Source organism: Rhodanobacter umsongensis (assembly GCF_042654965.1).
GTDB classification, from domain to species: domain Bacteria; phylum Pseudomonadota; class Gammaproteobacteria; order Xanthomonadales; family Rhodanobacteraceae; genus Rhodanobacter; species Rhodanobacter umsongensis.
This window is the reverse complement of the sequence record NZ_JBHSMK010000009.1, coordinates 1-57,671: the sequence shown is the minus strand read 5'-3', so window position 1 is coordinate 57,671 and position 57,671 is coordinate 1. Positions and strand designations below refer to the sequence as shown.

49 protein-coding genes, 5 tRNA genes, 1 pseudogene and 1 riboswitch (1 of these 56 running past the window's edge) are annotated in these 57,671 nt (G+C 64.9%); of the genes and pseudogenes, 31 read left to right on the top strand and 24 right to left on the bottom strand.

The window, feature by feature from the left end:
* A protein-coding gene (gene gcvP, locus ACFPME_RS12955; protein WP_377305958.1) for an aminomethyl-transferring glycine dehydrogenase crosses the window boundary here: on the bottom strand, positions 1-2,550 show its 5' portion. Its footprint begins 321 nt before the window's first position; 2,550 of the gene's 2,871 nt are visible here — the first part of the coding sequence; the start codon lies at positions 2,548-2,550; the stop codon falls past the left edge of the window.
* Between the two features lie 39 nt (positions 2,551-2,589).
* Positions 2,590-2,698, bottom strand: a riboswitch (glycine riboswitch).
* 216 nt (positions 2,699-2,914) lie between these two features.
* Here gcvP and ACFPME_RS12950 point away from each other — a divergent pair.
* On the top strand, positions 2,915-3,322 hold the full coding sequence (locus tag ACFPME_RS12950; protein WP_377305956.1) for a VOC family protein: 408 nt from the start codon (positions 2,915-2,917) through the stop codon (positions 3,320-3,322).
* Positions 3,323-3,406: 84 nt separating this feature from the next.
* Here ACFPME_RS12950 and ACFPME_RS12945 read toward each other — a convergent pair.
* Positions 3,407-3,493, bottom strand: a tRNA-Leu gene (locus ACFPME_RS12945).
* Positions 3,494-3,750: 257 nt separating this feature from the next.
* On the opposite strand from ACFPME_RS12945, the gene rnr reads away from it, so the two are divergent.
* From rnr to ACFPME_RS12930, 3 genes are read left to right on the top strand one after another with little or no spacing between them, the layout of a single operon-like run.
* A complete protein-coding gene (gene rnr / locus ACFPME_RS12940; protein WP_377305954.1) occupies positions 3,751-6,348 on the top strand; it encodes a ribonuclease R in 2,598 nt (865 codons plus the stop codon).
* Entirely contained in the window at positions 6,345-7,091 is a 747-nt protein-coding gene (rlmB, locus tag ACFPME_RS12935; RefSeq protein ID WP_377305952.1) for a 23S rRNA (guanosine(2251)-2'-O)-methyltransferase RlmB, read from the top strand. Before rnr ends, rlmB begins: the two co-directional genes overlap by 4 nt.
* On the top strand, positions 7,088-7,375 hold the full coding sequence (locus ACFPME_RS12930; protein WP_377305950.1) for a CBU_0592 family membrane protein: 288 nt from the start codon (positions 7,088-7,090) through the stop codon (positions 7,373-7,375). The genes rlmB and ACFPME_RS12930 overlap by 4 nt, the downstream gene beginning before the upstream one ends.
* 67 nt (positions 7,376-7,442) lie before the next feature.
* On the opposite strand, the gene phoU is transcribed toward ACFPME_RS12930, so the two are convergent.
* The 6 genes from phoU to rnt form a co-directional block, all read right to left on the bottom strand.
* Positions 7,443-8,165, bottom strand: a complete 723-nt coding sequence (gene phoU / locus ACFPME_RS12925; protein ID WP_377305948.1) for a phosphate signaling complex protein PhoU — start codon at positions 8,163-8,165, stop codon at positions 7,443-7,445.
* 156 nt (positions 8,166-8,321) lie between these two features.
* On the bottom strand, positions 8,322-9,131 hold the full coding sequence (pstB, locus tag ACFPME_RS12920; protein ID WP_377305946.1) for a phosphate ABC transporter ATP-binding protein PstB: 810 nt from the start codon (positions 9,129-9,131) through the stop codon (positions 8,322-8,324).
* Positions 9,124-9,990 carry a phosphate ABC transporter permease PstA gene (gene pstA, locus ACFPME_RS12915; protein WP_377305944.1) on the bottom strand — a complete coding sequence of 289 codons (867 nt, stop codon included), beginning with the start codon at positions 9,988-9,990 and terminating at the stop codon, positions 9,124-9,126. Before pstA ends, pstB begins: the two co-directional genes overlap by 8 nt.
* Complete coding sequence (gene pstC / locus ACFPME_RS12910; RefSeq protein ID WP_377305942.1) at positions 9,990-10,997, bottom strand: phosphate ABC transporter permease subunit PstC; 1,008 nt, start codon at positions 10,995-10,997, stop codon at positions 9,990-9,992. Before pstC ends, pstA begins: the two co-directional genes overlap by 1 nt.
* Positions 10,998-11,151: 154 nt before the next feature.
* Complete coding sequence (gene pstS / locus ACFPME_RS12905; protein ID WP_377305940.1) at positions 11,152-12,186, bottom strand: phosphate ABC transporter substrate-binding protein PstS; 1,035 nt, start codon at positions 12,184-12,186, stop codon at positions 11,152-11,154.
* Positions 12,187-12,329: 143 nt separating this feature from the next.
* Complete coding sequence (gene rnt, locus ACFPME_RS12900) at positions 12,330-12,989, bottom strand: ribonuclease T (protein WP_377305938.1); 660 nt, start codon at positions 12,987-12,989, stop codon at positions 12,330-12,332.
* A 198-nt stretch (positions 12,990-13,187) separates the two neighbouring features.
* Between rnt and ACFPME_RS12895 the strand changes: the two genes are divergently transcribed.
* A complete protein-coding gene (locus ACFPME_RS12895; protein WP_377305936.1) occupies positions 13,188-14,453 on the top strand; it encodes a porin in 1,266 nt (421 codons plus the stop codon).
* A gap of 134 nt (positions 14,454-14,587) precedes the next feature.
* Here ACFPME_RS12895 and hflD read toward each other — a convergent pair whose 3' ends face one another.
* Genes hflD through ACFPME_RS12880 form a run of 3 tightly spaced genes read right to left on the bottom strand, consistent with a single transcriptional unit; the run spans position 14,588 to position 16,846 of the window.
* Complete coding sequence (gene hflD, locus ACFPME_RS12890; protein WP_377305934.1) at positions 14,588-15,211, bottom strand: high frequency lysogenization protein HflD; 624 nt, start codon at positions 15,209-15,211, stop codon at positions 14,588-14,590.
* A 10-nt stretch (positions 15,212-15,221) separates the two neighbouring features.
* Positions 15,222-16,364 (bottom strand): tRNA 2-thiouridine(34) synthase MnmA, encoded by a 1,143-nt coding sequence (gene mnmA / locus ACFPME_RS12885; protein ID WP_377305932.1) that lies wholly within the window; start codon positions 16,362-16,364, stop codon positions 15,222-15,224.
* Complete coding sequence (locus tag ACFPME_RS12880; protein ID WP_377305930.1) at positions 16,361-16,846, bottom strand: NUDIX hydrolase; 486 nt, start codon at positions 16,844-16,846, stop codon at positions 16,361-16,363. The genes mnmA and ACFPME_RS12880 overlap by 4 nt, the downstream gene beginning before the upstream one ends.
* Positions 16,847-16,962: 116 nt before the next feature.
* Here ACFPME_RS12880 and clpS point away from each other — a divergent pair, with 116 nt between their 5' ends.
* The gene (gene clpS / locus ACFPME_RS12875) at positions 16,963-17,289 is read left to right on the top strand and encodes an ATP-dependent Clp protease adapter ClpS (protein WP_113724541.1); all 327 of its coding nucleotides are present in this window, start codon (positions 16,963-16,965) and stop codon (positions 17,287-17,289) included.
* 66 nt (positions 17,290-17,355) lie between these two features.
* Positions 17,356-19,626, top strand: coding sequence for an ATP-dependent Clp protease ATP-binding subunit ClpA (clpA, locus tag ACFPME_RS12870; protein ID WP_377305927.1), 2,271 nt, complete (start codon positions 17,356-17,358; stop codon positions 19,624-19,626).
* A 122-nt stretch (positions 19,627-19,748) separates the two neighbouring features.
* Here clpA and infA read toward each other — a convergent pair whose 3' ends face one another.
* Both infA and ACFPME_RS12860 read right to left on the bottom strand, forming a co-directional pair.
* The gene (infA, locus tag ACFPME_RS12865) at positions 19,749-19,967 is read right to left on the bottom strand and encodes a translation initiation factor IF-1 (RefSeq protein WP_007508585.1); all 219 of its coding nucleotides are present in this window, start codon (positions 19,965-19,967) and stop codon (positions 19,749-19,751) included.
* Between the two features lie 92 nt (positions 19,968-20,059).
* Positions 20,060-20,335: a polyhydroxyalkanoic acid system family protein gene (locus ACFPME_RS12860; RefSeq protein ID WP_377305924.1), complete on the bottom strand. Its 276-nt coding sequence runs from the start codon at positions 20,333-20,335 to the stop codon at positions 20,060-20,062.
* Between the two features lie 80 nt (positions 20,336-20,415).
* Here ACFPME_RS12860 and ACFPME_RS12855 point away from each other — a divergent pair, with 80 nt between their 5' ends.
* The 11 genes from ACFPME_RS12855 (at position 20,416) to ACFPME_RS12805 (ending at position 29,666) form a co-directional block, all read left to right on the top strand.
* A complete protein-coding gene (locus ACFPME_RS12855; protein WP_377305922.1) occupies positions 20,416-21,183 on the top strand; it encodes an FHA domain-containing protein in 768 nt (255 codons plus the stop codon).
* 87 nt (positions 21,184-21,270) lie between these two features.
* Positions 21,271-22,356 carry a 3-phosphoserine/phosphohydroxythreonine transaminase gene (gene serC / locus ACFPME_RS12850; RefSeq protein ID WP_377305920.1) on the top strand — a complete coding sequence of 362 codons (1,086 nt, stop codon included), beginning with the start codon at positions 21,271-21,273 and terminating at the stop codon, positions 22,354-22,356.
* Positions 22,357-22,429: 73 nt separating this feature from the next.
* Positions 22,430-23,518 (top strand): prephenate dehydratase, encoded by a 1,089-nt coding sequence (gene pheA / locus ACFPME_RS12845; protein ID WP_377305918.1) that lies wholly within the window; start codon positions 22,430-22,432, stop codon positions 23,516-23,518.
* 19 nt (positions 23,519-23,537) lie between these two features.
* Positions 23,538-24,845, top strand: a complete 1,308-nt coding sequence (gene aroA, locus ACFPME_RS12840; protein WP_377305916.1) for a 3-phosphoshikimate 1-carboxyvinyltransferase — start codon at positions 23,538-23,540, stop codon at positions 24,843-24,845.
* 55 nt (positions 24,846-24,900) lie between these two features.
* The gene (gene kdsB / locus ACFPME_RS12835; protein ID WP_377305914.1) at positions 24,901-25,677 is read left to right on the top strand and encodes a 3-deoxy-manno-octulosonate cytidylyltransferase; all 777 of its coding nucleotides are present in this window, start codon (positions 24,901-24,903) and stop codon (positions 25,675-25,677) included.
* A gap of 44 nt (positions 25,678-25,721) precedes the next feature.
* A complete protein-coding gene (gene uvrC / locus ACFPME_RS12830; RefSeq protein WP_377305912.1) occupies positions 25,722-27,563 on the top strand; it encodes an excinuclease ABC subunit UvrC in 1,842 nt (613 codons plus the stop codon).
* 71 nt (positions 27,564-27,634) lie between these two features.
* The gene (gene pgsA / locus ACFPME_RS12825; protein WP_377305910.1) at positions 27,635-28,246 is read left to right on the top strand and encodes a CDP-diacylglycerol--glycerol-3-phosphate 3-phosphatidyltransferase; all 612 of its coding nucleotides are present in this window, start codon (positions 27,635-27,637) and stop codon (positions 28,244-28,246) included.
* Between the two features lie 93 nt (positions 28,247-28,339).
* Positions 28,340-28,415 (top strand) — tRNA-Gly (locus ACFPME_RS12820).
* Positions 28,416-28,563: 148 nt separating this feature from the next.
* Positions 28,564-28,639, top strand: a tRNA-Gly gene (locus ACFPME_RS12815).
* An 82-nt stretch (positions 28,640-28,721) separates the two neighbouring features.
* Positions 28,722-28,795 (top strand) — tRNA-Cys (locus ACFPME_RS12810).
* Between the two features lie 487 nt (positions 28,796-29,282).
* Positions 29,283-29,666 carry an HU family DNA-binding protein gene (locus ACFPME_RS12805; protein WP_377305908.1) on the top strand — a complete coding sequence of 128 codons (384 nt, stop codon included), beginning with the start codon at positions 29,283-29,285 and terminating at the stop codon, positions 29,664-29,666.
* A 100-nt stretch (positions 29,667-29,766) separates the two neighbouring features.
* Here the strand turns inward: ACFPME_RS12805 and ACFPME_RS12800 are convergent.
* The 5 genes from ACFPME_RS12800 to ACFPME_RS12780 all read right to left on the bottom strand — a co-directional run bounded on the left by ACFPME_RS12800 (position 29,767) and on the right by ACFPME_RS12780 (position 33,738).
* A tRNA-Leu gene (locus ACFPME_RS12800) sits at positions 29,767-29,853 on the bottom strand.
* Between the two features lie 97 nt (positions 29,854-29,950).
* On the bottom strand, positions 29,951-31,198 hold the full coding sequence (locus ACFPME_RS12795; RefSeq protein ID WP_377305906.1) for a TraB/GumN family protein: 1,248 nt from the start codon (positions 31,196-31,198) through the stop codon (positions 29,951-29,953).
* 89 nt (positions 31,199-31,287) lie between these two features.
* Complete coding sequence (locus ACFPME_RS12790) at positions 31,288-32,178, bottom strand: carbon-nitrogen hydrolase (RefSeq protein WP_377305904.1); 891 nt, start codon at positions 32,176-32,178, stop codon at positions 31,288-31,290.
* Between the two features lie 50 nt (positions 32,179-32,228).
* Complete coding sequence (locus tag ACFPME_RS12785; RefSeq protein ID WP_377305902.1) at positions 32,229-33,278, bottom strand: agmatine deiminase family protein; 1,050 nt, start codon at positions 33,276-33,278, stop codon at positions 32,229-32,231.
* Between the two features lie 103 nt (positions 33,279-33,381).
* Complete coding sequence (locus ACFPME_RS12780) at positions 33,382-33,738, bottom strand: hypothetical protein (protein WP_377305900.1); 357 nt, start codon at positions 33,736-33,738, stop codon at positions 33,382-33,384.
* 218 nt (positions 33,739-33,956) lie between these two features.
* Between ACFPME_RS12780 and ACFPME_RS12775 the strand changes: the two genes are divergently transcribed.
* From ACFPME_RS12775 to asnB, 5 genes are all read left to right on the top strand, one after another.
* Entirely contained in the window at positions 33,957-35,879 is a 1,923-nt protein-coding gene (locus ACFPME_RS12775; protein ID WP_377305898.1) for an ABC-F family ATP-binding cassette domain-containing protein, read from the top strand.
* Between the two features lie 8 nt (positions 35,880-35,887).
* Positions 35,888-36,811, top strand: a complete 924-nt coding sequence (locus ACFPME_RS12770) for a phosphoglycerate mutase (protein WP_377305896.1) — start codon at positions 35,888-35,890, stop codon at positions 36,809-36,811.
* Positions 36,772-38,520, top strand: a complete 1,749-nt coding sequence (recJ, locus tag ACFPME_RS12765; protein WP_377305894.1) for a single-stranded-DNA-specific exonuclease RecJ — start codon at positions 36,772-36,774, stop codon at positions 38,518-38,520. Before ACFPME_RS12770 ends, recJ begins: the two co-directional genes overlap by 40 nt.
* 78 nt (positions 38,521-38,598) lie before the next feature.
* The gene (locus ACFPME_RS12760; RefSeq protein WP_377305892.1) at positions 38,599-38,976 is read left to right on the top strand and encodes a SpoIIAA family protein; all 378 of its coding nucleotides are present in this window, start codon (positions 38,599-38,601) and stop codon (positions 38,974-38,976) included.
* A 336-nt stretch (positions 38,977-39,312) separates the two neighbouring features.
* Entirely contained in the window at positions 39,313-40,980 is a 1,668-nt protein-coding gene (gene asnB / locus ACFPME_RS12755) for an asparagine synthase B (RefSeq protein ID WP_377305889.1), read from the top strand.
* A gap of 4 nt (positions 40,981-40,984) precedes the next feature.
* Here the strand turns inward: asnB and chrA are convergent, their stop codons facing one another.
* Complete coding sequence (gene chrA / locus ACFPME_RS12750; protein WP_377305887.1) at positions 40,985-42,184, bottom strand: chromate efflux transporter; 1,200 nt, start codon at positions 42,182-42,184, stop codon at positions 40,985-40,987.
* Positions 42,181-43,677 (bottom strand): multicopper oxidase family protein, encoded by a 1,497-nt coding sequence (locus tag ACFPME_RS12745; protein WP_377305885.1) that lies wholly within the window; start codon positions 43,675-43,677, stop codon positions 42,181-42,183. The genes chrA and ACFPME_RS12745 overlap by 4 nt, the downstream gene beginning before the upstream one ends.
* Before the next feature lie 109 nt (positions 43,678-43,786).
* Here ACFPME_RS12745 and prfB point away from each other — a divergent pair.
* From prfB to ACFPME_RS12705, 8 genes are all read left to right on the top strand, one after another.
* Positions 43,787-44,912, top strand: a protein-coding gene (prfB, locus tag ACFPME_RS12740) for a peptide chain release factor 2 (RefSeq protein WP_377305883.1) whose coding sequence is annotated in 2 segments (ribosomal slippage) — positions 43,787-43,861 and positions 43,863-44,912 — 1,125 coding nt in all. Because the reading frame shifts where the segments join, the coding sequence is not laid out codon by codon here.
* A gap of 32 nt (positions 44,913-44,944) precedes the next feature.
* Entirely contained in the window at positions 44,945-45,271 is a 327-nt protein-coding gene (locus tag ACFPME_RS12735; RefSeq protein WP_377305881.1) for a hypothetical protein, read from the top strand.
* Positions 45,272-45,380: 109 nt separating this feature from the next.
* A complete protein-coding gene (gene lysS / locus ACFPME_RS12730; RefSeq protein ID WP_377305879.1) occupies positions 45,381-46,913 on the top strand; it encodes a lysine--tRNA ligase in 1,533 nt (510 codons plus the stop codon).
* 3 nt (positions 46,914-46,916) lie between these two features.
* Entirely contained in the window at positions 46,917-47,216 is a 300-nt protein-coding gene (locus ACFPME_RS12725; protein WP_377305877.1) for a YciI family protein, read from the top strand.
* A 13-nt stretch (positions 47,217-47,229) separates the two neighbouring features.
* Positions 47,230-47,490: a BolA family protein gene (locus tag ACFPME_RS12720; RefSeq protein ID WP_377305875.1), complete on the top strand. Its 261-nt coding sequence runs from the start codon at positions 47,230-47,232 to the stop codon at positions 47,488-47,490.
* Positions 47,491-47,622: 132 nt separating this feature from the next.
* Entirely contained in the window at positions 47,623-51,132 is a 3,510-nt protein-coding gene (smc, locus tag ACFPME_RS12715; RefSeq protein WP_377305873.1) for a chromosome segregation protein SMC, read from the top strand.
* Positions 51,133-51,142: 10 nt separating this feature from the next.
* Positions 51,143-52,150, top strand: a complete 1,008-nt coding sequence (zipA, locus tag ACFPME_RS12710; protein WP_377305870.1) for a cell division protein ZipA — start codon at positions 51,143-51,145, stop codon at positions 52,148-52,150.
* A gap of 278 nt (positions 52,151-52,428) precedes the next feature.
* A complete protein-coding gene (locus tag ACFPME_RS12705) occupies positions 52,429-52,734 on the top strand; it encodes a hypothetical protein (protein ID WP_377305868.1) in 306 nt (101 codons plus the stop codon).
* 281 nt (positions 52,735-53,015) lie between these two features.
* On the opposite strand, the gene ACFPME_RS12700 is transcribed toward ACFPME_RS12705, so the two are convergent.
* The 4 genes and pseudogenes from ACFPME_RS12700 to ACFPME_RS12685 all read right to left on the bottom strand — a co-directional run.
* The gene (locus ACFPME_RS12700) at positions 53,016-54,566 is read right to left on the bottom strand and encodes a dienelactone hydrolase family protein (RefSeq protein WP_377305866.1); all 1,551 of its coding nucleotides are present in this window, start codon (positions 54,564-54,566) and stop codon (positions 53,016-53,018) included.
* Between the two features lie 130 nt (positions 54,567-54,696).
* Positions 54,697-56,304 (bottom strand): M56 family metallopeptidase, encoded by a 1,608-nt coding sequence (locus ACFPME_RS12695; protein WP_377305864.1) that lies wholly within the window; start codon positions 56,302-56,304, stop codon positions 54,697-54,699.
* Entirely contained in the window at positions 56,304-56,690 is a 387-nt protein-coding gene (locus ACFPME_RS12690; RefSeq protein WP_377305862.1) for a BlaI/MecI/CopY family transcriptional regulator, read from the bottom strand. The genes ACFPME_RS12695 and ACFPME_RS12690 overlap by 1 nt, the downstream gene beginning before the upstream one ends.
* A gap of 289 nt (positions 56,691-56,979) precedes the next feature.
* Positions 56,980-57,471, bottom strand: a pseudogene (locus ACFPME_RS12685) (integrase core domain-containing protein); the annotation flags it as partial.
* Positions 57,472-57,671: the final 200 nt, after the last annotated feature.

Below are 57,671 nucleotides of genomic sequence, written 5' to 3'. Positions count from 1 at the left end.
CGGCTCGACCATCAGCGTGCCGGCAACCGGGAAGCTCAGCGTCGGCGCGTGGAAGCCGAAGTCGATCAGCCGCTTGGCCACGTCCTCGGCGCCGATGCCCGTGGCGTCCTTGAGCGGACGCAGGTCGAGGATGCACTCATGCGCGACCAGGCCATTGCGACCGGTGTAGAGGGTCGGATAGTGCGGCTCCAGGCGCTTGGCGACGTAGTTCGCGTTGAGCAAGGCCACCTGGGTGGCTTTGCGCAGGCCTTGCTGACCCATCATCGTGATGTACATCCAGCTGATCGGCAGGATGCTGGCGCTGCCGTAGTTGGCCGCACTGACCATGCCGACGGGGCTGTCCTCGCCCAGCTTGCCAGGCAGGAACGGCGCGAGGTGCGACTTCACCGCGCACGGCCCGACCCCCGGGCCGCCGCCGCCGTGCGGAATGCAGAAGGTCTTGTGCAGGTTCAGATGCGACACGTCCGAACCCCACTTGCCGGGCTTGGCCACGCCGACCAGCGCATTCATGTTGGCGCCATCGGTGTACACCTGGCCGCCGTGCTGGTGAACGATGTCGCAGATGGCGACGATGTCCTCCTCGAACACGCCATGGGTGGACGGGTAGGTGATCATCAGCGCGGCAAGGCGGTCGGAATATTTCTCGGCGGCGCGGCGGATGTCCTCGACGTCGACGTTGCCGTTGCCGTCGCATTTGGTCACCACCACGGTCATGCCGCACAGGTGCGCGGAAGCCGGGTTGGTGCCGTGGGCGGATTCGGGGATCAGGCAGATGTCGCGGTGACTCTCGTTGCGCGAGCGGTGATAGGCGCGGATCGCCAGCAGGCCGGCGTACTCGCCCTGCGCGCCGGAGTTCGGCTGCAGGCTGACCGCGTCGTAGCCGGTGCATTCCACCAGCATCGCCTCGAGACCGTCGATCAGTTCCTTGTAGCCGCGAGTCTGCGTGGCAGGCGCCAAGGGATGGATGTTGCCGAACTCGGGCCAGGTGATCGGGATCATCTCGGAGGTGGCGTTGAGCTTCATGGTGCAGCTGCCCAGCGGGATCATCGTGCGATCCATCGCCAGATCCTTGTCGGCCAGCGCGCGCATGTAGCGCAGCAGCTCGTGCTCGCTGTGATGCGTGTTGAACACCGGATGGGTGAGGAACTTGCTCTGGCGCAGGAGAGTGGCTGGCAGCGCATCGGCGGTGACCGCGTCCAGCTCGTCGATGTCGTCGATCTCGGCGCCGAACAGGGCAGCCAGTGCGACTACTTCGGCGCGGGTGGTGGTCTCGTCGAGGCTGATGCCGATGCAGGTGCCATGGATCTGGCGCAGGTTGATGCGCAGCGCCTCGGCGCGGGCATGCACGGCATCGGCGTCGACATCGCTGATGTGCAGCGTGTCGAAGAAGTCCGTGCCCACGGTGACGCCGGCCTGGCGCAACGCGCCGGCCAGGATCGCGCTGAAGCGATGCGTGCGCCGCGCGATGCGGGCGAGGCCTTCCGGCCCGTGGTAGACCGCATACATGCTCGCCATCACGGCCAGCAACACCTGTGCGGTACAGATGTTGGAAGTCGCCTTCTCGCGGCGGATATGCTGCTCGCGCGTCTGCAGCGTAAGGCGGTACGCGGGCTTGCCCTCGGCATCGATCGACACGCCGATCAGACGGCCGGGCATCGAGCGCTTGAACGCGTCGCGGCAGGCCATGAACGCCGCATGCGGTCCGCCGTTGCCGAACGGCACGCCGAAGCGCTGCGAGTTGCCGACCACGATGTCCGCGCCCCATTCGCCAGGCGCGGCGATCAGGGTCAGCGCGAGCAGGTCGGTGGCGACTGCGACCAGCGCGCCGCGCGCATGTGCGGCGTCGGCGAGGGCGCGGTAGTCCTTGATGGTGCCGTAGGTGTTCGGGTACTGCAGCAGCACGCCGAAGCTGTCGACCGTGCTGCCCTCGGCGTCATCGCCGACATGCAGTTCGAGGCCCAGCGCCTCGGCGCGGGTCCTGACCACTTCCAGCGTCTGCGGGTGCACGCCGTTCGACACGAAGAACACATTGGATTTCGACTTGCACGAACGCTTGGCCAGCGTCATCGCCTCGGCCGCGGCGGTGGCTTCGTCCAGCAGCGAGGCGTTGGCGATTTCCATGCCGGTGAGGTCGGCGCACAGCGTCTGGAAGTTGATCAGCGCCTCCATGCGGCCCTGCGAGATCTCCGCCTGATACGGCGTGTACGCCGTGTACCAGGCCGGGTTCTCCAGGATGTTGCGCGCGATGACGTTCGGCGTCAGGGTGCCGTAATAGCCTTGACCGATGAAGCTGCGAAACACCTCGTTCCTGTCCGCGATGGCGCGGATCTTGGCCAGCGCCTCGACTTCGGTGATCGCTTTCGGCAATGCGAGCGGAGAGGGCGACTTGATCTTGCCCGGAACGATCGCATCGGTCATTGCTTCCAGCGAATCGTGGCCGATGACGCGCAGCATCTGCGCGATCTCGGCATCGTTGGGGCCGATATGGCGCTCGATGAAGGCGTGGTGGTGCTCGAGCTCGCGCAGGGAGGGGGAGAAGTTCTGACTCATGACTTGGGCATCCGCAGACAACGTGCCGTGCCGCACGTGGGGCGCCCCTCTGTCCTTTTGCCTGAGAGTTTGGAAGCGAGACGATGACCTGCCGCTGCTTCGTGCCCCTTCGGCGCCGGATTCAACCGGTCTCTCCAGAGTGTTCGCATTTGGTGGTATGGGGGCCTGAGCGATTACGGGCGTTGCGTCTTCGGCAGCGGTTGCGCCCCGGGAAGGGTCGTCCGCTTCTCCCACCATGCGTTTACCAGGGCGATTATACAGGGCGGGCACAGCATGTTGTGTTGGCTGAAGGTGCAGGATGCCGCCGGGAACCGCCGATCGGCGCCTGCGTTATGCTTGAAGTTCCTGAACTGCTGGAACTCCCATGATCCGTATCGGTGAGATCGACCATGTGGTGCTGCGTGCGATCGACATGCGGACCATGCAGCGTTTCTATTGCGATGTGCTTGGCTGCCGCGAGGAGCGCCGGCAGGACGAGATCGGCCTGATGCAGCTGCGCGCCGGCGCGTCGCTGATCGACCTGGTCAGCATCGACGGCAAGCTTGGCCGCCACGGCGGCGCGGCGCCGGGCGGCGAAGGCCACAACATGGATCACCTGTGCCTGCGCGTGGAGGACTACGACGAAGCGGCGATCCTCGCGCATCTGCATGCGCACGACGTGCGCATCGGCGAGCTGGGCTCGCGCTACGGAGCGCGCGGCGAGGGTCCGTCGATCTATTTGTACGACCCGCAGGGCAACATGGTTGAACTGAAGGGCCCGGCAGTCAGATGAGGTGTGCAGGACGCGCGCCTTTCCGACTTTATAACAAACCCGGAAAAGACGAAGGCCGCCTTGAGGGCGGCCTTCGTTTACAATTGGTGCCCAGGAGAGGACTCGAACCTCCACGGAGTTGCCCCCGCTAGCACCTGAAGCTAGTGCGTCTACCAATTCCGCCACCTGGGCAGGTGTCACGTCGCTCGGTGAGCTGCGTGAGCCGCGTAATTTAGGCATCTGCCGGCGGCTTGTCAACACTTTTCACATCCATTCACTGCGACGTGGCATTCTCCGCGGCGCAAACATCACAAGGACATTGAGTGACCAGAAAAACGCCCCCCCATTCCGACCATTCCCAAGGCCCGCGCTCGCCGAAGAGCCCTGGCAAACGGGCGCCGCGCGCCGATGCCCCATCCGACAAGCGCACCAGGGCTGCCGCAGGCGCCGTGCGTGATCCGCATGCCGATCGCGAGGCGCAACGGTATGCGCGCCCGATCCCCAGCCGCGAGGCGATCCTGGCCCTGCTTGAAGAGCGCGCCGAACTGCTGACCGAGGCACGCATCGCCGAGGCGTTGGCGATTGACGACGAAGCCGATCTCGACGCGCTGCGCAAGCGCCTTGGCGCGATGGTCCGCGACGGCCAGCTGCTGCTGGGCCGGCGCGGCGGCTACGCGCCCACCCAGAAACTGGACCTGATCGCCGGCCGCGTGCTGGCCAACGCGGAGGGCTACGGCTTCCTGCGTCCGGACGAAGGTGGCGAGGACCTGTACCTCTCGCCGCAGCAGATGCGTGCCGTCATGCATGGCGATCGCGTGCTTGCCAGCGTGGTCGGCATCGACCGCCGCGGTCGCAAGCAGGGCGCGATCGCCGAAGTGCTGGAGCGCCGTTCGCCGCGGCTTGTCGGCCGGGTCGTGGTCGAGAATGGCGTCACCCTGGTGACGCCGGATGATCGGCGGCTGAGCCAGGACGTGGTGATCACGCCGGGCAAGGAGCAGGGCGCGCATTCGGGCCAGATCGTGGTGGTCGAGATCACCGCGCCGCCGACCATGCAGCGTGGGCCGATGGGTGAGATCCGGGCGGTGCTCGGTGAGCGGCTGCAGCCGTCGCTGGTGGTGGAGATGGCGATCGCCAGCCACGACTTGCCGCACGAGTGGCCACAGGAAGTGCTGCGTGATGCGGCGCAGGTGGAATCCGTGGTGACTGCGGCCGAGCGCGAAGGCCGCACCGATATCCGTCAACTGCCGCTGGTGACGATCGACGGTGCCGACGCGCGCGACTTCGATGACGCGGTGTATGCCGAACCGAAGCGCGGCGGTGGCTGGCGGCTGATCGTGGCGATTGCCGACGTCTCGCATTACGTGCAGGTCGGCAATGCGCTGGACCGCGAGGCCTACGAGCGCAGCACCTCGACCTACTTCCCCGGCTTCGTGGTGCCGATGTTGCCCGAGACGCTGTCCAATGGGATCTGCTCGCTGATGCCGAAGGTCGAGCGGATGTGCATGGTCTGCGACATGCTGATCGATGCCGAAGGCAACGTGACCAAGTCGAAATTCTATGACGCGGTGATGCTGTCCCATGCGCGGCTCACCTACGACAAGGTGTGGCAGGCAGTGGGCCTGAATGATGCCGATGTCCGACACGAAGTGGCCGACGTACTGCCGCAACTCGAGAACCTGCATGCGCTGTACAAGGCGATGGCGCAGCAGCGCAAGCGCCGCGGCGCGATAGACTTCGAGACGCCCGAAGTGAAGTTCCGCCTCGACCAGACCGGCGGCGTCGAGTCGATGGGCGCCACCGAGCGCAACGACGCGCACAAGCTGATCGAGGAATGCATGATCGCCGCCAACGTGCAGGCGGCCCTGTTCCTGGAGAAGAAGAAGATCCCGGGGCTGTTCCGTGCGCATGAGCCGCCGCCGTCGGAGAAGTACGAGGACCTGCAGCAGTTCCTGCGCGAATTCAAGCTGCGCATGCCGCCGCTGGAAGATGTCACGCCGGGCGACTTCTCCGAGGTTCTGCGCATGGTCAAGGACCGTCCCGAGCGCGAGCTGATCCAGAACGTGCTGCTGCGCTCGCAGAGCATGGCGGCGTACCAGCCGGACAACCGCGGCCACTTCGGTCTGTCGCTGCAGGCGTATGCGCACTTCACTTCGCCGATCCGCCGTTATCCCGACCTGCTGGTGCATCGTGCGATCCGCTTCGCGTTGACTGGCCGCAAACCGACGGATTACAGCTATAGCCTGGCAGAGATGGGGACGATGGCGATCCATTGTTCGCAGCGCGAGCGCCGCGCCGAGGAAGCCGAGCGCGATGTCGATGAGCGCTTCAAATGTGCGTGGATGGAGAAGCACATCGGCAGCGAGTTCGACGGCGTGGTCACCGGCGTCACCTCGTTCGGGTTGTTTGTGGAGCTGGACGAATCGAAGGTCTCCGGCCTGGTGCACATCAGCCAGCTTGCCAACGACTACTACCACTTCGATGCCACCCGCAAGCTGCTCAAGGGCGAACGTACCGGCGCGCAGTTCCGCCTCGGCGATCACGTGCGCATCCAGGTGCTGCGGGCGAGTCTGGAGGATCGCAAGATCGACTTCCGGCTGGTCTCGCCACGCACGCCGGCAACGCCACCCACGGGCGGTGCCAAACCGTACGACTATGCGGCCAGCGGAGAGCGTTACTCGCTGCCGAAGAAGGGAGTAGCCACCACCAAGGCACCTGGCATGTTTGGCCGCGCCGCCAAGGCCATCGGGCGTGCGTTTGGGCGCAAGGAAGCGGCAGCCGTCGTGCCGGACGAGGCTCCGCACAAGGCCTCGATGCCGGATAGGCCGCCACCGCGCGCGCAGGGTTCCACGCGCCGGCAATCCGGGGAGCAGCGTTCAGGACGCACGCAGAGCCCCGGCAAGGCAACCCGCCCGGCTGATTCCCGGCCGCGCAGGGATGATGCGGGCGGCAACAGGTCCGCCAGGCAGTCCGCGGCACCGCCCGCTGCGGCCGCCGCGAAGAAGAGCAGCCGGCGTCGATCCAAACCGAAACCGAAAGGCCAGTCATGAGCGAAAGTTGGATCGTCGGGATCAACCCGGTCGAAGGAGCGTTGAGCAACGATGCCGAGCGTGTGCGCGAGGTGCTGGTCGAGAATGGCCAGCGCAACGCACGCGTGCTCGACCTGGCCGAGCGGGCGAAGAAGCTGAAGATTCCGGTGCAGCATCGCCCGCGCGACGAGCTGGACAAGCTCGCCGGCGAAGCGCGTCACCAGGGCGTGGTGGCGCGTTTTGAAGCGGCTCCGGCCGCCCACGAAAGCGACCTGGCCGGCTTGCTCGAGCGCGATGGCGGCGACTCCCTGATTCTGGTGCTCGACGGCGTGACCGACCCGCACAACCTGGGCGCCTGCCTGCGCAGCGCGGCGGCTGCCAAGGCCACCGCGGTGATCGTGCCCAAGGATCATGCGGTCGGGCTGACTCCCGTGGTTCGCCGCGCCTCGGCTGGCGGCGCCGATCGGGTGCCGCTGATCGCGGTGACCAATCTGGCGCGCACGCTGCGCGAACTGAAGGACGCCGGCGTGTGGATCACCGGGCTGGCCGGCGATACCGATACCTCGGTCTACGGACTCGACTTCAAGGGGCCGGTGGCCATCGTGCTGGGCAGCGAAGGCGAGGGCATCCGCCGCCTTACCCGCGAGCTCTGCGATTTCGTGGCGAAGATCCCGATGCCGGGCACGATGGAAAGCCTCAATGTCTCGGTCGCCACCGGCGTGGTGCTGTTCGAGGCCCTGCGCCAGCGGAGTGCGAAAGGATGACCCCGTTGTTCTGGCACGACTGGGTCGGCTATGTCGGCGTAGTGCTGGTATTGCTGGCATTCCTGCTGCTGCAGGCACAAAAGCTGCACGGCAACGGCTTGACCTACCAGCTGATGAACATAGCGGGTGCGCTCGGCGTGATGCTGTCGCTGTTGTTCGGCAGCTTCAACCTGCCGGCGTTCGTGATGGAAGCAGCCTGGGCCGGCATCGGCATCTATGGCGTGCTGCACGGCATGCGCCTGCGCCGCGGGAAGCGCACCGTAGCCCCGCACACCGATCTGTAGAAGGCTGCCGGCGGGGAGGCATCGCGCGCCAGCGGGCTTCCACGACCTCGGCAGCTGCTGATAGGGCTCAGTCACCCAGCTTGGTCATCTCCGGGCTCGATGTGAGATCACCCTTGCTGCGCTGCTTGTTCAACGGTTCGCCCGTCACCTGGAACCACACGTTCTCGGCGATATTGGTGGCGTGATCGCCGATGCGCTCGATGTTCTTGGCCATGAACAGCAGATGCGTGCACGGCGTGATGTTGCGGGGATCTTCCATCATGTAGGTGAGCAACTGGCGGAAGTAGCCGGTGTACGCCTCGTCCAGCACCACGTCGTTCTTCCACACCTGGTAGGCGGCATCGGCATCGCGATCGCGATATGCGGCCAGCACGTCGCGAACCTCGCCGGCGGCCAGCTCGGCCAGGTGGCGCAGTCCGCCGACCGGGGCCACCGGCGCCACCATCGACAACGGAATCGAACGCTTGGCCACGTTGGCGGCGTAGTCGCCGATGCGCTCGATGTCGGAGGCGATGCGCAGCGCGGCATAGACATTGCGCAGATCGCCGGCCATCGGTGCACGCAGCGCCAGCAGCCGTACCACGTCGTGGCCGATCTCCTGCTCCAGCTGATCGATCGCGTCGTCGTTGCCGACCACGCGCTGGGCGGCGCGTTCATCGCGCCGTTCGAGCACATCGATCGATGCTTCCAGTTGCGCTACCGCCAGCTCGCCCATACGCACGATTTCGCCGGTGAGCCGGGTCAGCTCGCTGTCGTAGCTTTTGATGATGTGGTCTGTGCCGGTGTTCATGGGGTACCTCGTGGGGTGGAGCGGGAACGGGAAGCGGGGAACGTCAGGTTTATGGCAGGCGGCAGCGAGAACGGGAGGCTGAATCGGAAGCGGGGACGTCATGCCCCCGACAAACCACACGTTCCCCGTTCCTTATTCCCTGCTCCCCGCTCCGATTCACCCAAATCGCCCGGTGATGTAGTCCTCGGTCTGCTTCTTGCCCGGCTTGGTGAAGATTTTCTCGGTGACGTCGAACTCGATCAGCTCGCCTAGGTACATGAAGGCGGTGAGGTCGGAACAGCGCGCCGCCTGCTGCATGTTGTGGGTGACGATGACGATGGTGAACTGGCTTTTCAACTCTTCCACCAATTGCTCGATGCGGCCTGTGGCGATCGGGTCGAGCGCCGAGGTCGGTTCGTCCAGAAGCAGCACTTCCGGTCGCAGCGCGATCGCGCGGGCGATGCACAGGCGCTGCTGCTGGCCGCCGGAAAGGCCGAGCGCGTTGTGCTTGAGCTTGCCCTTCACTTCGTCCCACAGCGCTGCGCTGCGCAGGGCCTGCTCCACGCGGCCTTCCATGTCCGGCTTCGACAGCTTCTCGTGGTGGCGGATGCCGTAGGCGACGTTCTCGAAGATCGTCATCGGGAACGGTACCGGCTTCTGGAACACCATGCCAACCTTGCTGCGCAGGCGGTTCAGCGAATAGCCGGGGTCCAGGATGTTCTCGCCGTCCAGTTCGATCGAGCCTTTCGCCTCGAGTTTCGGGTAGATCGCATAGATGCGGTTGAAGATGCGCAACAGGGTCGACTTGCCGCAGCCGGACGGGCCGATGATCGCGGTGACCTGCTTCTCCGGGATATCCATGCTGATGCCTTTCAGCGCCTGGAACCCGTTGTAGTAGAAGTGCAGGTCGCGCACGACGAGCTTGGGGGCGACAGCCGCCGCTGCTGCCACCGGCGCCGGGTTCGTGGCGAGGGCGGAATCAGTCATGGGACACCTTGGTGCGGGAGAGGATCAGGCGGGAGGCGAGGCTGAGCAGCAGCACGAACATGGTGATCACGAAGGCGCCGGCCCAGGCCAATGCGTGCATCGCATCGCCCGGATCGTTGGCGTACTGGTAGATGATCTGCGGCAGGCTGGACATCTTCTCGATGGGGTTGAGCGCCATGTAGTTGTTGCCGAACGCGGTGAACAGCAGTGGCGCGGTCTCCCCGCTGATCCGCGCCAACGCCAGCAGCACGCCGGTGACGATACCCGAGCGCGCGGCGCGTATCAGGATCTGCAGGGTCAGCTTCCACTGCGGCACGCCGAGCGAAAGCGCTGCTTCGCGCAGGGTCGATGGCACCAGTCGCAGCATCTCGTCGGTGGTGCGCACGATCACGGGCAACGCGATCAGCGCCAGCGCCACGCCGCCGGCGAAGCCGGAGAACGTGGTATTGCCGTGGGTGAGTGCGGTGCTCGGCAGCACGATGATGGTGTACACGAACAGGCCCATCACGATCGATGGCGCCGACAGCAGGATGTCGTTGAGGAAACGGATCGATTCGCCCAGCCGGGTGCGGTTCGCATATTCGGCCAGCCAGGTTCCCGCGAGCACACCGATCGGGGTGGCGATCGCGATGCCGATGAAGTTGATGATCAGGCTGCCGACCATCGCGTTGGCCAGGCCGCCATCCTCGCCGTAGGCCGTGATTTTCGTGAACAGTTTCGGGTGCAACGCGCTGATGCCCTGGCGCAGCGTTTCCCACAGGATCCAGGCCAGAAACGCCAGGCCGATCAGGGTGGCCAGCGTGCTCAGCACCATGGCCATCGCATTGGTGAGGCGGCGGCGCAGATAGGGCGAGTTCATCAGCGGCCTTCCTTGCTGGCCAGTCGGCGCAACATCAATCGGGCGATCAACAGCACGATGAAGGTGACCACGAACAGCAGGAACGCCAGAGCCATCAGCGAGGACTTCTGCAGGCCCGACGCCTCGCTGAACTGGTTGGCGATGGTCGAGGCGATCGAGGTGCCCGGGTCGAGCAGCGAGGCTGACAGCTGCATGGCATTGCCGAGCACGAAGGTCACCGCCATCGTCTCGCCCAGCGCGCGGCCAAGGCCGAGAAAGATCCCGCCGATGACCGCCGAGCGCGTGTAAGGCAACACGATGTCCCACGACACTTCCCATGTACTGGAACCCAGTGCATAGGCGGATTCCTTGAGACGTGTAGGCACGGTCTGGAACACTTCGCGCATCACCGACGAGATGAACGGGATGATCATGATGGCCAGCACGATCCCGGCCACGAGGATGCTGGCGCCAAACGGATAGTCGCTGCCGAACAGCTTGCCGACGAACGGCACATGCGAGGCCACCCATGACAGCTTGCCGTCATCGGGCTTGTTGCCGAGATTGCTGGTCAACCACGGCTTGACATGGTTGGCGAAGAAAGGGGCGAAGATGAAAAGACCCCACATGCCGTAGATGATTGAAGGAATCCCGGCCAGCAGCTCGATGGCCGACGCCACCGGCGTGCGCAACCAGGAGGGCGCGACTTCGGAAAGGTAAATCGCGATGCCGAAGCTCACCGGGACGGCGATAAGCAAGGCAATGAACGAGGTGGCGACGGTGCCGTAGACCGGTACCAGCGCGCCGTAGACGTCGTTGCCCGGATCCCACTCGGCGCTTACCAGGAAATGCCAGCCGAAGGTGGCGAAGGCGTGGCGGCCACCCCATAGCGTGGCGCCGGCAGCCCCAAGCAGGGCAGCCAGCACGATGAGTGCGCAACCCTTCAACAACCAGCGGAACAGCCGCTCGTGACGGGCGTCGCGGCGGCTGCGCTGTTCGAGTATGTCGGTGTTGCCGGCGATCGTCATGCGTGGACTCTGTGGAACGACTTGGTGGGCCTTCACAAGACCTGCTTGCCCCGAGCGTAGCGCAGCGAAGTCGAAGGGCAACCCTTCGACTTCGCTGCCTCTGGTCTGCGTTCACGGCGAACAGGGTGGGAGCGCTCCCGTTCGGATCACGCCATCAATGTTTGAACTCGGCGGCCCAGTACGCCTCGATCTTGCTGACCAGCGCGGCCGGCAGCGGGACATAGTCCAGTGCGCTGGCCGCCTGCTGACCGTTCTCCAGCGCGTACTTGAAGAAGTCGAAGGCAACCTTGCTGTTGCCGGCGTTCTTCGGCGTCTTGTACATGATCATCCAGGTGGTGGCGGTGATCGGCCACGCCTGGGCGCCGGGTGCATTGGTCATGATCAGGTTGAAGTCCTTGGCGCTGGCCCAGTCGGCGGTGGCCGCGGCGGCGGCAAACGCATCGGCGCTCGGCTTCATGTAGTTGCCGGTGGCATTTTTCAGGTCGACCCAGGCGAGCTTGTTCTTCACCGCATACGCGTATTCGACGTAGCCGATCGAACCCTTGATCTGGCGGACGTACTGCGACACGCCTTCATTGCCCTTGCCGCCCACACCGGTCGGCCATTCCACTGCCGTACCGAACTTGACCTTGCTGGCCCATTCCGGGTTGACCTTGGAGAGGTAGTTGGTGAAGTTGAACGAGGTGCCCGAACCGTCCGAGCGATGCACCACCGTGATCTTGCCGGCGGGAAGGGTGAGGCCGGCGTTCAGCGCGGCAATCTTCGGGTCGTTCCAGTTGGTGATCTTGCCCAGGAAGATGTCAGCGAGGGTGACGCCGTCCAGCTTGACCTGATCGGCCTGCACACCAGCGAGGTTGACCACCGGCACGATGCCACCGACCACGATCGGGAACTGCCCGAGACCGTACTTCTGCAGGTCTTCGGCCTTCATCGGCGCGTCGGAGGCGCCGAAGTCGATGGTGCCTTCCTTGATCTGCGCGATGCCGGCGCCGGAGCCGACCGACTGGTAGTTGAGATGGTTGCCGGTTTTCTCGGCGTATGCTGCCGACCATTTGGACATGACCGGATAGACGAAGCTGGAGCCTGCGCCGGTGATGTCGGCGGCGTGCGCGGCAACGCCGAACGTCGAAGCCACGGCAATCGCGGCGACGGCAGCGAATCGAAGCGGGGTGTGGTTGTTGGTCAACACGGTAGCTCCTTGGGAGGGAAGTCGGATGAGACACCACTATTTCAGGCTTTTCGTGTTGCCATTGAATGAAATGAATGTTGCAGCCAGATGACATGCTGTCATCTGGCTGGATCGCCGCTTGCCCAACTCTGTTTTTGTGCGGCTCAGACGACGTCGATGGCGCCGTGAGCCTGCTCGAACAGCTCCAGCTGGCGCCAGCGGTTGACGACGCTGCAGAACAGCTCGGCGGTGCGCTCCGCGTCGTACACCGCCGAGTGGGCCTCGCGACTGTCGAACGGGTGACCGGCTGCGAGCACGGCCTTGCTCAGGACGGTCTGGCCATAAGCAAGGCCACCGAAACTGACCGTGTCGAAACAGCTGAACGGGTGGAACGGATTGCGCTTGTGTCCGCAGCGCCGCACCGCCTGGTTGAGAAAGCCCAGGTCGAACGCGGCGTTGTGGCCCACCAGGATCGCCCGCTGGCAACCGGACTCGCGTACCGCCTCGCGTACCCTATGAAAGATATGATCCAGCGCCAGCCGTTCGGCGAGTGCGCCGCGCAGCGGGTTGTACGGATCAATGCCGGTGATTTCCAGCGAACGCGGGTCGAGATTGGCGCCGGGGAAGGGCTCCACATGCGTCGAAACCGTGGGCTGCAGCCGCAAATAGCCGCCCGCGTCCATACTCAGCGGGACCGCCGCGATTTCCAGCAGTGCGTCGTGTGTGGCATCGAAGCCGCCGGTTTCGACATCGACCACGACCGGCAGAAACCCCCGAAAGCGCTCGGCCATCCGCGGCGCGATGCTGTTGCTCAATAGTTCCATGCGCAAAGCATATCAGCCACCTCGCGCGAGATGAGATCGGGGATTTGTGCCGTTGCGCTGCGGAAGCTGTCGCGAATGTGTCACATAAGGTGCATCCAACGGTAAAAATACGTCGCCAGACTTGTTAACTAATCGCTGGCCGGCCATCGGATCGAGGGGGCGGTTGAGATGTTTCCCACCAACTTGCGGAGTAATGACATGCGTTCCAAATTGATTGCAGTGGCGATTGCTGCCGCTTTGGGCATCACCAGTTTCAGCAGTGCCGCCGCGCCGTCCCAGCGCGGTGCGACCACGACGCCAGCAGCCAGCCGCAGCGAAGTCGAGCTGCTGAAGGCGCAACTTGCCGCGTTGCAGGCCAAGGTCGACGAGCTCGAGCAGCGCACCGACGCCCAGTCCGACATCAACGTCAGCAATGGCCAGGCCGTCGAGAAGGCAACCACGGTCACGGCTGCCACCGATACCAAGATCGCCGCTCTGGAGAAGGCGATCAACAACACGTCCCTGTCGGGCAAGATGTATTTCGACTTCACCAACATCAGCCAGAAGAACAGCGACTCCGGCAAGACCGATGCATCGGGCACCGGCCTCGACGTCAAGCGCTTCTACCTGAGCGTCGACCACAAGTTCAACGACATCTGGTCGGCCAACCTGACCACCGACTTCAACTACGTCAGCAGCGACGGCGAGACCAACCTGTTCGTCAAGAAGGCCTACGTGCAGGCGAAGTTCGACCAGGCCGCCGTGTTCCGCATCGGTTCGGCCGACATGCCGTGGATTCCCTTCGTCGAGAACGTCTACGGCTTCCGTTACGTCGAAAATACGCTTACGGACCGTCTGCATTATGGCAACTCGGCCGACTGGGGCCTGCATCTGGGTGGCGACGTCGGCGCGAGCAAGTCGCTCAATTACGCCGTGTCTGTCGTCAATGGCAACGGTTACAAGAACCCGGGTCGCAGTAAGGGCGTGGACGTGGAAGGTCGCGTGGGTTTTGTGCCGTTCGAAGGCATGGTCGTGGCGGTGGGCGGCTACAGCGGTCATCTTGGCAAGGAGACCGAGAACGTCAGCGCGCAGAACACCGCGCAGCGTGGCGACCTCATGGTGGCCTACGCAAGCAAGGCCTTCCGCCTCGGTGCGGAATATTTCACCGCCAAGAACTGGAACAACGTACTCAGCCCGCTGGCCGACAAGGCCGACGGCTATTCGCTTTGGGGCAGCGTGCCAGTGGCCGACACGGTCAGCCTGTTTGCCCGCTACGATTCGGCGAAGTTGAGCAAGGACCTGGATCGCAACGCGAAAGACACGTACTACAACGCCGGTGTCCAGTTCGATGTGACCAAGGGGTTCCAGCTGGCCGTGGTCTACAAGCATGAAAAGGGCGACAAATCCGTGGCTAGCCCGGTTCCGCCTCACGTCCAGAATGTGAAGACCGACGAGATCGGTGTTTTCGGCCAGGTGGCCTTCTAGAAATCGTCACATACCCCAGCCGCACTTCAGTCACCGGGTATGGGCTGGCAGGTTATCGAAACGGAGTTCCACCCATGGACGGAAAACGGCGGGCACGATGCCCGCCGTTTGCTTTTCCGGAGCTGGAAAATCCGTCAGCGGTTGTCCAGCGTCGCCCCCGTGAGCAGGCCGCGCGCCAGCATGCTGCACCGTCGCCGATACAGCAGCAGTTGCCATTGCCGTCCGCCGACCTGCCGCCAGAGCACCGCCGACCGTACCGCCGCGAGCAGGTTGGCGCGCACCTTTTCCACCACGGCCGGCAACTGCAGTTGTTGCGGGTTGCCGCTGACCATCACGCGTGGCTTGAGGATGGACAGCGTGGACGCGTAGATCTCGGCCAATCGGCTGCTGACCTGGCTGGAGCCTTGCCCGAAATGCTCGACCTGTCGCTGCGCGGCGAGAATGCCCTGCTGCAGTTTCTCCAGCAGGTCCGGTCGCGCCGCCAGACTGCGTTCCAGCCGCATCACGGTCACCACCATGCGCGTCACCGCCATGTCGCGGTCGCTTTCATCCAGTTGGGCAATCAGATTGCGCAGGCCCGGCCGCAGGTTGGAAATGTTGCCGTAAACACCGACCACCGAGGGCGCATCAATGCGGAACACGCTGGCCACGCTGGCTTCCATCGCGCCTTCGTCGCAACGCCCTTCGTTGGCCAGCTGCTGCGCCGATGCGCAGGCCTGGAACAGGCCGGCGAGTGCGAGCACCCGCTCTTCATTCATCGAAAAAATTTCAAACACGGGTTTGCGGTTCTCTTGCGGTGGACGGGGAAGGGAATGCAGGCAGCAAACCGCCATAAGGTGCGTCGGTGGCGGCGATCACTGCGCCACCAAGACAGACTTCGCCAGCGTAGAGGACTGCCGACTGTCCTGGCGTGACCGCACGTTGCGGTTCGTCGAAGCGTAACTCAAGGCCGTCGTCGCCCACGCTGACGACGCAGGCCTGGTCGGTCTGGCGGTAGCGCGTGCGGGCGGTGCAGCGGAAATGGTCGGCCGGTGCTGCACCGGCAATCCAGTTCGGCGCTTCCGTCTGCAATCGCTGCGAATGCAGCCAGTGGTTCTCGCCGCCCTGGGCCACATACAGCACATTCGCAGCCACGTCCTTGCCGACCACGTACCAGGCTTCTCCGCTGGCGCCATGGCGGCCTCCGATGCCCAGGCCGCTGCGCTGCCCCAGGGTGTAGTACATCGCGCCCTGATGTTCGCCGATCAGTTCGCCCGCGGGCGTACGCATCTCGCCGGCACGGGCGGGGATGTACTGCGAGAGGAAACCGCGAAAGTCGCGCTCGCCGATGAAGCATATGCCGGTCGAATCCTTCTTGGCATGGGTCGGAAGCGCCGCCTCGCGCGCCAGTTCCCGCACGCGCGACTTCTCGATGTCGCCCAGCGGAAACAAGGTGGCCGCCAGCTGCCTTTGGCCCAGCGCGTGCAGGAAATAGGTCTGGTCCTTGGCCTTGTCCAGCGCGCGCAACAGGCGATGGCGGCCGTCGTGAAAATCGACGCGGGCGTAGTGGCCGGTGGCGATCCTGTCGGCGCCCAACGCCTGCGCCTCGTCCAGGAAGGTCTTGAACTTGATCTCCCGGTTGCACAGTACATCGGGGTTCGGCGTGCGTCCGGCGCGGTATTCGGCCAGGAAATGCTCGAACACGCCGTCCCAGTATTCGGCGGAGAAGTTGCGTGCGTGAAACGGAATGCCCAGCCGCCCGCATACCGCCACGGCGTCCTTGCGATCGGCATCGGTGGTGCAGGGGCCGGAGCGGTCGTCCTCCTCCCAGTTCTGCATGAACAGGCCTTCCACCTGATGGCCCGCCTGTTGCAGCAACAACGCCGCCACCGAGGAATCGACGCCGCCGGACATGCCCAGCATCACCTTCACGCTGCGCCACCTTCAGGCAGATAGCCCAGCGCATCCAGCGGCAGCCGCTGACCACCCAGCCAGGCATCGATGCTCAGCAACACCAGCGGGCTGCGCAAGCGCTCGCCGAGGGCGGCGATCTCGGCACGGGACATCCAGAGTGCGCGGCTGATACCGGTATCCAGCGGCCGTCCCGGATCATGGCTGACCGCCCGGGCGGCAAAGCTGAACCGCATCACCGCGTCGCCGTGTTCGGTGCTGCGCCATTGATGGACGCCGATCAGGTGCTGCAATTCCACCGTCCAGCCGGTTTCTTCCAGTGTTTCGCGCAGCGCGGCAGCCGCCAGGCTCTCGCCGTCGTCGAGGTGCCCGGCTGGCTGGTTGTAGACCAGTCGACCGTTCACGGCTTCCTCCACCATCAGGTAGCGGTCGCCCTCGGCCACCACGCAGGCCACGGTGACGTGTGGGCGCCAGATTTCGACGGTGCGGGGAGAATCGGCCATGGGGAGGGCGGGCTGGAAAAAAGGACATTGTGCCATCACCTCTGCTGACGCACCGCCGTGAGGGCTGCATCCGCCGCGGCGTATACTTCGTATCAGAGATCACACCCCAAGAAACCATGGCCCACGAACCCGAACACGAGCATGACAGCGGCCGCGGACTGGCACTGGAAACCGCCAAACCGGAGGTGGCGCGACCACCGCTATTCCAGGTGCTGCTGCTGAATGACGACTTTACCCCGATGGATTTCGTGGTCGAGGTATTGCGCAACTTCTTCAACCTCGACCAGGAGCAGGCGGTACAGGTCATGCTGCACGTACACACCCGCGGGCGCGGGGTCTGCGGCGTGTTTACCCGCGAGGTCGCCGAAACCAAGGTGACCCACGTCAACGAATATTCACGCTCCCATCAACACCCGTTGTTGTGCACTATGGAAAAGCTCTGAGCGACCCCATTTCTTGCCCATCGCGGCGCCAAAGGCCGCTCACAAATGCAAGCGGAGACGATCCGAATGTTCAGCAAGGATCTGGAAGTCACCATCGGCCATTGCTACAAGCAGGCTCGCGACCAACGTCACGAATTCATGACGGTCGAGCACTTGCTGCTGGCGTTGACCGAAAACCAATCGGCCCTGGGCGCACTGCGCGCCTGTGGCGTGGATCTGCCGCGGCTGTCGGCCGAACTGGCACGCATCATCAAAGAGACCGTACCCGTGCTGCCGCACGGCGACGAGCGTGACACACAACCGACGCTGGGTTTCCAGCGCGTGCTGCAGCGCGCCGTGTACCACGTGCAATCGTCCGGCCGAAAGGAAGTCACCGGCGCCAATGTGCTGGTGGCCATTTTCGGCGAAAAGGATTCGCACGCGGTGTATTTCATGCACCAGCAGGAAATCACCCGGCTCGACGTGGTCAATTACATCTCGCACGGCATCGCCAAGATCGGCGACGAGCCAGCTGCCGGCGTCGCCGGCGCCGAACGCGAGGGCGAGGAGGGTGGCGAACCGAAGGGCAATCCGCTGCACGAGTTCGCCAGCAATCTCAACGAACTGGCGCTGGAAGGCAAGATCGACCCGCTGATCGGGCGCACCGACGAGATCGAGCGCACGATCCAGGTGCTGTGTCGCCGGCGCAAGAACAACCCGCTCTACGTCGGCGAGGCCGGCGTGGGCAAGACCGCGCTGGCCGAGGGCCTGGCCAAGCGCATCGTCGACGGCGAAGTGCCGGAGGTGCTGGAAAGCGCCACCATCTGGTCGCTCGACCTGGGTGCCCTGGTTGCCGGCACCAAATATCGCGGCGATTTCGAGAAGCGCCTCAAGGGCGTGATCGCGCAGCTGAAGAAGCAGCCCGGCGCGATCCTGTTCATCGACGAGATCCACACCATCATCGGCGCGGGTTCGGCCTCGGGCGGCACCATGGATGCATCGAACCTGATCAAGCCGATGCTGGCTTCCGGCGAGCTGCGTTGCATCGGTTCGACCACGTTCCAGGAATACCGTGGCGTGTTCGAGAAGGACCGCGCACTGGCCCGCCGTTTCCAGAAAATCGACGTGGTCGAGCCGACCGTGGCCGACAGCATCGAGATCCTCAAGGGGCTGCGCTCGCGCTTCGAGGAACACCATCATGTGGCCTATACCAATGAGGCGCTGAAGGCGGCGGTGGACCTGTCGGTGAAACACATTCCCGATCGGCTGCTGCCGGACAAGGCGATCGACGTGATCGATGAGGCCGGTGCGCGGCAGCGGCTGTTGCCGGAGGATCAGCGCACGGGCACGGTCGGCGTGAGCGAAGTCGAGTACATCATTGCCAAAATGGCCCGCATTCCGGCCAAGCAGGTATCGGCATCGGATCGCGACGTGCTGAAGAATCTGGAGCGCAATCTGAAAATGGTGGTATTCGGCCAGGATCCGGCGATCGAGGCGCTGGCTGCCTCGATCAAGATGGCCCGCTCAGGCCTGGCCGATCCGTCCAAGCCGATCGGCAGCTTCCTGCTCGCCGGCCCGACCGGGGTCGGCAAGACCGAGGTGACCAAGCAGCTGGCGATGCAGCTGGGCATCGAGATGATCCGTTTCGACATGTCCGAGTACATGGAAGGCCACTCGGTATCGCGGCTGGTCGGCGCCCCTCCGGGCTACGTCGGTTTCGACCAGGGTGGTCTGCTGACCGAGGCGGTCACCAAGCATCCTCACGCGGTGCTGCTGCTGGACGAGATCGAGAAGGCGCATCCGGACGTGTTCAACATCCTGCTGCAGGTGATGGACCGCGGCGTGCTGACCGACACCAACGGCCGCGAGGCGAACTTCAAGAATGTGGTGGTGGTGATGACCACCAATGCGGGTGCGGCGATCGCCGCGCGGCGCAGCATGGGCTTCGTGGAGCAGAAGCACGAGTCGGACGCGATGGAAGTGATCCGCCGCATCTTCACCCCGGAGTTCCGCAATCGGCTGGATGCGGTCATCCAGTTTGGCGCGCTCGACTTCGAGCATATCCTGCGGGTGGTCGACAAGTTCCTGATCGAACTGGAAAGCCAGTTGACCGAGAAGCATGTAAGTCTGGAAGTGGATGCCGATGCCCGCCGCTGGCTGGCCGAGCACGGTTTCGACCCGCAGATGGGTGCGCGCCCGATGGCGCGGGTGATCCAGGAGAAAGTGAAGCGTGCACTGGCCGATGAGTTGCTGTTCGGCAAGCTGGCCGATGGCGGCGTGGTTCGCCTGAGTGTGCGGGACGGCGAACTGAAGGTCGATTGCGAAGCGATCGAGCAGTTGCCGGCTGTGGTCGGGTAAGTTCCCCCGAGCATGGATGCAGGGCAAAGCAAAGGCGGCGCAATGCGCCGCCTTTGCTTGTCTGGCACCACCATCCCGTTTCGGCTCGCCGCGCGCAGACGCGTCGGCCACCGCCAACCGCGTTACTTCATGCGGTAGGTGATGCGTCCCTTGCTCAGGTCGTACGGGGTCATTTCGATCTTGACCTTGTCGCCCGTGAGAATGCGGATGTAATGCTTGCGCATGCGGCCGGAGATGTGGGCGATGATCACGTGCCCGTTCTCCAGTTGCACACGAAACATGGTGTTGGGCAGGGTCTCCTGGACCGTGCCTTCCATTTCGATGACGTCGTCTTTGGCCATGTGTTCCGGGGTTCACGCGCAGCCGTCATGGCTGCGTAAGCCGGTGAGTATGCCACGGATGGGACTATGGTTAAAGAATCATCAAACGCCGCTCAGGCGAAATGTTCGTCCAGCTTGCGCCGGATTTCCTGCTCGACCATACCTTTCAGCGGCGCCAGCATCATGCCGAGCTCCGCCTTGACCTGAATGGCGTCGCTGCCAACGGCAATCGTGCCACTGACACCCGGCCGCGAGAACTGCAGGGTGTCGCCTTGCCACTGGCCATCCATGCCGAACTTCTCGCGCATGCGCGCGGCTACCTTGTCGACCACCGCGCGGGCTTCCCCGATCGACAGTTGATGCGGGCGGCGAATATCGATTTTCGGCATGACGGACTCCTTCGGAAAACGTCATCTTAATGCCGTGCGGCTGCATGCTAGAGTCTCGCGGTCCATCGACTGGTTCACACATGCGTATCGAATTTCCCAATGCGGCCCGCGAGGATTTCCATTGGGCACAGGCGCAACTGCGGATCGGCAGCGCCCCCGACAACGACCTCGTCCTGGCGGCGAGCCAGGCCGCAGCCCATCATCTTCGGATCCAGCAGGATCGCCGGGGCTGGGTGTTGCAGGTGATGCCGGCAGCCGACCGCATCTACGTCAACGCGAGACCCGTGCGCGAGCGCGCGCTGCTGCGTGCGGGCGACGTGGTCAGCGTGGGCGATTGCCGCATGCTGCTGCGGGCTGATCGGGATCCCGCCGCCCGCTCACCGCTGAGCGTGCCGGAGCAGGGTCGTTGCACGGTAGCGCTGCGCGCGGTCGCCGGTCCGCTGTCGGGTCGGGTGTTGCCACTGCAAGACAGTCTCGAACTCGGTCCGCATGGACGCTGCACGCTGGAACTCCCACAGGGCGACGTGGCGGCGTTGCGCATTTTCTGGGACGAGGGCAGGCTGCTGCTGCATGCCACGCAGACATCCGATCGCCATCCGCTGCGGGTCAATGGGGCCGTTGTGCAGAATCTGGCGTTGCAACCTGGCGACCAGATCGGTCTGGCCATGCACCGTTTCGTGGTCGAGGCGCCCGGAATGGAGCCGGAACCGGAGATCGCCGTGTCGATGTCACCGCCGGCTCACCTGCCCGAGGAAGCCGCCGGCCCGACCGGAGAAGTGTGGTGGCTGATCGTCACCGCCGCCGTGCTGGCCCTGGGGATCGCCTTGGTGTTGCTGATTCGCTTCTGAGCGAGCAGCGAATCCCGGGGGCGGTTGACCGCCGTATGCTGCGCCGCGCCATAATGCGTGAACACACCTCGACGGGAACGCACGCACGTGAGCAGAGTCTGGAATTTCAGCGCCGGTCCAGCGGCATTGCCGCAAGCGGTACTCGAGCGCGCCCAGCGCGAGATGCTGGACTGGAACGGCAGCGGCGCCTCGGTGATGGAGCAATCCCATCGCGGCAAACGCTTCATCGAAATGGCCGCGCGGACCGAAGAAGACCTGCGCAGCCTGCTGGGAATTCCGGCCGATTATGCAGTGCTCTTCCTCCAGGGCGGCGCCACCCAGCAGTTCGCGCAGATTCCGATGAACCTGGCCGGCGAAGGGGACAGCGCCGACTACCTGGTCAGCGGACACTGGAGTGCGAAGGCGGTCGGCGAGGCGAGCACCTATGTGCGTGTCAACGTGGCTGCCAGCAGCGCGGCCGACGACTACCTGAAACTGCCTGAACGATCGAGCTGGCAGCTCGATCCGCACGCAGCCTACGTGCACTACACGCCCAACGAGACCATCCACGGCGTCGAGTTCCACGACATCCCCGACGTTGGGGCGGTGCCGCTGGTGGCGGACATGTCCTCCAACATCCTGTCCGAGCCGCTGGACGTATCGCGCTTTGGCCTCATCTACGCCGGCGCGCAGAAGAACATCGGACCATCCGGACTGGTGGTGATGATCATCCGCCGTGACCTGCTGCAGCGCCCCGGCCGGCCGATGGCCAGGATTTTCCGCTATGCCGAACACGCTGCGAACGATTCGATGCTCAACACGCCGAATACCTGGGGCTGGTACGTGGCGGGGTTGACCTTCCAGTGGCTGCACGAACAGGGCGGACTTGCGGCGATGGCAGAGCGCAACCGGGCCAAGGCCGCGCTGCTGTATCAGGCCATCGATGGTTCCGGCGGCTACTACAGCAATCCCATCGAACTGGGTTCCCGCTCGCGCATGAATGTTCGCTTCAGCCTGTACGACGGCGCGCTGGATGCTGCTTTTGTGGCGGAATCGGAAGCCGCCGGCCTGATCGCCCTGAAGGGCCACAAGGCGCTGGGCGGCATGCGCGCTTCGCTGTACAACGCGGTGCCGCTGGAAGCCGTGCAGGCGCTGACGGCGTTCATGCAGGACTTCGCACAGCGACATGGATGATTGGCCCGAGCGGCACTATCAGGCAAGATGCCAGTTCATCATTTGGACTTCTATCCATCCAGGCGGCTAAAGCATGACCGACACCAAGACACCGCTGAGCGAGATGCGCGAACGCATTGACAGCATCGACCGGCAGATCCAGCAGCTGATTTCCGAGCGCGCGAATCATGCGCAGACGGTAGCGAAGGTGAAGGGAGCGGGGCTTTCGGCGATCGACTACTACCGCCCCGAGCGCGAGGCACATGTGCTGCGCATGGTGGTGGATCGCAACAAGGGCCCGCTGTCCGATACCGAGATGGTGCGGCTGTTCCGCGAAATCATGTCTTCCTGCCTGGCGCAGGAGGACCCGTTGAAGATCGGCTTCCTCGGTCCCGAGGGCACCTTCAGCGAACAGGCGGTGCGCAAGCATTTCGGCCACGCTGCCTATGGCCTGCCACTGGGCAGCATCGAGGAGGTGTTCCAGGAGGTCGCCGCCGGGCATGCCGACTTCGGCGTGGTGCCGGTGGAGAATTCGGGGCAGGGCATGATCCAGGTCACCCTGGATATGTTCCTCACTTCCGAAGCCACCATTTGCGGGGAAGTGGAACTTCGCGTGCACCAGTGCCTGCATTCGCAAGCCGGCAAACTGGAGGACGTCAAGCGTGTCTACGCGCATGCCCAGTCGCTGCAGCAATGCAAGACCTGGCTGCGCATCAATTTGCCCGGGGTCGAGTGTGTGGCGGTTGGCAGCAATGCCGAAGCTGCGCGACTGGCTCGGCACGCCGATGATGCCGCAGCGATTGCCGGCGAGACGGCCGGGAAGGTCTATGGTCTCAGGACGGTGGCGCAGGGCATCGAGGATCGCGCCGACAACACCACGCGCTTCCTGGTGATCGGCCGTTCGCTGTTTCCGCCGTCCGGCAACGACCGCACTTCGCTGCTGATCACGGTCAACGACAAGCCGGGTGCGTTGTACGACGTGCTCAGTCCGTTCGCCAGACACGGCATCAGCCTGAACCGGATCGAGTCGCGGCCGGCGCATACGGGCAAGTGGCAGTACGCGTTCTTCATCGACGTCTCCGGTCATGTCGAAGGGGACGCGTTGCGGGCCGCGGTGCACGATATCGGTGAGTCGGCGGCCACGATACGTGTGCTTGGTTCCTACCCGGTGGCGTTGCCTTGAACCGCCCGGAGGCGTCGGTTTGAATCGTCTCGATTGGAGCAGCCAGCCGGGTCGGCCCCTGCGCGGCACCGTATGCATTCCCGGCGACAAGTCGGTGTCGCACCGCGCGTTGATGCTCGCTGCGATCGCCGAAGGAGATTCGCGTATCCGCGGTTTCCTCGAAGGTGAGGACACCCGCGCCACCGCCGCGGTGCTCGCGCAACTGGGCGTGCGCATTGAAACGCCTTCGGCGGGCGAGCGCGTGGTACGCGGTGTCGGCCTGCATGGCTTGCGCGGCTCGTCGCAACCGCTCGACTGCGGCAACGCCGGTACCGGCATGCGCCTGCTGACGGGCCTGCTGGCGGGGCAGGCATTCGACAGTACGCTGATCGGCGACGCCTCGCTGTCGAAGCGGCCGATGCGCCGGGTGACCGATCCGCTGGCGCTGATGGGCGCGCGCATCGACACGCACGACGGCCTGCCGCCGCTGCACGTGCATGGCAGCCAACCGTTGCATGGCATCCGCTACGAGTTGCCGGTGGCCAGCGCGCAGGTGAAGTCCGCGCTGCTGCTGGCCGGCCTGTACGCCGCCGGTGAAACCGAAGTCATCGAACCGCACCCGACGCGCGACTACACCGAACGCATGCTGGCCGCGTTCGGCTGGCCGATTGCGTTCGAGCCGGGCCGCGCGAAACTGGCGGGTGTCGGGGTTCTGCGCGCCACCGATGTAGACGTACCAGCCGATTTCTCCTCGGCGGCATTCTTTCTGGTCGCTGCCAGCATCGTGCCCGGCTCGGAACTGAAGCTGCCTGCGGTTGGCCTCAACCCCCGCCGCACGGGGCTGCTGCAGGCGCTGCGCCTGATGGGCGCGGACATCACGATCGAGAACCCCCGCGAAAGTGGCGGCGAACCGGTCGGCGACCTGATCGTGCGCCATGCCCCGCTGCAGGGCATCGAGCTTCCCGAGTCGCTGGTGCCAGACATGATCGACGAGTTTCCCGCGTTGTTCATCGCCGCGGCAACAGCCAGCGGCAGCACGCTCATCCGCGGTGCCGCCGAGCTGCGGGTGAAGGAGTCCGATCGGATCGCCACGATGGCCCTCGGCCTGCGTACTCTCGGCGCGGCGATCGAGGAGACTCCAGACGGGGCGATCATTCACGGTGGCAAGCTCGGTGCGGGCGGCGTGGAAAGCCATCTGGACCATCGCATCGCGATGAGCTTTGCGGTTGCCGGGCTGGTCGCGACCGGCCCGGTGCGGATCAACGATTGCAGCCACGTCGCTACCTCCTTTCCCGGCTTCGTCGAGCTGGCCAACGACTGCGGCTTCGTCTTGCGCACCGTCAGTTGAAGGCTGTCCCGCGCCTTTGTTGCGTTAGGCTGGTCGTCTGGTAAAAGGAGCCTTCATGTCCAACACCGTGCCACCTTTCGTCGTCGCCATTCCCGCCCGCTATGGCTCGACCCGGCTGCCAGCCAAGCCGCTGCGCGAAATCGGCGGCGTACCGATGGTGGTGCGCGTGGCACAACGGGCGTTGCAGGCCGGTGCCCGCCAAGTGGTGGTGGCGGTGGACGACCAGCGCATTGCCGACGCGTTGGCCGGGCAGGGCGTGGAGATCTGCATGACCCGCAGCGATCACGCATCGGGCAGCGACCGGCTGGCCGAATGCGCCGCCCTGCTCGGTTGGGCCGACGACAGCATCGTGGTGAACCTGCAGGGCGACGAACCGTTCGCACCGGCTGCCGGCATTCGTGCGGTGGCGCAGGCGCTGGCCGGTGACGATGCGCCGATGGCGACGCTGGCCACGCCGATCATCGATGCCGAGGAGTTGTTCGATCCGAACGTGGTGAAACTGGTGCGCACGGTCAACGGCCGCGCGCTGTATTTCAGCCGCGCGCCGCTGCCCTGGGCTCGCGACGCTTTCGCCGCCGATCGGCACGCCTTGCCGTCGGGCTCGCCGTTCCTGCGGCACATCGGCATCTACGCGTACCGGGCTGGCTTTCTGGATCGTTACAGTCGCTTGCCGCGCACGCCGCTGGAGTGCACCGAATCGCTGGAACAACTGCGCGTGCTGGAGCACGGCCACGCGATCGCGGTGCGACTGACCCCTGAACCGTTCCCGCCCGGCATCGATACCGAGGCCGATCTCGAACGCGCCGAGCTGTGGTTGCGCACCCACCATTGAGCCACCACATCAGATCGTCGCCATCGCACCGTTAGAATCCCCGCATGCAACCCGCGCAACCGCCATCGTTCGACGGTAAGGCCTTCGTCAGCACACTCACCTCCGCGCCGGGCGTCTACCGCCATTTCGACGCCGCCGGAGAACTGCTGTACGTCGGCAAGGCCGGCAATCTCAGGAAGCGGGTCGGCAGCTACTTCCTGAAGCCGCGGATGGAGCCGCGCATCGCTGCGATGGTGGCGCAGATCGCCCGCGTCGAGATCACCGTGACGCGCACCGAGGGCGAGGCTCTGCTGCTGGAGTCGCAGCTGATCAAGTCGCTCAAGCCGCGCTACAACATCCTGCTGCGCGACGACAAGAGCTATCCGTACATCTACCTGTCCGGCGGCGAGGACTACCCGCGGCTGGCCTTCCACCGCGGCGCGAAGAACCTGCCGGGGCGCTACTTCGGGCCGTACCCGAGCACCTACGCGGTGCGCGAAAGCCTCAGCCTGATGCAGAAGCTGTTCAAGGTGCGCCAGTGCGAAGACAGCTATTTCCGCAACCGCTCGCGGCCATGCCTGCAATACCAGATAGGCCGCTGCAGCGCGCCCTGCGTGGGGCTGATCAGTGTGGAGGACTACCGCAGCGACGTGCGTCATGCCGAGATGTTCCTGGAAGGTCGCAGCAACGCCGTCATCGACGAATTGGCCGAAGCGATGGAACAGGCCAGCAAGGCGCTGCAATTCGAGCGCGCGGCGAAACTGCGCGACCAGGTGGCCGCCCTGCGCCAGTTGCAGGCGCAGCACCACGTGCAGGGCGCCAGTGCCGACATGGATGTGATCGCCTGCCGCATCGAGTCCGGCATGGCCTGCATCAGCGTGCTGTTCTTCCGCAACGGCATCAGCCTGGGCACCCGCGATTTCTTTCCGCGGCTGCCGCTGGATGCCGTGCCGGCCGACGTGCTGACGCAGTTCATCACGCAGTACTACCTGGACCGTCCGGTGCCTCGCGAGTTGATCCTTGGCGAGGCCCTGGCCGATCAGGCCATCCTGGCCGAACTGTTGACCCAGCACGCCGGCCGCGCGGTCGAACTGAAATCCAGCGTGCGCGGTGATCGCGCGCAGTTCCTGCAGATGGCCGAGCGCAACGCGCAAGCCTCGCTGACCGCGCGGCTGGCCAGCCGGCAGACGCTGGGCGCGCGCTTCGATGACCTGCAGAAGGTGCTCGAACTCCCTGCGCCGCCGCGCCGCATCGAGTGTTTCGATATCAGCCACACCATGGGCGAATTGACTGTCGCCTCATGCGTGGTGTTCGGGCCGGAAGGGCCGGAGAAGTCGCACTACCGGCGTTTCAACATCGCCGGCATCACGCCAGGCGACGATTACGCGGCCATGCACCAGGCGTTGACCCGACGTTTTCGCAAGGTCGCGGAAGGCGAGGGTGCGCGACCCGATGTGTTGCTGATCGACGGCGGCAGCGGCCAGGTGGCGCAGGCGCTGGACGTGCTGAAGGAACTCGGCGTCAGCGGCATCGAGGTGATAGGCGTGGCGAAGGGGCCAGGCCGGCGCGCCGGCGAGGAAACCCTGGTGCTGGCGCGGATGGCGTCGGGAGCTCCCGGCCGCGAGCTGCATCCCGGCTCATCGTCACCAGCGTTGCACCTGGTGGCGGCCGTGCGCGACGAGGCACATCGCTTCGCGATCAGCGGACATCGAAAACGGCGCGAGAAGGCACGCGAGCGCAGTGCGCTGGAGGACGTGCCCGGCATCGGCGCGCGCCGCCGCTCGGCGCTGCTCAAGGCCTTCGGCGGCATGCAGGGCGTGGAGAGCGCCGGCATCGAGGAACTGATGCAGGTGAAGGGCATCGACCGCGGCCTGGCCGAGCGGATCTACGCCAGTCTGCACGGCTGAATACCGGCAGTGCCTTCACTCGGCAGTGGCGCAGCGACGTGCGAAACTGCGATAAATCACTGGATCGAATCATGCGCATCAACCTGCCGACCTGGCTGACCCTTTTTCGCGTCGCATTGCTGCCAGTCATGGTCGTGGCGTTCTACCTGCCGTTTCCCGGCCACAACATCACGGCGGCGATCGTGTTCGTGCTGGCCGCGTTCACCGACTGGCTGGACGGCTATCTGGCACGGCGGATGAATCTCACCTCGGCCTTCGGCGCCTTTCTCGACCCGGTTGCCGACAAGCTGATGGTGGCGGTGACCTTGTTCCTGCTGGTCGAATCGCACCGCGGTGGCTGGCCGGGCATCCTGATGGCGGTGACCGCGGCGGTGATCGTGGGGCGCGAGATCAGCGTGTCCGCGTTGCGCGAATGGATGGCCGAGATCGGCATGCGCGCCACCGTCAAGGTGGCCTTCGTGGGCAAGCTCAAGACCGTGATGCAGATGGTCGCACTGGTGGTGTTGATCGTGCAGCACGAGAAGGCCGCCGAAGCGTTGCGGCTGTATCACATCGGCGAGGCCTTGCTGGTGATTGCCGGCGTGCTCACGATCTGGTCCGGTCTGTACTACCTGCGGGCGGCATGGCCGATCCTGCGCGGCGATGCGTCGATGCAACCTCCGGACGGAAGCCACGACGCGTAGTGCCATCACGCCCGGCCCTGACGCATGGCAATCCGCCGGCAGGGTCGCGGGCTTGACGATCCGCTTTCACGTATTAGAATGCGCGGCTCCAATGCGGGAATAGCTCAGTTGGTAGAGCACGACCTTGCCAAGGTCGGGGTCGCGAGTTCGAGTCTCGTTTCCCGCTCCAGTTCGCAGACAAAGCCCCGACTCCGTTCGGGGCTTTGTCGTTTCCGGGAGGGCCTGACGGCACGTTGGGCGGCGCGGGGATGGGATCGAATAGTCGCGTCATGGCTATTCACAAGCGATGGCATTCTGCTATGATTCGCGGCTCCGATGCGGGAATAGCTCAGTTGGTAGAGCACGACCTTGCCAAGGTCGGGGTCGCGAGTTCGAGTCTCGTTTCCCGCTCCAGTTTTCCGCAAAACCTCGGCTCACCGGGGTTTTGTTTTTTTGAAGCAACTGCGATCATCATGGTCGCGTTGCACCAAGCAATGGCCAGGTGGCAGAGTGGTCATGCAGCGGCCTGCAAAGCCGCGTACGCCGGTTCGATTCCGACCTTGGCCTCCATTGCGCAACCGGCTGCAATCCAGCCCTGAGAACCCGCCCCTGGCGGGTTTTTTGTTGCGCGATGGCTATGTCACCAGCGCATCCGCGCGAGGCGCAGAAGCGTCACGAAGCGCTCCGTCGAGCTGCCGCCATACGCCACCCGAAAGATGCCGGCCGCATCGCTACCCACCATGCGGCCACGCGCAGGCCATCGGCAACATGGACCACCGCATGGCCAGCATCGTGACGGCGGCGCCGCGCTGACCAGCACGAGCGAGAGCGTGCTGGGATGGTTGGGCTCGCCCGCCGCTGGCGGCAGCGAGCACCGCGCCTGGACCCTCGCTCGCGCACCTCGCTGGCATCATGCGATCGGGTCGGAAGGCATTTTTTACGGCGAAATGCGCCTTTTATCGGTCCAAGCCGTTGGCGGCACCGCGAAATTCCCCTACATTCACCGTGCCGAGAGGCAACGCAAACATTCAATCATTCATTGACGACGGGGAAATCCATGGCAAAGACGCAGAAAGCAGTCAAGAACAAACCGGTATCCAAGGCGAAGGCCGCACCCGCCGCTCCCAAGCCGATCAAGGAAACGCTGAGCAAGTCCGGTCTGGTGGCGCATATCGTCGAGGCGAGCGGTGTCGTTGCGAAGGACGTGCGCGCGGTGCTCGCAGCGCTGGAGGGCGCCGTGGCCGGATCCGTGCACAAGAAGGGCGCAGGTTCCTTCATGCTGCCAGGCTTGTTGAAAATTTCCGCTGTCAGCGTGCCGGCCAAGCCGAAGCGCAAGGGCATCAACCCGTTCACCAAGGAAGAGCAGTGGTTCGCCGCCAAGCCGGCGTCGGTCAAGGTCAAGATCCGTCCGCTGAAGAAGCTCAAGGACGCTGCGGCCTGATCCCGTATTTCGCAACAATCGGTCACCCGGAGTGCGGCGGCATTGTCCGCCGCACTCCTTGAGTGAAGTCTGGAAAGCCACGGCATGGCAAGCGCGATGTTGGTGCCCGGGCCCGGAATCGAACCGGGATACCCGTGAGGGTGAGGGATTTTAAGTCCCTTGCGTCTACCAGTTTCGCCACCCGGGCAAGAGTGTTCCAGCGCGCTGCGCGCGCATTGCCGGCGGTGCGAATCGTAGCATGGGCCGTAGCGGCAACCGTTCCGCAGACAATCCCGTGGCTGTGGTCAGATCAGGCTTTTGAAGATGTGGATGCCGGCGCTGTACTCGCCGACGATGGTGCCCACGCCGACCAGGAAAAAGTTGAGCAGGGTGCGCGCGACGCGGTTCTTCCACCAGCCGCTCCAGTGAACGATGTCGTCGCGCAAGGTGTCGAAGTCGACCACACGCGGACGACGCACCCAGGCTTCGGCCATCGCGCTGATGCCGCCGGCCGGAATGCCGGGACGGAACGGCTTGATCGGTGCGGCGATGAAGGCCGCGAGAATGCTCAGCGGATGCGCGCCCGCCGCCAGCGCACCGAGGGCTGCGAAGCCGCCGGTGAACAGCACCCATGCCATCAGCGCGTGTGCGCCCAGCGCCGCATTGCGATGAAACGCCCAGGCGATCGCGGCGAACACCAGCAACACCAGTGCGGCGGCCAGCCATTTCGGCCAGCGCGCCTTCGCGGGCATGCTGGCCAGTTCGGCAACCGTGGCGGCTGGATCGTCCTGCTGCTCGCGCAACAGCGCGCAGAGGCCCTTCAGATGACCTGCACCGATCACCACCAGCACGCGGCGACCTGGCGCGCCCGTGGAATCAATTGACGCCGTGCGGGCTGCCTCCTGGCGCAGGCGCGCTGCCATGAAAGCGTCGCGCTCGCCGATCAGGCTTTCATACAGCGGTTTCGATTCGCTGGCGAATTCGCTGAAGGCACTCTCCAGCAAGTCGCCTTGCTTGAGTTTCTCGATCTCGCCCTGTGCGATTTCTTCCCGCTCGAAGACGCTGGCCAGCAGCCCGCCGAGCAGGCCGAAGCGCTGCCCGAATCCGACACTGCGCCAGGCCCGTTTCAACGTGGTGCCCACTTCGCGATCGATCAACCACAGCGGCAACTGGCGCTGTTCGGCGCCGTCCATCGCCGCCTTCATCTCGGCGCCGGGCTGGATGCCGGATTGATCTGCCAAACGCTTCTGAAAGGTCGACAGCACCAGGCTGGCCGCCACCATGCCTGCCTTGCCCTGACGGATCACCTTGAACAGGTCCATCTGCTTGAACGCTTCCGGGTCGCGCATGCTCTGCGCCCGGCTGTCGCACAGCTCCACCGCAACGGCATCGAAGTGTTCGTGCGCCAGCAGCGCATCGACGGCCTCCACGCTGCTGCGCGAGACGTGTGCTGTGCCGAGCAGCACGTACTCCACGCCATCGCGCTGCACGCGCTCGATCGGCTGTCCCTGCAAAGCGCACAACAGGGTGGCTTGGGTTTCGGAAACACTCATGCGGTCAGCGCGCCGTTCACTGGGTAAAGGACAAGGATGGGGTCGACCGCTGTGCGGAACAAGCAGCGCGGCAGGCTGCAGACGCCGCTTCAGTCACGAAAGCGCCTGAGCAGATCGGCGTATGCGTCGATGCGGCGATCGCGCAGGAACGGCCATATCCGTCGCACGTGCTCGCTGCGCGTCAGGTCGACCTCGGCCAGCAGCAGGTCGCGCGCATCGGTGCCGGCCTGGGCCAGGAACTCGCCTTGCGGCCCGGCCACGAAGCTCGATCCCCAGAACTGGATGCCGGCACCGACCTTGCTCGGATCGGCTTCATAACCGGTGCGGTTGCACGCAAGCAGCGGCAAGCCGTTTGCCACGGCGTGGCCGCGCTGCACGGTGATCCACGCGTCGCGCTGGCGATCCTTCTCGGCCTGCCCGTCGTCGGGGTCCCAGCCGATCGCGGTGGGATAGAGCAGCAGTTCGGCGCCGGCCAGTGCCATCAGGCGTGCCGCTTCCGGATACCACTGGTCCCAGCACACCAGCACGCCGAGGCGACCGACTGACGTGTCGATCGGCTCGAAGCCGAGGTCGCCCGGGGTGAAGTAGAACTTCTCGTAGAACGCCGGATCGTCCGGAATGTGCATCTTGCGATAGGTGCCGGCGATCGCGGCCGAGCGGTCGAACACCACCGCGGTGTTGTGGTAAAGGCCGGCGGCGCGGCGCTCGAACAGCGAGGCGACGACGACCAGCTTCAACTCCTCGGCCAGCTTGCCGAGACGCGCGGTGCCCGGGCCGGGAATGCTCTCGGCCTGATCGAAGATATCGACTGATTCGTGCTGGCAGAAGTACGGGCCGTTGTGCAGCTCTTGCAGCAGCACCAGCTCGACGCCAGCCGCTGCCGCGTCGCGCAGACCGGCTTCGATCGCGTCCAGGTTGGCATCGCGGCTGCCGCGATCGGTTTCCTGCAGCAGGGCAACCTTGAGGGCCTTGCGGGTCATCGTCGTGAATCCTCGGCGTTTGCCAGACCTGCCAGTTTAGCCGATGCGACTCAGGCGATGCCTGCCGGCAGTTGCATGGTGATGCAGTGCAGGCTGCCGTTCTGCCAGATCAGCGGACGGCAGGGCACCTGCACGATCTCGCGGCCTGAATGCGCCGTGGCGATGACGCGGGCGGCCTCGTCGTCGGCCGGATCGCCGTAGGCAGGGACCAGCACGGCACCGTTGACGATCAGGTAGTTCGCGTACGAGGCGGCCAGGCGGCGGCCCTGGTCGAGGATCGGCTGTGGCCATGGCAAGGGGTGCAACTGGTACGGGCGACCATCGGCGGTGCGCAGCGCGGCCAGTTCGGTGGCCATCCGCTGCAATTCGTCGTAATGCGGGTCGCCGGGATCGTCGCAGGCCTGGAACACGATGCGCTCACCCGGCGCGAAGCGCGCGAGGGTGTCGATGTGCGCGTCGGTGTCGTCGCCTTCAAGATAGCCATGGTCGAGCCACAACACGCGTTCGGCATGCAGGCTGCCGCGCAGGATCGCGCTCATGTCCTCGCGCGATTGTTCGGGGTGCCGCTGCGCCAGGCAGCGCCAGGTGGTGAGAACGCTCCCTTCGCCATCGCCCTCGATGGCGCCGCCTTCCAGCGCCCAGTCGATGCGCTTGTGGACGGCCTGGCCGAACACGCCGGCATCGACCAGCCCGGCGACCAGCGCGTCATCCTGCTCGGCGCCGAACTTGCCGCCCCAGCCGGTGAAGCGGAAATCGGTGAGCTGGAAATGCCGTCCGGCATCGGCGTTCTCCCGGCCCTGCAGGGTGATCGGGCCGGAGTCGCGCAACCAGGTGTCGTCATACGGCAGCTCGACGAAGCGAACCTTCGACGAATCCACGCCGGCGCCGCGCAATTGTGTCTGCACGTGCGCGCGCAGCTCCGCATCGCTGACTACGATGATCAGGCGCTGGAAGCGGGTCACCGCGGCGGCCAGCGCCACGTAGGTGGTCTCCACGGACGCCAGCCGATCGGCCCAGTCGGTGCCGGCGTGCGGCCAGGCGATCAATACCGCGGCCTGCGGTTCCCATTCGGCGGGCAGGCGCAAGGAGGATGCGGTCATGCGGGCTGTCTCAGTATGAGGGCCGCAAAGTGTACGACGCGACGGCCGCGCATACGAAAAAACGCGGCCTGTGTCGCCACAGGCCGCGTCGTCGGAAGAGGGATCAGTTGATGCTGGCCGGGTTGGTGTTGTTGCCGGCGGGCGTGTTCAGCACGGAGTGGATCACGTGGCTGTGCTCGAAATAGACGATGAAATTCGAATACTCCCAGCGGTTGATCTGCGGGTGCTTGCTGGTATCGCCGCCGCGAGGCGACAGCTTTCGCTGCGGGGTGCCCCAGGTTTTTTCCACCTGACCCATGCTCATGCCACGGCTGGGCAGGTTCATGTCTTTTTCCTGCTGCACGCGGTGGATCAGCAGATTGTCCCCGTGCTGGCGTGCCTGGGCGACCTGCGGCGCGGCAAACCCGGCGGTGACCGCCAGCATGACAATGAGCGGCAAACGGCTTGTGAACTTGACCATGGCTCCCCTCTCCATACAAGGCTGTATGCGGCGTCGTTGTAGCAGAACTGTCCATGCTACGCCATGCCGGTTTGTACCGATTGCGATGGGCTCGGCATTCATTCCGGGGCAGCATGCCAGGGCAGCATGACCAGCCGGTTCGCCGAGAATGGGGCCGACACCGCTATCATGGGCGGCTGCAGACGATTGCCTGCCCTGGTTCGGACCCCTGTTATTCCATGATTTCCTTTCGACACTTTGCCCTGCGCCGCGGCACCCGCCTGCTGCTTTCCGACATCGACCTGGTGATCCAGAGCGGCTGGCGCCTCGGCGTGATCGGCCGCAACGGCTGCGGCAAGTCCAGCCTGTTCGCCGCCCTGCAGGGCAAGCTGGAGAGCGACGCCGGTGAACTGGACATGCCGGCCAGACTGCGGCTGGCCTCGGTGGCGCAGGAAACCCCGGCCTTGCCGGATGCGGCGATCGACTATGTGCTGGGTGGCGACGAGGAACTGGCCGCCGCCATGCGCGACGAGGCCGACGCCGGCGACCGTGGCGACATGGATGCGATGGCCAGAGCGCACCACCGCATCGAAGAGCTGAATGGCTACGACGGCCGTGCCCGTGCCGGCCGCCTGTTGCACGGCCTGGGCTTTCCGCCCGAAACGCACGAGCGTGCGGTGAAGGAGTTTTCCGGTGGCTGGCGCGGGCGGCTGAATCTGGCGCGCGCCCTGATGTGTCCGTCGGACCTGTTGCTGCTGGACGAACCGACCAACCATCTCGATCTCGACGCCGTGCTGTGGCTGGAGGAGTGGTTGCGCCGCTACCAGGGCACCTTGCTGATCATCTCGCACGATCGCGAGTTTCTCGATGGCGTGATCACCCACACCCTGCATCTCAACGACGGCAAGGCGAACCTGTACACCGGCAACTACAGCGCGTTCGAACGCCTGCGCGCCGAGCAGTTGCGCCAGCAGCAGATCTCGCACGAGCGCGCGCAGGCCGAGCGGGCACACTTGCAGTCCTTCGTCGACCGCTTCAAGGCCAAGGCCAGCAAGGCCAAGCAGGCACAATCGCGGATGAAGCGGCTGGAGAAGATGGCCGGCACCGAGGCGGTGCGCGCCGAGCGTCCTTTCAGTTTCCAGTTTCCGGTGCCGGGCCGGCTGCCCGATTCGATGCTGCAGCTGGAAGACATCACGGCGGGTTACCCCGACGCCGAAGGCGGCGACGTCAATATCATCCTGCGCGATGTCCGCTTCAGCCTCGAGGCAGGGGAGCGGATCGGCCTTCTCGGCCCCAACGGCGCCGGCAAATCGACCCTGGTGAAGACCCTGGTCGGCGAACTCGACCCGCTCAGCGGCGAGCGCAAGGCGCACAAGGATCTGAAGATCGGCTATTTCGCGCAGCACACGGTCGAGAGCCTGCGCGAAGGCACCAGCGCGCTGGATCATCTGCAGGACAAGGCGCCGGGCGTGGCCACCCAGGTCATGCGCGATTTCCTCGGCACCTGGAATTTCGCCGGCGAGCGCGCGTTCGAATCGGTCGACGGCTTTTCCGGTGGCGAGCGGGCGCGCCTCGCGCTGGCGCTGATCGCCTGGGACAAGCCGAACTTGTTGCTGCTCGATGAACCGACCAACCATCTCGACCTGGACATGCGCGAAGCGTTGGCTGACGCACTGGCCGACTTCGACGGCGCGCTCGTGCTGGTCTCGCATGACCGCCATCTGCTCGGCATGGTCTGCGACAGTTTCTGGCGCGTCGCCGACGGTGACGTGGAAAGCTTCGACGGTGACCTGGATGACTACGCCAAGTGGTTACGCACGCGCGGCGCAACCAGCAAGAAGGCAGCCAAGGCCGCAGCGGTGGTCGCCAAACCCGCCGCCAGGGGCGTGCCGGACGAATCGCCCGAGGAACGTCGTCGCCACGCCGCTGTCCAGCGCGAGACCGAAAAGACCTCGCGCCAGCGCGTGAAGCGGATCGAGACCCGCACTGCCACCATCGACAATGAACTGACCGCGCTGGAAATCCAGCTGGCCGATCCGGCTATCTACAACGGATCCACCAGCGAGATGATGCGGCTCGGGCAACGTCAAACCGAACTGCGCCGCGAGAAGGAAGCACTGGAAGCGGAGTGGCTGGAACTGTACGAAACACTGGAAGCCTAGGACGCCGCGTGAGCGCAAAGCCGGAGCAATCGTTGCATTTGTGGCTGCCCGCACTGGCGCATTTCGAGCCGGCACATCCGTTGCGGGAGTGGCTGGCTCGTGCCGATCGATCGGTGGATGGGCGCAGCGGCTACCTGGGTGGCCTCGGCGATTATTTCCCGGGGATCGGTGCCGACCTTCCCGCGGCAGCCATCACCCGCGAGTTTCTCGCCGGCGATGCCGCCGACGCCACCTGGTTGTCGGCCGATCCGGCCTGGGTGCAGCCCGACATGAACGGCGTGCGGCTGTTGGCTTGCGGGCAGCTGCAGTTGGAAATGGGCGAGGCTCAGGCATTGGCGGAGCCGCTGCGCCACCTATTCGACGAAGCCGACATGCAGCTGGAGATTTCCACGCCGGACCGCTGGCATCTGAAGCTGCCCGCCAACACCTCGCTGCCTGAGTTCGCCGCACCGGAACGGGCGTTGGGCGAAGACCTCTCGCAGCATCTGCCGCAAGGTGTGGAAGGGCGGTATTGGCGCGTGCTGCTCAACGAGGTGCAGGTAATCCTGCACCAGCATCCGTTGAATGCCGAACGGCGCGCTCGCGCACTTGCACCGGTCAACAGCCTGTGGCTGTGGGGTGGCGGTAGCCTGCCGGATCGGCCGACAAGCCTGCTGCACGGCGTGATCAGCGACGATTTGTTGCTGCGCGCCCTGGCCGGGCACGCCAACACGGCACAACTTTCGCGCACGCCGGAGACCGTTGCCGCCGCCACGCCGGGGTGGCTGATCGATCTGCAGGACCTGCCAGCGAACGACATTGCATCGCGCTGGTGGCCGACGTTGCAGCCGCTGCTCGGCCGCCACTCGGCCGTGCTGCATTTCGCCAGCGCGGAACGCTGGCGCCACAAACCGTGGCATCGCTGGCGGCTCTGGCGCGGGGCAGGGCATTGAGCGCCGTGCAATTGCGCCGGCGTGAGAGCAAGGGCTTGCCCACCGGCTGGCCGACCAGCGTGCATCCGGTGTTGCAGCAGATCTACGCGGCACGCGGCGTGCTCGATCCCAGCCAGGCCGAACACCGACTGGCCCGGATGCTGTCGCCGCAGACCCTGGGCGGCATGACACCGGCGGTCGATCTGCTGATCGAGGCGATTCGTGGCGACTGGACCATCCTGATCGCCGGCGATTACGACTGCGATGGCGCCACCGGTACAGCCGTGGCCGTGCGCGGCTTGCGGCTGCTCGGCGCGAAGCGGGTCAGCTATGCCATCCCGAACCGCTTCACCCATGGCTATGGCCTAAGCCCGGCACTGGTTGCATCGCTGCAGCCGACGCCGCAACTGATCATCACCGTCGACAACGGCGTGGCCAGCGTGGCCGGCGTCGCTGCCGCCAAGGCGCGTGGCATCCGGGTCATCGTCACCGATCATCATCTGCCCGGCGGACAGTTGCCCGCGTGCGACGCGATGGTCAATCCGAACCTGGCCGGCGACCCTTTTCCGAGCAAGATGCTGGCCGGTGTGGGCGTGATGTTCTACCTGCTCCTGGCGCTGCGCGCACGGCTGCGCGAGCAAGGCGGGTTCGATGACGCCGAGCCGGACCTGTCCGCGCTGCTCGACCTGGTGGCCCTGGGTACCGTGGCCGATCTGGTGCCGCTGGATTTCAACAATCGCGTGCTGGTCGAGGCCGGGCTGCAACGCATCCGCAGCGGTCGCGGCTGCGCCGGCATCACCGCCTTGATCGAAGCGGGCAAGCGCGGGGTCGCAACCCTGTGCTCCAGCGATCTCGGTTTCACCGTCGGCCCTCGATTGAATGCGGCGGGACGCCTGGAAGACATGCGTCTGGGCGTGGAATGCCTGCTCACCGACGACGTGGAGCAGGCACGCCGTTACGCCGAACAGCTCAGCGCGATCAACCAGGAACGCCGCGATCTCCAGGCGTCGATGGTGGCCGAGGCGGAGCAGATGGTGGTAGGCCTGACCGATATCGAGGCGGTGGGCGTGGCGCTATATGAGCCGTCGTGGCATGCCGGGATCGTTGGTCTGGTCGCGTCCAAGCTGAAGGATCGCCTGCATCGCCCGGTGATCGCCTTTGCCCCGGCCGGCGAGGACGACGTCGATAACCTGCGCGGTTCTGCGCGCTCGATCGCCGGTTTTCACATTCGCGATGCGCTAGCGGCGATCGATGCGCGCCAGCCGGGTTTGATCGAGCGTTTCGGCGGGCATGCGATGGCGGCGGGATTGAGCCTGAAAACCCGTGACTACCCGCGCTTCAAGGCCGCGTTCGATGCGATCGCTCGTGAACTGATCGATGCCGAGCGCCTGCAGGCGGTGCTGTACACCGACGGGGAACTGCCGGCGGGTGCCGCTACGCTGGTGCTGGCTCGGCAATTGCGGCATGCCGGCCCGTGGGGTCAGGCCTTTCCGGAACCGTTGTTCGACAATCGGTTCGAATGCGCCAGCTGGAAGGTGATGGGCGAACGCCATCTGCGCCTGCAACTGCGCGATCCGCGCGACGGCGCCGTGCACGACGCGGTGATGTTCAATGCGTATCACGGCCAGCCACCGCCAGCGTCGTTGCGCGCCGCCTACGAACTGACTATCAACGACTGGCAGGGCCGTGAAAGCCCGCGCCTGCTGTTGCGTCACATCGAGCCGGCCTGATCCGGCCCGCCGGTTCGATAGCGCGTTTTTCACGCAGACTGATCCAAGCTCGCGGCAGCACCGCTGAAGGAGACACCCGTGATCGCTCAGATCGAAGGATTGCCCGCCGGCACGCTGGGCTTTCGCGCCCACGGCCAGGTCACGTCGGCGGATTACGAAAACGTGATCGTGCCGGACGTCGAAGCGGCATTCGCACTCAACCGCAAACTGCGCCTGCTCTACGTCACCGCCGAGGACTTCACCGGCTTCGACCCCGGCGCGATGTGGGATGACGCCAAGCTGGGCATGCGACATTTCAGCAGCTGGGAGCGGATCGCCCTGGTGACCGACGTAGGCTGGTTGCGCACCGCCGCCATGGCATTCGGCTTCGCCGTGCCGGCCCAGTTCCGGCTGTTTCACGGCTCGGAGCTGGATGAGGCGATCCGCTGGGTCACCGAAGCCGCCAGCGCCGAGTAGCCGAGCTCGCCGCGTTGTGCTTCGTGCACTTGCCAACGGCGGGCTGATCTGGTCAAGTTGGCCCATGCATTGCGCCGACATCAACTTCCACGACTTCTCCGCGCCTGCGCGGGATGCCCTGCCGTCGTGCGACAACAATAACCTCGCGAACAATAACGCCGATCGTTGGCGGGCCTTCGCGTAGCTACAGGTTTCCAGATAGACGCGAAGAAGGCCCGCCCAGTGCGGGCCTTCTTCGTTTTGCTTTGCTTCACGCGTATCCATTCGCAACGAGCAAGACCGGCCTTGTGTGGCCGGACTTTTCAACAGAACCGATACCAATCAAGGGGAAGTGCGATGTGTTCGATCTTCGGAATGTTCGACCTGCAGCCAGGCGATGATCTGGCTGCGCTGCGCCGGCAGGCACTGGAGCTGTCACAGCGTCAGCGCCATCGCGGACCGGATTGGAGCGGCGTGTTCGTCGATGCCGGAGTGATCCTGGTGCACGAGCGGCTGGCCATCGTGGATCCCGCCAGCGGCGCACAGCCGCTGCGTTCGCGCGATGGTGCGCTGGCGCTGGCGGTGAACGGAGAAATCTACAACCATCGCGAGCTGCGTGCGGCCAGTGGCTACGACTTCACCACCGGCTCGGACTGCGAAGTGATCAACGCGCTCTACCGCGAACAGGGCAGCGACTTCGTGGGCAAGCTCAACGGCATCTTCGCGTTCGCGCTGTGGGATGGGCAAGCCCGGCGTTACCTGATTGCACGCGACCCGATCGGCGTCTGCCCGCTGTACTGGGGCCACGATGCGCAAGGCCGGTTGTGCGTGGCCTCGGAGATGAAGGCGCTGGTCGGGGTATGCGCCGACGTGGCGCCGTTCCCGCCGGGCTGTGTATATGACGGTGCCAGCGGCGAGCTGCAGCGCTTCTACGACAAGCCTTGGCGCGACTACGCCGCCACGCGTGGCCACGACGTGGCCGCGCCGGCCTTGCGCAAGGCATTCGAGCAGGCCGTGCATCGTCAGCTGATGACCGACGTGCCGTATGGCGTGCTGCTTTCCGGTGGGCTGGATTCGTCGCTGGTCGCTGCCTGCGCCGCGCAGTTTGCGCGAGAACGCGTCGAAGACGACGACCGCAGCGAGGCGTGGTGGCCGCGCCTGCATTCCTTCGCGATCGGCCTGGAGGGCTCACCGGACCTGGCCGCTGCGCAGATCGCCGCTGACGCGTTGGGCACCGTGCATCACGGCTTCGTCTACACGTTCTGGGAAGGGCTCGATGCATTGCCGGAAGTGATCCGCCATATCGAGACCTACGACGTCACCACCATCCGCGCCGCCACGCCGATGTACCTGCTGGCGCGGCGGATCAAGGCGATGGGCGTGAAGATGGTGCTGTCCGGTGAGGGTTCGGACGAGCTGTTCGGCGGCTACCTGTACTTCCACAAGGCGCCGTCGGCCGAAGCGTTCCACGAGGAGACCGTGCGCAAGCTGGACGCGCTGCACAGCTACGACTGCCTGCGCGCGAACAAGGCAATGATGGCCTGGGGCGTGGAGGCACGCGTGCCGTTCCTCGACCTGGAATTCATCGACGTGGCGATGGGCCTCGATGCGAAGCACAAGATGGCGGGGCAGGGACGCATCGAGAAGGCGGTGCTGCGCGAGGCGTTCGACGGCGCGCTGCCGGATGCGATCCTGTGGCGGCAAAAGGAGCAGTTCAGCGATGGCGTGGGCTACGGCTGGATCGACGGGTTGAAGGCGCACGCGGAGCAGGCGGTCAGCGATCGCGAGTTCGCCGCGGCGGCGGCGCGCTACCCGTTCAACACGCCGGCGACCAAGGAGGCGTACTTCTACCGGCGCATCTTCGAGCAGCACTTCCCCGGCGAGGCCTGCGCCGCGACCGTGCCCGGCGGCAAGTCGATCGCCTGTTCCTCGCCGGCGGCGCTGGCGTGGGATCCGGCGTTCGCGAATGCGGCCGATCCGTCGGGCCGCGCGGTCAAGGGAGTGCACGACCACGCGCTGGCCTGATCCATCAAAACAGTACCGTGAGCAGCGAAGCCGCCACGCACCATCCGACGATGGCGAGCGCCGGCCAGCGTGCCCAGGCGAGCAGGACGAAGGCGCTCAGCGCGATGGCGGCATCGCGCGGGCGATGCACGGCACTGAGCCACACCGGGTCGTACAGCGCGGCGGCAAGCAGGCCGACCACGGCGGCGTTGACGCCGGCAAGCACGCGTGCGACATCATTCCGCGCGGCCAGCGCCTGCCAGAACGGCAACGCCGCGGAAACCAGCAGCAGCCCCGGCAGGAAGATCGCCAGCAGGCAGACCGTGGCGCCGAGTGCGCCACTGTGTCCGATGCCGATGCGTTCGCCGAGAAATGCCGCGAGGCTGAACATCGGGCCGGGCACCGCCTGGGCAGCACCGTAGCCGGCAAGGAAGGTATTGCCATCGAGCCAGCCCGGATCGACCACGGTCTGTTTCAGCAAGGGCAGCACCACGTGACCGCCGCCGAAGACCAGCGCGCCAGCCCGGTAGAACCCTGCCGCCAGCAGGGCCCATGGTGGCGCACCGGGCCACGGCGCCAGGGACAGCAGCAGCAAGACGGCAAACACGGCCAGCAGCGCGGTGCCGCCGCGACGTCCATGCTGCAGAGACAGACGATCGCCAGGACGCGCCGTGACCGTGCGGCACAGCCACGGGCCCAGCACCGCACCGAGGGCGACCACCAGCAATTGCATCCATGCGTTGCCGCCGATCGCGATCAGCAAGGCAGCGAGCGCGGCGAGCAGCAAGCGCGGCAGGTCCGGCGTGAGCCGGCGCGCCATGCCGAGCAGGCCCTGGGCGACCACCGCCACGGCGACCAGTTTCAACCCGTGAATCGCCGCCTGGCCCAGCGCGCCGGACAAACGCGTACTCAGCACGGCGAAGGCAAACATCAGCAGGGCCGAGGGCAGGGTGAATCCGACGAAGGCGGCGAGGCCGCCCCACCCGCCGGCCCGCAACAGGCCGATGGAAAAGCCCAGCTGGCTGCTCGCCGGCCCCGGCAGGAACTGGCACAACGCCAGCATCTGGCCGAAACGCTCGTCGTCCAGCCAGCGTCGCCGCTCGACAAACTCGCGATGGAAATAGCCCAGATGCGCGATCGGTCCGCCGAACGAGGACACGCCCAGCCGGAGAAATGCGGCCAGCACCTCCCGCGCGGAGCCATCTGGCGCGGCCGTGCGGCTCATGCGCAATCGAACAGCGCCATGAAGCCGAAGTCCATGTGCAGTTGCATGTGACAGTGGAACAGGGACAGTCCGCGCTGGTCGGCCGTGAAATCGACATCCATGCTCTGGTAGCCACCCAGCATCGCCACGTCCTTGATCACGCCGGCGACGGGCCGGCCGGCGATGCGGGTGATCTCGACGCTGTGCCGGTGCAGGTGCATCGGGTGGATGTCGTCGCTGGCGTTGTGCATGCGCAGCCGGTAGCGCTTGCCGTGTTGCAGCCGGAAAGTCGGCCGCATCACCTGCATGTCGAACGGCTGGCCGTTGATCGTCCACTGGTTGAAGCCGTGGAGGGCCGCGTTGCGCTTGGCGAACGTCAGCTCGATGGTTTCGTCCGGTGTGGCCGGTGGCGGCGCATCCGGCGAGGCGAAGCGACGATAGTCCCACTGGAATGGCGGCGGCTTGATCCATTGCGGCTTGCCGCCGTGGCCGGCGTACTCGACCACGATGCCCATGCCGCGGGTGCGATCGTCATCGGCCAGGTCGCCGAGTATCCACACGCCCGGATGCGTCATCTCGACGATGGCCGAAATGCGCTCGGCGGTGCCCAGCCACAACACCGGTACCGCCGCCGGATGCGGTACCGGATTGCCGTCCAGAGCCAGTACCGTGAACGTGTGGCCGGGCAGGGCGAGGCTGCGGATCTCGGTGGCGCTGGCGTTGACGATGTGCAGCAACACGCGCTCGCCGGCGCGCACGCGGATCGGTTCGCCGTGGCCGAGCATGCGGCCGTTGATCGAGAACGACTGGTAGCCGACTTCATAGCCGTGCGCCGCACCGCCGGCCAGCGAGGCCTTCATCGCGTTTTCGCCGCGTCGCTGCAGGGTCGGGTCGCGTTCGTCCGGCCGCAGGAAGTCCATCGCCATGTCGCCGCCCCTGCTGAAGAACGGATCGAACTCCTTCAGCGCCAGGAACACCTCGCGGTCCCAGGCCCCGGACTCGTGCTGCGGCTCGATGTACACGGGTCCGGCCAGGCCGCTGTACTGGCCGCGGTCGAGATCGGCCCCGGCATGCAGATGCGTGTGGTAGAAGCGCAGCCCCGCCGGTCCGGGCACGAAGGCGATCCGGCGCATGCCGTGGGCCGGAATGTACGGCGTGCCTTCCTCGGCAGCGCCATCCACCGCGGCGGGCAGGAATTGGCCATGCCAGTGCAGTTGCTCCGGCGTGTCGGTGTCGTTGTGGATGTCCACCACCGCCGGCCGGCCTTGCTTCAGCCGCAGCAGCGGCCCGGGAAACTGGCCGTTGTAGGTGCGGGTGGAAACGATGTGGTTGGGCGCCAGCTCCACCAGGCTGCGGCCGATGCGCAGCGTGTGGTCGGCGTCGCCGTGCAGCTCGGATGGCCGCATCGCCGCCGCATCACTGGCCACACCATCGGCCTGCAACAGTCCCGGCATGGCACCGCCCAAAGTGGCCAGGCCCCCCAGTTTCAGGAACTTTCGACGGTCGATCGGCATGCGAGCTCCGTTCGGCATTGGGTATGCCAGTGTAGTTGCAGTGCGTTGTACAACGAAGGCAGCGTCTCCTCTGGTATTCTTGTGCGCTTGCATTCTGGACCGCCATCACATGATCGAGACCAATCCGATCCTTGCGCAGATCGCCGACCTCCGTGGCCGCGTCGAGTCGCTTAGGGGGTATCTTTGACTACGCTACAAAAAGCGAACGCCTGGAAGAAGTAAGCCGCGAACTGGAGAACCCGAACGTCTGGGACGATCCGGCGCGCGCGCAGGAGCTGGGCCGCGAACGCGCCCGCCTGCATACCATCGTCAACGGCATCGACACACTGACAGCGAGTCTGACCGATGCCAGCGAGCTGCTGGAGATGGCGGTCGCCGATGAAGACGAGGACACCGCCAACTCGGTAATCAGCGATCTGGCCAAGCTCGAGGCGCAAGTCGGCAAGCTGGAATTCCAGCGCATGTTTTCCGGCAAGATGGATGCGACCAATGCGTTCGTCGACATCCAGGCCGGCGCCGGTGGCACCGAGGCGCAGGACTGGGCCGAAATGCTGCTGCGCATGTACCTGCGCTGGTGCGAATCGCGCGGCTGGAAAACCGAGTTGATGGAGGTCAGCGGCGGCGACGTGGCCGGCATCAAGTCCGCCACGTTCCGCGTGGAAGGCGATTACGCCTACGGCTGGCTGAAGACCGAGATCGGCGTACACCGGCTGGTGCGCAAGAGCCCGTTCGACTCGGACAATCGCCGGCACACCAGCTTCACCTCCGTTTTCGTGTCGCCCGAAGTCGATGACGACATCGACATCGAGATCAACCCGGCCGACCTGCGGACCGACGTCTACCGTTCGTCCGGTGCCGGCGGCCAGCACGTCAACAAGACCGAGTCGGCGGTGCGCATCACGCACATCCCGACCAACACCGTGGTGGCCTGCCAGACCGGCCGCAGCCAGCACGCGAACCGCGATACGGCGATGAAGATGCTGGCCGCGAAGCTGTATGAGCTTGAAGTGCAGAAGCGCAACGTCGAACGTGACGCGCTCGAAGCGACCAAGTCCGACATCGGCTGGGGCAGCCAGATCCGCAATTACGTGCTGGACCAGAGCCGCATCAAGGACCTGCGCACCGGCATCGAGCGCACCGATACGCAGAAGGTGCTCGACGGCGATCTCGACGAATTCATCGAGGCCAGCCTGAAATCCGGCCTCGAGGCCGGTGCCAAGCGCATCGACGCGTAACGCCCGATTCCTTCCGCTCCGGAGGTGGCCGCATGAACAGCAAGAAGATCTGCGCAATCCTGATCGCATTTGCCGCGCTGGCCGCGTTCGGCGCGGGGGCGCAGTCGCAGCAGGGCAGCGCCGGCCAGAGCATCAAGCAGGATGCCAAGACCGTCGGCCACGGCGTCGCTGACGGCGCCCGCGATGTCGGCCACGCGACCAGGCACGTCGCCAAGAAGGTCGGCCACGGTGCGAAGGAAGCCGGCACCGGCATCGGCCATGGCGCGAAGAAGGCCGGTGTCGCCATCGGTCATGGTGCGCGCGAAGGCTGGGACGCGACGAAGCATGCGGTCAAGCACGTGTTCGGCAAGGACGATTGACGCGCGATGCCGTCGCGGAGACATGCCGGTACGCATCAGTTTGGCAACCAGACGATAGACAAAGAGGCGTCCGCCGACCGGCGCGAGCGCAGGCAGCAATGGAATCCCCATGAGTGAACCGACCGACACCCTCCCCATCGACGAGAACAAGCCTGACGACAATCGGCTGATCGCCGAGCGCCGCGAGAAACTGAAGGCGCTGCGCGGGCAGGGCATCGCATTCCCGAACGACTTCAAGGTCGACAGCTTCGCCGGCGACCTGCAGGCCGAGTTCGCCGACAAGGACGCGCACACGGCCGAGGCCATCGAGGCTGCCGCGCGCCGGGTAAAGATGGCCGGGCGCATCGTGTTGAAGCGCGTGCAGGGCAAGGTCAGCTTCGTGCAGTTGCAGGACTTCAGCGGGCGTATCCAACTGTTCATTCACCAGGGCACGCTGGGCGAGGCCTACGAGGCGTTCAAGGGCTGGGACGTGGGCGACATCGCGGGCGCCGAAGGCGTGCTGATGCGCACCAAGACCGGCGAGCTTTCCGTCCGGGCCGACCATCTGCGCCTGCTGACCAAGAGCCTGCGCCCGCTGCCGGACAAGTTCCATGGCCTGGCCGACGTGGAGCAACGCTATCGCCAGCGCTACGTCGACCTGATCGTCACCGAGGAGGCGCGCCGCACCTTCATGCTGCGGTCGCGCATCATCGGGTACATGCGCCAGTGGCTGGAGTCTCCCGCGCAGCGCTTCATGGAAGTCGAGACACCGATGATGCACGTGATTCCGGGCGGCGCCACCGCGCGGCCGTTCGTCACCCACCACAACGCGCTGGACATGGATCTGTACCTGCGTGTGGCGCCCGAGCTGTACCTAAAGCGTCTCGTCGTCGGCGGCTTCGACCGCGTCTACGAGATCAACCGCAACTTCCGCAACGAGGGCGTGTCGACCCGGCACAACCCCGAGTTCACGATGCTGGAGCTGTACCAGGCGTACGCGACCTATCACGAGATCATGGACCTCACCGAGGGGCTGATCCGCGACACCGCGCAGAGCGTGCTCGGCACCACCGAACTCGCATGGGACGGCGCGGCGATCGACGTGGGTCCGGCGTTCCGCCGCTGGCGCATGGAGGATGCGGTGCTGGAACACAACCCCGAGATCCGGCGCGAGGAACTGCGCGATCGCGAGGCGATGGCGGCACATGCGAAGCGCCTCGGCGCGCAGGTCAAGCCCGGCTACGGCTGGGGCAAGCTGCTGCTGGAAATCTTCGAGAAGACCGTCGAGCACACCCTGGTCCAGCCCACCTTCATCACCGACCACCCGGTCGAGGTGTCGCCGCTGGCGCGCGAGAGCGATACCGACAAGGGCATCACCGACCGCTTCGAGCTGTTCGTCAACGGCAAGGAACTGGCCAACGGCTTCTCCGAGTTGAACGACCCGGAAGACCAGGCCGCACGCTTCCAGGCCCAGGTCGACGCCAAGGATGCCGGCGACGACGAGGCGATGCACTTCGACGCCGACTACATCCGCGCGCTGGAAGTGGGCCTGCCGCCCACCGGCGGGCTTGGCATCGGCATCGACCGCCTGGTGATGCTGATGACCGACTCCGCATCGATCCGCGACGTGCTGCTGTTTCCCTACATGCGACCGGAGGCTTGAGCCATGTGGTACGCCATCATTGGCACTGACAACGCGAATTCGCTGGAAGCGCGCAAGTCCGCGCGTCCCGACCACCTGGCCCGGCTGCAACAGCTGCAGGACGAGGGCCGCATGCTTCTGGCCGGCCCGTTTCCCGCGATCGACGCGGAAGACCCCGGTCCCGCCGGTTTCAGCGGCAGCCTGATCGTGGCCGAGTTCGCTTCGCTGGCCGAGGCGCGGGCCTGGGCGGCGGCCGATCCCTATGTTGCTGCCGGCGTGTATCGCGAAACCTCGGTCAAACCATTCCGCAAAGTGTTGCCGTGACGCGGAGGCAGCGATGACCGGGCAGCCCGTCATTGAGCAGATCCGCAGCCGCCTGCAGGGCGCGTTCGCGCCCAGCGAGCTGGAAATACTCGACGAAGGCCACAAGCACGCAGGCCACGCGGGCGAGGGCAAAGGCCATTTCCATGTACGCATCGTCAGCATCGCGTTCACGGGCCAGTTGCCGATCAAGCGCCACCGGATGATTTACGCGGCGCTCGACGACCTGATGGATCAAGGCATCCATGCGCTGTCCATCGATGCCAAAGACAAATAATAACAACCAGATAGCTATCATTATTGAAGCTTCCACCGATGTCGACGCGCATTGCAGCCCCGCCCCGCGTTTGGCACAGTGACCTGTCGCCCGTTACTGCGGGCGTTACCTGAATGACCCACTGATGACCGCATGCGCCTGAGCACGATCAAACTCGCCGGTTTCAAGTCCTTCGTGGACCCGACCACCCTGCACCTGCCGAGCAACATGATCGGTGTGGTCGGCCCGAACGGTTGCGGCAAATCCAACATCATCGACGCGATCCGCTGGGTGATGGGCGAGAGCGCGGCCAGCCGCCTGCGCGGCGATTCGCTGACCGACGTGATCTTCTCCGGCTCCAACACGCGCAAGCCGGTGGGGCAGGCCACGGTCGAACTGATCTTCGACAACGCCGACGGTTCCATCCAGGGCGAGTACGGCCAGTACGCCGAGATCTCGGTGAAGCGCCAGGTCACCCGCGATGGCCAGTCCGCCTATTTCCTCAACGGCGCGCGCTGCCGCCGGCGCGACATCACCGACCTGTTCCTCGGCACCGGCCTCGGCCCGCGCAGCTACTCGATCATCGAGCAGGGCATGATCAGCCAGATCATCGAGGCCCACCCGGAAGAACTGCGCACGCATCTGGAGGAGGCCGCCGGCATCTCCAAGTACAAGGAGCGCCGCAAGGAAACCGAGAGCCGCATCAAGGCCACCCGCGAAAACCTCGACCGCGTGCGCGACGTGCGCGACGAGGTCGACAAGCAGCTCGATCACCTCAACCGCCAGGCCCGTGCCGCCGAGCGCTGGAAGGCACTGAAGGAGGAGCAGACACGCAAGGAAGCCGAACTGCGCGCGCTGGAATACCGTGGCCTCAAAAGCCAGCACGATGGTGAAGGAGCCGAGCTCTCCGCGGCCGAGATCGAGATCGAGAAGCAGCTGGCCGGCCAGCGCCAGATCGAAGCCCAACTGGAAAGCGTGCGCGAACGCCACACCGACGCCAGCGAACATCTGAACGCGGTGCAGGCTGACGTCTACAAGGTCGGCGCCGAGATCGCTCGCGTCGAGCAGCAGGTCCGCCACAATCGCGAAACCGCCGATCGCCTGCAGCGCGCCCATGGCGATGCCGAGCGCGAGCACGCCGAGCTGGCCGCGCATATCGCTACTGACAGCGCGCAGATGGAAGCCTTGCGGATGGCCTTGGCCGAAGGCGAGCCGAAACTCGAAGCTCTTCAGCAATTGCAGGACGACACCGCCGAAGCGCAGCGCAGCACCGAAGCGAAACTGGCCGATTGGCAGCAACGCTGGGACAGCCACACGCGCAACGCCGGCGAATCCAATCGCGCGGCCGAGGTGGAGCGCACCAAGCTCAACTACCTCGACCGCCAGGGCATCGACCTGGCGCGCCGTCGTGAAGCGCTGGAAGCCGAACAGAAAGCCACCGATGTTGCCGCGCTGGACGCCGCCGGCGAGCAATTGCACAGCGAGCACGAAACCCAGCGCGAACGCGTGGAAACGCTGGGCAGTCTGCTCGACCAGCACAAGTCGAGCCATGAGAAAATTCTGGAAGACGAGCGCCAGGTGCAGTCGGCGCTGAACGAGGCGCGCCAGCAACTGCAGGCCGCACGCGGCCGGCACGCCTCGCTGGAAGCGCTGCAACACGCCGCGCTCGGCCAGGAAGAGAGCGCCGCCAGCGGCTGGCTGACTCGCCTGGGGTTGAACAAGTCGCGTCGCCTGGGCGAATCGCTGCAGGTCGAAACCGGCTGGGAAACCGCCGTGGAAACGGCCCTGACCGGTTTCCTGGACAGCGTGCTGGTGGATCAGTCGCACGCGCTGGCTGCCGAATTCGATGCGCTGGACAATGCCGACGTCGCACTGCTCGATGCCAGCGAAGGGGGCGTCAATACCGCAGGCACGCTTGCGGCGCACGTGCGCGGACCGGCGGCGGCGATGGCCATTCTGGGCCATGTCCTGACCGCCGAATCGCTGGCCGCTGCCCATCAGAAGGTGGCCTCGCTTTCCGCGCTGGCGCCGTATCAGTCGGTGATCACCCCCAGCGGCGAATGGCTGGGTCCGGGCTGGGCGCGCGTGCGCCGTGCGCAGGGCAGCCAGGTCGGCGTGCTTGCGCGCGAGCGCGATCTGCGCCTGCTCGGCGAGCAGATCGCCGCACTTGAGGCGCAGCTCGAAGATGCCAGCGAACAGCTTGATACCTTGCGCACCAGCAAGTTCGAGGCTGAGCGCGCCCGCGATGACGCGCAGCGCGAGCTGTACAACGCGCATCGCCGCCAGTCCGAATTGGCAGGTCAGTTGCAGAGCCATCGCGGCAAGCTGGAAACCGCTCGTGCCCGCGCCGAGAAGGTCACCGGCGAGCTCAACGACCTGGCGGCGCAAATCGATGAGCTGCAGACCCAGACCCGCGAGGCACGCGCGCGCCTGGACGAATCGGTCGGCCTGATGGGCGACCTGGAAGACCAGCGTCGCGAGCTGGAAAACGAACGCCGCGCGCTACTCGAATCCCGCGAAGAAGCACGCATGAATGCGCGCGAGGCCGCCGACCAGTCGCATTCGCTGGCGCTCTCGCTGGAGTCGAAACGTTCGTCGCTGGCTTCGCTGGAACAGGCGCTGGGGCGCATGGATGCCCAGTTGCGCCAGATCGAATCACGCCGCACCGAGATCACCGAACAGCTCGCCGCCGGCTCCGATCCCATCGCGGAACTGGAGGCCGAGCGGCAGGCCTACCTGGACCAGCGCCTGCTGGTCGACAAGCAACTGGTCGAAGCGCGGCGCGCGCTGGAAGACTGTGATCTCGAGTTCCGCAAGCTGGAACAGCAGCGCCATCTGGCGGAGCAGGGGCTGTCGGGTCTGCGCGAAAGCCTCTCAGAAAAGCGCCTGGCGGCGCAGGCGCTGCACCTGCGTGCGGAGCAGCTTGCCGAGGCGATCACCGCTTCGGGTCTGGAACTGGGAACCCTGCTGGCCGAACTGGCCGACGACATCGACGCCGGCCAGTGGCGCCAGCAGCTCACCGACATCGGCCAGAAAATCGCCCGGCTGGAACCAGTCAATCTCGCTGCGATCCAGGAACACGCCGAACAGAGCGAACGCAAGACCTACCTGGACAATCAGCTGGCCGACCTGGTCAGCGCCATGGACACACTGGAAGGTGCGATCAAGAAGATCGACCGCGAAACCCGCCAGCGCTTCAAGGACACCTTCGACAAGGTCAACGCCGGCGTGCAGGAGCTGTTCCCGCGGCTGTTCGGCGGCGGCCATGCCTATCTGGAGCTGACCGGCGACGACCTGCTCAGCACCGGCGTGTCGATCATGGCACGCCCGCCAGGCAAGCGCGTTTCCAACATCACCCTGCTGTCCGGCGGCGAGAAGGCACTGACCGCAGTATCGCTGGTATTCGCGATTTTCGGGCTCAATCCCGCACCGTTCTGCCTGCTCGACGAGGTCGATGCGCCGCTGGACGAGGCCAACGTCGGGCGCTTCTCCAGCCTGGTTCGCGAGATGAGCGAGAAGGTGCAGTTCATCTTCATCAGCCACAACAAGGCCACCATGGAAGCGGCCACGCAGCTGTGCGGCGTGACCATGCGCGAACCCGGCGTATCACGGCTGGTGCAGGTGGATCTGGCCGAAGCGGCTAAACTGGCGGGCGCCGCCTGAGGAATCCATGATGACGTTGCAACCTGTGGTCGCTTTTGTCTGGAACCCCGCCGTGGGAATTCCCATGCTCATCGTCGGCGCGATCGCGCTGGCGTTGATATGGTTGTTCGGCCAGCCGAAGAAAGAGCAGGGCAAGCGGCGCGTCGTGCCTCCGCAACACGCCGGTGAGCGTCGTGAACCCACGCTGGGCGAACAGGCAACGGGCGAGGAGCCGTCGTTCTCCGGATTCGACGCGGTTACCGGCAATTCGCCGGCCGATGGTGCGAAACCCCGGCAGGGTGAACTCGAAGTTGGCCTGCGCGAAGAACTGGAGCGCCTTGGCGCGACGCTCTCCGGCGAACGCGGTCAACCAGCAGCCCCCATCGCAGCGAAGATCAAACCGGCGCAACCGAAACTCGCAGATCACGTCTCATCGATCATCGACGCCTTGCGCGCCCCGAGTTCACGAGAAGCCGCTACCCATCAAGCCAGCCAGCCGGTGGCGCCCATGGCCGCACCGCCATCGCCATCGCCGGCTGCAGCAACTGCGACACCACCGCGTTCGGATCTCGGCCGGCGACCAACTCAACTGCCGGTCGAGCGCATCGTGACGCTGTTCGTGGTGGCGCGCGAAGCAGGGCACTTCAACGGCCCCGACTTGGTGGTCGCGGCCGAAAAGGCCGGGCTCGAATTCGGCGACATGGGCATCTACCACCGCCTGGTCGATGGCAAGCGCGAGCTGGGACCCATCTTCAGCGTCGCCAACATGCTCAAGCCGGGCAACTTCGACCTGAGCCGTCTGGAAGCGCTGCATACGCCAGGTGTGAGTTTCTTCATGACCCTGCCTGCACCGCTGCCAGCGCTCGACGCTTGGGACGCCATGCTGCCGACCGCCCAGCGCCTGGCGGAACTCCTCGATGGCCAGGTGCTCGACGAAGAACGCAACGCACTCGGCCGCCAGCGCATCGCCCACATCCGCGACCAGCTGCGCGGCTGGGATCGCGATCACGAAGGCAAGGAAATCATCTTCGGCCGGTAGGGATACGAAGATGCCCGCAACCGTGCTACGGGATGGCGGGATCAGCATGTCGTTGACGTAAGCCAGACAAGATCAATCGCAAAGAGAAGCTCACGTAATTTTACATAATATACATTATGCGAAACTATAGAAGATGCGGAGCCGCCTCTGGCTGATTGTCGTCGTCCCCTTAACCATGTCACCTAGCCACTTAACCACGTCATCCCACGTAACCGCGTCATCTTTTGACAGCGCTCGATGAGGTTTGCAATGTCAGTCGTCCGAACGGGAACCTACCGGTGCTTTCTTGCGCCGACCACGCTTTCTTTTCAGGCTTGAATGCGGGAAGCAAGGGGCGAAACTTAGCACTGCCCTACCCGCACATAGACGGATTGGTCTATACGTTGACCATCGCGCAGTCGAAGCCAGATTTTCGCCACCGCTTCATTTCCTCGCGAATCATCGATCACAACGATTATCGAAGAGACATGACCCAAGCCTTCCGCGACATTCCCATGAACACGCTGAAGGAGATGAAGATGAAGCAGAATTATATGGATGTCTGCGAAGGTATTTTAAAACCAAACCTCTTTGGTAGCGCTTGACGTTATGCAACGCGCGCTATCGCCCTCGCGCAACAGCGCCCGATCACCGCGCGAGGTGGGACCCGCCTGCACGTGGCTAAAGCGAGGGTGTCTCCATGGATTCCTCTGGATTGAGGTGGCAGCCTCTACAGAAGTACTGATGCAGCAACGCTCGATCGCGTTATCCGTTCGAGCCATCGAATGCCTTGACTACCCGCGATAACCTGGTTTGATCACGCTGCCCCACCTCCACTTCCAGCTAGGAGCGGACAGTCAGCCTTTGAGTCAAGTGACGCGATCAGCTATTGATGCGGCCTAGCCTGTAAGATCGCGATCTGCTTGGTGGCATTGTCATTCTTGGGATTCAGCGCGAGCGACTTTCGGTAGGCATCGATAGCCAAGTCGTTCTGGCCATTCTTTGCATAGGCCTCGCCGAGGCTGTCCCACGCATTCGGGTCGTCGACATACAGTTCTGCGTCCAGTCGCAGGATTGCTACTGCTGCCGTAGTGTCTCCGTTCCGCAGCAAGGTATAACCCCACATGTTCAAGTCTTCGTCCGAGAGGGTGAACTCAGGCTCTCGTTTCTTGAACGCCTTGTAGACGTCGGAAGCGTGATCGAACCCTTGCCGCGCTAGTTCTGCGGCGAAAGCCGCGCGGGTCGGTGGCGCGCCCTGTGCCCTCCGGCTGAATTCGGTGAAGAGATGGGCCGGCGCTCCCTTGCGCGACGCGGGAGTGTCCAAGAATGCCTGGCCCACTCGGTCGCCCTTGAGATAGGCGTCCAGAAAGCGCCGAACATAGGTTTCCACCCATGCGTTGGCGACCGATAGCTCGTCCTTGTCATAATCGCCGTACCGTTCGTCGGCGAGGAAGCGTTGCCCCAACATGACCGCGAAGTTCGCATGCTCATAGGGAGCCATCGTCACGCGATAAAGATCGGCATACTTCATCTTATTGAGGAAACTGGTTTCCCTGTTCGCGTCAGCCGGGGCGTTCTCGATCTCTCGCGGGGCGGATGCCACGTAAAGAAGCGGTGCGGTGATCCGCTCGGGGGTGACAGAGCGCGATTGCTCGACAATGCCGGGAAAAAAGCGAACAGAACCGTCGAAAGCAACAAGCGCAGAGATCCGGGGATCCGTGGCGGCTGCCATGATGTTGGCCATCCCGCCCCAGCTATAGCCAATCACTCCCACTCGACCGGTGTCGGCCTGAGGCAGGGTGTGTGCGTAACCGATCAGATATTCGATGTCGCCCGTCTGCGCCTCGGCGCCCTTGAGATCGATCGTCATTCCGCCCGGCCGCTGACCTAGACTGGGGCTGCCGATGACGACATAGCCCAGGCTGGCCAGATACTCGCACAAGTCCGCATTCTCGTATCCGTCCCCGGCATAGCCTGGCGCGTAGATCACTACCGGGAACTTGCCCGGCTCCGCGAGCGCGTCGCGGCGAGCCGTCATCGTGGCTGTGAGTTCGTCTCGGGCGCGCTTGGGGGAGAGCGCAAAGGTGCGCTCGGTCAGATAGGCTGCTTCCAGCCGGGCCCGCTCCACTGGCGTTTGGCCGAATGCGTCGCCCGTCGCGCCGAACCGCAGATAGTCGCCGGCGCTCATCTTTCGCCCCGACCGCTTCTGGGCGGGGTACCAGATCATCGTCTGGATCGGGCGCGCTCGCTCCTCGCCCTGCGTGGGCTTGCCGGTATCGGGGTCGGTCGCTCCGCGGTAGCCGCGGGAAAAGTCATACTGCTCTACAACGCGCAAACCGACCGTATGCGGCCCCGGCGGATTCAGGCGCGTGAAATTGGATTGGGCGGACGTCAGGCCCGGCATCAGCAGCGCGATAAACAGCAGCATGGTTCGCATCGTTATTCCTTTGGTGTCCGCACGACCGTTCTGGACGTGCGGGATGGTGGCGGCGCGCAGGCACGGCACGCCGTTCGCCTCTCACGAGACGTTGCGGGGTTGAGCGGGAAGGTTGGTTCGCGGAAGGGAGCTAGGGCTTTTGATCTGCACCGACCGCGTGGAGGCTCAGCAGCTGGTTCGCCGAGTTGACGATGATGCCGCGTGCCTCGATCTTTCGGACCACCTCGGGCGTGACTCCAAAGGTCCAGAGGGTTTGGAACTCCGAGAAGGAACCGGCGATCCCGAGCCCGCGCATGGCATCGATATAGCTGGGCTCCAGACCCAGACTACGAGCTCCGGACAGATCGCTCCAGGTAGCGGGCATTCCCACCTTCAGCAAGGCCCGCGCGTACTCGGGAGTGACTCCGAAAGAACGCAGATCCGCCAACTCGTCCGCCGACAGATACGGAAAACCTGCATCGGCCATCGCGCGCTTGAACGCTGGGGTTATGCCCGTGGAGGCCATGTTTACGAGCTGGTCGGCGTCCATTCTCTCTTCGGGCTCGGGCGCGTTCTGTTTGATGGTCGCCTGCACAGGCGCGTTGCTCATTCGTAGCGATGGCGCTACCGAGGCGTCGCGTACCGGCGGAACACCGAGGACCGGGACCACCCGGTGTGGCGGCGTCACGGCGCTGCTTGCGAACGTCCCCGTCTGGTGTGCTTCGCTCGGTCGTAACAGTGGCGCCGGTTTGCTCCTCGGCGTTAACGTCAGAGCTGCCAGTGGAGCGGCCAAGCTCAGCATCGCGACCAGGTGCACAACCGCCCACCTCGTCCCCGATTTCGTACGGATGCGACTGGCGTCGAGCACGCGTTCGATGCGCCGGTGCAGGGAGTTACGAGGCGCGGCGATACGGTGAAAAGCGCTCAGGGTTCTGCTGCGGCTTTGGTCCCGTACCATGCCGATCAACAGCTCGGCATAGTCCGGACCCGCGACTTCCGCATGGAGGACGGCATCGTCGGCCAGCTCCTCGCGGAGTTGGTACGCCTCGCGGGCCAGAGCCCAGGCGAACGGATTGAACCAGAAGATCGCAATCGCAAGCCGCGCGATGATGAGCTTTAGCCAATCGAAATGGAGCACGTGAGCAAGCTCATGCGCAATCACTGCCTCGGCCTGCTGCGGCGCCCGCACCGTCGCCTCGTTCAACAGAATGGTGGGGCGCATCAAGCCCCAGCTCACGGGCGAGCTCAGGTCGTCACTCTTGAGCAGCGCGGTCCCGCTCTTGATCTTCATTCGTCGCTGCGCGCGCGCAAGCGCATCCAACCAAGGAGTGTTGACGAGAACCTCGGCTCGCCGGCGGAGTGCTGCTAATCGAAACAGTGCGGCGAGCGTGGAGGCAAGAAGTATCAATGCCGGCGCGAAATAAAGGACGGCGGCTGCGATGGTCACCGTCGGCGACAGTTCATGTAGATGCGCTTGCTGCATACGGACCATGGACGCCGGGCCGTCTCCGGCCCGCGCGAGGACATTCGTGGCTGACGATATTGCTATCGGACCCGTGATCGAGGCCTCGGCTGCCCAGACGCTCGGCAGGCGGATCGACGGCAGCAAAAGACTGCCAAGCGGCAGAAGGACGAGGGCAAGCAATCCCAAATGGGCTACCGTCGAACGATCAGCGGCCGACCGGTTTTGCATGCGCCGCAGCAGGAACATCGTTCCGGCGGCGAGCAGTAGGGATTTGAACGCGATGAGCAGAAGCATCAGTTCTCGCCCTTGTCCTGATTCTTGCGCGCTCGCGCGATGAGTGCCTCGATTTCGTCCAGTTCGCCCGGCTCCAGCCGTTTCGCCATGCCGAGCAGCGCACTCGCTGCACTCGCCGGGGAGCCGTTGAAGAAGGTGCGCACGATCTGGCTCAAGGCTGTGCGGCGCGCTTGCTTGTCCGGCAGCGTCGGTGTGTACAGATACCCGCGCTCACTCTCGGCACGGCCCACGAAGCCCTTGTTCTCGAGGCGCTTGAGCATGGCTCTTACGGCCGAGGCCGTCAGCCGGTCAGGAAGCGCGTCACAGATATCGGCGACCGTGCACGACCCACGCTGATACAGCAGGTCAACGATCTGACGTTCGCGGGGCGGAATTTGCGAAAGCATGATTCATCTCCTGGCTACAAATGTAGCCTAGCTGCATTTGTAGCCAGTGGGAAGCGCTATTTGTGATCTGACAGAAGTGCGTGCCCCGGCGACCTACAAAGGCAGCTTTCTGGCGTCATTCGTCCGAAAGCCGCCCCTCCTCGGATGGTGCTGTTCACAGATCGCCAACGGATGCGGGGCCACACCAAGCCTGCAGCAGCAGGCACCCGGCCGCGCCCGCAAAGTAAAGCCTACGGAACCCTCTGCGGTGAGCTTGGCGAGGCACCTTCCGACGTGGCCGTAGCCTGGCTGCGGCGAGCGCCAATTTCTGCATCGGCGTGATGCCGCCGAGTGCCATGTTCGGGCGCTCGTGATTGTAAGTCCAGAGCCAACGGGTGGCGATGTCCTGCACTTGCTCGATCGAGTCGAACAGGGTTCGTGCAAGCCAGGCGTAACGCACGGTTCGGTTGTAGCGTTCGACATAGGCATCACGCCACTCGATGATCTGCTCCAGCGCCCGGATCACGCGGACCGGGGGCAGCGACAGATCGACCTCGATGCCCAGCCCTTCGCGATTGAAGTCATCCAGCACGTTGAACAGCCGGAAGCTGCGCCCGTCGCTGAGCTGGTCGTGCATGAAGTCCATCGACCACACTTGGTTAATCGCATCAGGCACTGCCAATGGTTCGGGCCGCTCGCGCACGATCCGTTTTCAGGGCTTGATCCGCAGGTTCAATTCGAGCTCCCGATAAATCCGATAGACACGCTTGTGGTTCCAGCCGAAGCCCTTGACGTTTTGTAGAACGTCGCTGAGCTGATGCCATGCTCGCGGCACAGCTACGGCACCGGTGTGCCCGCTTCGGCTTGCTCGAGTACCGACGTCCCCCCTCTTTTGAGTAGCACCGCGGTTTGGAGTCCAATCCCCCAACTGAAGGAGATTGGACGTGAAGAAGCGGTTTACCGAAGAACAGATCATCGGCTTCCTGCGCGAGGCTGACGTCG

Coding starts and splice junctions, on each gene's coding strand:
- phoU (WP_377305948.1), bottom strand. CDS start 8,165: ATGAACACCGGCACAGACCACATCATCAAAAGCTACGACAGCGAGCTG.
- ACFPME_RS12735 (WP_377305881.1), top strand. CDS start 44,945: ATGAACAGCAAGAAGATCTGCGCAATCCTGATCGCATTTGCCGCGCTG.
- infA (WP_007508585.1), bottom strand. CDS start 19,967: ATGGCCAAAGACGACGTCATCGAAATGGAAGGCACGGTCCAGGAGACC.
- ACFPME_RS12745 (WP_377305885.1), bottom strand. CDS start 43,677: ATGCCGATCGACCGTCGAAAGTTCCTGAAACTGGGGGGCCTGGCCACT.
- kdsB (WP_377305914.1), top strand. CDS start 24,901: ATGTCCAACACCGTGCCACCTTTCGTCGTCGCCATTCCCGCCCGCTAT.
- ACFPME_RS12720 (WP_377305875.1), top strand. CDS start 47,230: ATGACCGGGCAGCCCGTCATTGAGCAGATCCGCAGCCGCCTGCAGGGC.
- ACFPME_RS12775 (WP_377305898.1), top strand. CDS start 33,957: ATGATTTCCTTTCGACACTTTGCCCTGCGCCGCGGCACCCGCCTGCTG.
- ACFPME_RS12700 (WP_377305866.1), bottom strand. CDS start 54,566: ATGCGAACCATGCTGCTGTTTATCGCGCTGCTGATGCCGGGCCTGACG.
- pheA (WP_377305918.1), top strand. CDS start 22,430: ATGACCGACACCAAGACACCGCTGAGCGAGATGCGCGAACGCATTGAC.
- clpA (WP_377305927.1), top strand. CDS start 17,356: ATGTTCAGCAAGGATCTGGAAGTCACCATCGGCCATTGCTACAAGCAG.
- ACFPME_RS12785 (WP_377305902.1), bottom strand. CDS start 33,278: ATGACCGCATCCTCCTTGCGCCTGCCCGCCGAATGGGAACCGCAGGCC.
- uvrC (WP_377305912.1), top strand. CDS start 25,722: ATGCAACCCGCGCAACCGCCATCGTTCGACGGTAAGGCCTTCGTCAGC.
- lysS (WP_377305879.1), top strand. CDS start 45,381: ATGAGTGAACCGACCGACACCCTCCCCATCGACGAGAACAAGCCTGAC.
- ACFPME_RS12880 (WP_377305930.1), bottom strand. CDS start 16,846: ATGGCCGATTCTCCCCGCACCGTCGAAATCTGGCGCCCACACGTCACC.
- ACFPME_RS12860 (WP_377305924.1), bottom strand. CDS start 20,335: ATGCCGAAAATCGATATTCGCCGCCCGCATCAACTGTCGATCGGGGAA.
- ACFPME_RS12795 (WP_377305906.1), bottom strand. CDS start 31,198: ATGAGTGTTTCCGAAACCCAAGCCACCCTGTTGTGCGCTTTGCAGGGA.
- asnB (WP_377305889.1), top strand. CDS start 39,313: ATGTGTTCGATCTTCGGAATGTTCGACCTGCAGCCAGGCGATGATCTG.
- pstA (WP_377305944.1), bottom strand. CDS start 9,990: ATGAACTCGCCCTATCTGCGCCGCCGCCTCACCAATGCGATGGCCATG.
- ACFPME_RS12695 (WP_377305864.1), bottom strand. CDS start 56,304: ATGCTTCTGCTCATCGCGTTCAAATCCCTACTGCTCGCCGCCGGAACG.
- pstB (WP_377305946.1), bottom strand. CDS start 9,131: ATGACTGATTCCGCCCTCGCCACGAACCCGGCGCCGGTGGCAGCAGCG.
- ACFPME_RS12895 (WP_377305936.1), top strand. CDS start 13,188: ATGCGTTCCAAATTGATTGCAGTGGCGATTGCTGCCGCTTTGGGCATC.
- rnt (WP_377305938.1), bottom strand. CDS start 12,989: ATGGAACTATTGAGCAACAGCATCGCGCCGCGGATGGCCGAGCGCTTT.
- hflD (WP_377305934.1), bottom strand. CDS start 15,211: ATGAATGAAGAGCGGGTGCTCGCACTCGCCGGCCTGTTCCAGGCCTGC.
- ACFPME_RS12780 (WP_377305900.1), bottom strand. CDS start 33,738: ATGGTCAAGTTCACAAGCCGTTTGCCGCTCATTGTCATGCTGGCGGTC.
- ACFPME_RS12805 (WP_377305908.1), top strand. CDS start 29,283: ATGGCAAAGACGCAGAAAGCAGTCAAGAACAAACCGGTATCCAAGGCG.
- ACFPME_RS12950 (WP_377305956.1), top strand. CDS start 2,915: ATGATCCGTATCGGTGAGATCGACCATGTGGTGCTGCGTGCGATCGAC.
- ACFPME_RS12790 (WP_377305904.1), bottom strand. CDS start 32,178: ATGACCCGCAAGGCCCTCAAGGTTGCCCTGCTGCAGGAAACCGATCGC.
- rlmB (WP_377305952.1), top strand. CDS start 6,345: ATGAGCGAAAGTTGGATCGTCGGGATCAACCCGGTCGAAGGAGCGTTG.
- ACFPME_RS12725 (WP_377305877.1), top strand. CDS start 46,917: ATGTGGTACGCCATCATTGGCACTGACAACGCGAATTCGCTGGAAGCG.
- clpS (WP_113724541.1), top strand. CDS start 16,963: ATGGCCCACGAACCCGAACACGAGCATGACAGCGGCCGCGGACTGGCA.
- chrA (WP_377305887.1), bottom strand. CDS start 42,184: ATGAGCCGCACGGCCGCGCCAGATGGCTCCGCGCGGGAGGTGCTGGCC.
- ACFPME_RS12690 (WP_377305862.1), bottom strand. CDS start 56,690: ATGCTTTCGCAAATTCCGCCCCGCGAACGTCAGATCGTTGACCTGCTG.
- smc (WP_377305873.1), top strand. CDS start 47,623: ATGCGCCTGAGCACGATCAAACTCGCCGGTTTCAAGTCCTTCGTGGAC.
- zipA (WP_377305870.1), top strand. CDS start 51,143: ATGACGTTGCAACCTGTGGTCGCTTTTGTCTGGAACCCCGCCGTGGGA.
- ACFPME_RS12855 (WP_377305922.1), top strand. CDS start 20,416: ATGCGTATCGAATTTCCCAATGCGGCCCGCGAGGATTTCCATTGGGCA.
- ACFPME_RS12930 (WP_377305950.1), top strand. CDS start 7,088: ATGACCCCGTTGTTCTGGCACGACTGGGTCGGCTATGTCGGCGTAGTG.
- pgsA (WP_377305910.1), top strand. CDS start 27,635: ATGCGCATCAACCTGCCGACCTGGCTGACCCTTTTTCGCGTCGCATTG.
- pstC (WP_377305942.1), bottom strand. CDS start 10,997: ATGACGATCGCCGGCAACACCGACATACTCGAACAGCGCAGCCGCCGC.